We start from the raw sequence: 55,916 nt of genomic DNA, 5'->3' as shown, positions 1-55,916 counted from the left end.
CCGCTTTACCGGCACCAAGACCTTCATCGATCCTCTTTCACTCAATCTGGGAGGGGGTTATCAACTGGCGCGGAACCTAAAGGCCTGATCCGGCCCGGTCAACGCGCGAAGGGGTCTAATTTTGGCGCCCAGAAATGCGCGGCCCAATGGGTCAGCGATTCTGGCCCGGAACCCAGAGCACGTCGCCGGCGCCGTCTTCGTTGACCGCGCGGCTGGCCACGAACAGGAAGTCCGACAGGCGGTTCATATACTGGATGCCAGCGGCACCAACAGGTTCTTCCGGCCGGGCCGCCAGTTCCACCATCACGCGTTCCGCCCTGCGGCAAATCGTACGGGCGACATGGAGGTAGGCGGCGGCTGGCGTGCCGCCCGGCAGCACGAAGGAGGTCAGAGGTGCCAGCTTGTCGTTGAGCGCGTCGATGTCGCGCTCGAGCCGCTCAACCTGGCTTGCCACCACCCGCAGCCGCTCCGCCTTGCCCTCACGTTCGGGCACCGCGAGGTCCGCGCCGAGGTCGAACAGATCGTTCTGGATGCGGCCAAGCATCGCGTCGAGCTCGGGCGCATCCCCGGTGTGAAGCCGGACCACGCCGATCGCAGCATTGGTCTCGTCGACAGTCCCATAGGCCTCGATGCGCAGATCGTATTTCGGCCGGCGCTCGCCCGAGCCGAGCGCTGTCGTGCCGTCGTCACCGGTTTTCGTATAGATGCGGTTGAGCACGACCATGTTAACGCCCCATCGCCCACACGGCGGCCATCGCGATGACGATCGCCACGAACTGAAGCAGCACGCGCCAGCGCATCAGCTTCTGCGAGGTGTTGGGCGAGCCGCCGCGCATCATGTTGATGAGACCGAGCAGCAGCACCAACGCCACGGCGCCGACCGCAATCGGCAGGATGAAAGTACTCAGGAGAGATGCCATTCGAGGGTAAATAACACCCTCCGCGCCGGTCCGCCATGGCGTTCCCGATCTGGCTTTTAAGCCAATAATATCAGAAGCTAGCTGGATGAATCTGGATTTGCGCCAATTGCCTATCCTCTTGACCTATCCCCGCCTGCGGGGAGAGGTCGGAATGCGTTTCCCGCGCGCGGGAAGCGGAAGCAGCAACAGCAGTGCAGGTGGTGCGTGAAGGCAATCCGCACCATCTACCTTGTCGTAATGGACGCGTTCTACACGTTCCTCGCCGATGACGGCTGGGCGATCGCGAGCCACATCGCGCTGTCGACGCTGATGGCGCTATTCCCGTTCCTGATCGTCCTGACATCGCTCGCCGGCTTCTTCGGCTCCAAGGAACTCGCCGATCAGGCTGCGAGCCTCATGCTCCAGGTCTGGCCCAAGCAGGTCGCGGATTCGATCTCGGGGGAAGTCCACGACGTGCTGACCACGACCCGCACCGGCCTATTCACCATCGGCGCGGTGCTGTCGGTCTACTTCGCCTCCAACGGCGTCGAGGCGCTGCGGGTCGCACTGAACCGCGCCTATGCGGTCGTGGAGATGCGGCCCTGGTACTGGCTACGGCTGGAATCGATCGCCTACACGCTGATTGCGGCCTTCACCGCGCTCGCCATGGCATTCCTGATCGTGCTCGGGCCGCTGCTCATCGAGGCCGCGCGTGCGCACATCCCGCTGTTCGTTGAATCCAACGAGAGGATCCTCACCTGGCTGCGCTACGGCATCACCGTTGGCGCGTTGGTGGTGGCGCTGATGATCCTGCATACCTGGCTGCCGGCGGGACGGCGCCGGTTCCTCCAGATCCTGCCCGGCATCGTCTTCACCATCGTGGCGTCGCTGATCTCGGGCATCGTGTTCGGGCAATATCTGGCGCGCTTCGCCAATAATTACGTGACGATGTATGCGGGGCTCGCCTCGGTGATCATCGCGCTGGTGTTCCTGTATTTCATCGCCGCGATCTTCGTTTACGGCGGCGAGCTCAACGCCGCGATCATCAAGTCGCGGCTTCCTCACGGCGTGTCGCTGCAAGCAGCGCAGTCGCTAGCGCCCGCGGAGACACAGGCTTGACCAGAAAGGCGTCGGCGCCGGCCTCGCGTGAGGCGACTTCATCTTCGCCCCGACCTGACACCCCGATGATGGGGATCTGAGCCAGCGGCGTCGCCATGGTGCGGATCCGCCTGATCGCCTCGACGCCATTGATGCCCGGCAGCACCATATCCATCAGCACCGCGTCGAAGGCGCCCTGCGCGAGCCGGTTCACCGCGTCCTCGCCGCGCCCGATGAACTCGGCATGATGACCGAGTTCGGTCAGGATGGTGTTGAGCACAACGCGGCCGAACGGATTGTCCTCGACGCTGAGCAAGCGCAGCGCCGGAACCGCATCCATCTCGGCTTCGCCCTTCGACTTGCGGGACTTGCCCGATCCCGTGGCACACACCGACACCGTCAATGTGAAGGTGGCGCCACCGCCGGGCCGAGGCGCGACCGTGATGTCGCCGCCCATCGCGCGCGCCAGTTGCTTCACCGACGACAGGCCCAGTCCGGCGCCGCCGAAGCGCGAGGCAATGGTGACATTGGCTTGGGTAAACGGCCGGAACAGCCGTTTGATCTCGGCCATGGTGAGGCCGATGCCGCTGTCGGACACCGCGAAGGCGACACCGACGCTGCCTTTGCCCTTTGCTTTGCCTTTGCTCTTGGTCTTGTCCTTGCTCTTGACGGAACGCCAAGGCGCGACCGTGAGCGCCACGCCGCCGTGCTCGGTGAATTTCACGGCATTGTCGATCAGGTTCTCGAGCGCGGCGCGCAGGCGGACGGGATCACCGACCACCAGCCCCGGCAGCTTCTCCGAGATATCGACCTCGGCCTGGAGACCCTTGGCCGCGGCGCGACCGGCCAGCGAATCGCCGGCGTTGCGGGCGAGGGTCCGCAGGTCGAACAAATCCTGCCGCAGCGAGCTTCCACCTCCGATGCCCTTGCCGGTCCCCTTGCCGGTTCTGGCGGCATCGACGAACAGGGTGGCAAGGTTCGCCAGATGCTCGGCACCGGCCTTGATCGTGTCGGCCCAGCGTCTTTCCCGTTCGCCGAGATCCGAAGTCGCGAGCAAGTCGCTGATCGCGAGAATGCCGGTCAGGGGGGTGCGGACCTCATGGGCAAAGGCGGCAAGCGCGGCCTGGACGACGTCCGGCTCGACCCGCTTGGTGCTGCGCTTGCGCAACCGGGCGGTCGGCCCGGAGCGCTTCCGAGCCACTCGCTTGGACGTCCGCGTAGTGCGCGCTGCGCGCGTTTTCGCCGCCATAACTCCCCTTCGAAGTATCCCCTTCGAACCCCGCGCTGTCAGGCGAGCATGGCACGGCGGAACACCCGGAGTCACGGCGCCGTTTGGCTAACCCCCAGAGAAACTTAACCTAATCCCACCAACCGGCGGATACCGGCCGGCGTGGCGCCGCCGGCGCGCAGTTCACGAAGGCCGGTCGAGCTGGTTGATTTCGACAGCTTCCGGCCGCGCTCGTCGCGAAGTAGCCCATGGTGGCGGTAGACGGGTTCGGGCAGGTGGAGCAGAACCTGAAGCAGACGGTGGACCGAAGTGGCGTGGAACAGGTCCTGGCCCCGCACGATCTCGCTGATGTCCTGGAGCGCATCGTCGACAACAACGGACAGATGGTAGCTCGTCGGCGTCTTCTTGCGGGCCACAATGACGTCGCCCCAGGCTTCTGGCCGCGCCGGGACGACGCCACGCTCACCATCCGGCCCCTCGCCCAGTTCGTTCCAGCTCAGGCCCACAGCGCGGCGGCAGGCGGCTGCCATGTCGAGCCGAAGCGCGTAAGGCGCACCGGTGTCGATGAGGCGGTCGCGCTCGTCCGCGGACAGCGATCTGGCGGCGCCGGGATAGAGCGGCACGCCGTCGGGATCGCGCGGCCACGGCCCATCCGCTTCACGCGCCTTAACCAGCCTTGCGATCTCGGCGCGGCTTTCGAAGGCTGGATAGACCAGGCCGAGCGCCGAGAGCCTGTCCAGCGCCGTCCGATACGCATCGAGATGCTCCGACTGCCGCCGCACCGGCGTCTCCCAGGCGATGCCGAGCCAGGCGAGGTCTTCGTAGATCGCTGTCTCATATTCCGGCCGGCAACGCGTCGCGTCGATGTCCTCGATCCGCAGCAACAGCCGCCCACCGGTCTCGCGCGCGCGGTCGGAATTGAGCAGCGCGGAATAAGCGTGGCCGAGATGCAGGTAGCCATTCGGGCTGGGGGCAAATCGGAAAACGGGTGGCGACATGCTTCGGAACTCATCATGGCCGGGCATAGCCGTCTAGACGGATGGCGTCGCTTCCGCTCGCCTGTGTCCCGGCCATCCACGTTCTTCGGAGCGGCGCACCGATCGTGTCAAGGTCCCCGAGAATGCGATGATCACCAGCCGTGCTAACAATGATGCACGTTGGAAAGACGTGGATGGCCGGGTGGAAGCCCGGCCATGACGCCGGAGAGAGTTGACGATTGCCATGACCATCCACCTCGAAACCCAATCCGATCTCGAAGAGGCCGTCCACGCGCTGGTCAAGCGCGATCCGCGCCTGAAGCCAGTGCTGGCGACTGCCGGCATGCCGGCGTTGCGGCGGCGCGAGCCGGGTTTTGCGGGGCTTGCCCACATCGTCTGCGGGCAACAGCTCTCGACTGCGAGCGCCGCGGCGATCTGGGGACGGTTGTCCGCCGCGTTCGATCCGTTCGACCACGAGGCTGTCCGCCGCGCCCGCACCGACCGGCTGGGGCGGCTCGGCCTGTCCGCCGCCAAGATCAAGACGCTGAAACATCTCGCGCGCGAGATCACCGCAGAACGGCTGAACCTCGACGTGCTCGCGGAAGAAGACGCTGATGCCGCGCATCACACGTTGATCGCACTGCCCGGCATCGGACCCTGGACCGCGGACGTCTATCTGCTGTTCTGCCTCGGCCATGGCGACGCCTGGCCGGCCGGCGACCTCGCCGTGCAGGAAGGCATCCGCATCGGGCTCGGCTTGCAGGCGCGGCCAACGGAGAAGCAGATGGCGCCGCTCGCCGAACCCTGGCGCCCCCTGCGCGGAGCGGCGGCACATCTGTGGTGGAGCTATTATCGCGCGGTGAAAAAACGCGAAGGCGTCATCGCGGGATCAACCTAGAGCTAGTTCCGTTCCGATGGAATCGGAACGGGGCTCTAGTGTTTTGTTTTGACGCGTTTTCTTGACGCGAACCGGTGTCCACTTCGCTCGAACACGCTCTAGCCCCGCAGCCCGACGCGATCGGTCCGGGCGCAATCGGCGACGAAGTCGATGACGGCCCGCACCGCCGGCAGTTCGACGAGGTCGGGATGGGCGAGCAGCCACAGGTCCGCCACGCTGGCGAGCTTCTGCGGCGCGACACGCACAAGATCGGGATAGCTTTCCGCGACAAAGCACGACAGGGCGGAGATTCCGAGTCCGGCGCGGACCGCCGCCAGCATGTCGCCCTGGGACGAGCAGCGCATCACCACCCAGGCCTGACGCGTGACGACGTCGCTCCAGCGCGCAAGCTGGAGATTGGAGGTCTGATCGGCGAAACCGATGACGCTGTGCCCCTTCCACTCGCCGCGCCGTTCCGGCAAGGACCGCCCGCCGGCGTAGCCGCGCGAGGCGTAGAATCCCGTGCCGAGACGGCCGATCTTGCGGCCGACCAGATTTTCCTCGCCGCTGTCGAAGGGCCGCAACACCACGTCCGCCTCGCGCCGGCGCACGCTCGCCGGAAACGGATGGGTGATGATCTCGAGCTGGACGTGATCGTGCGCGCGCAGGAACGCAGGCAGGCGCGGCATCAGCCAATGCGAGGCCAGCGTTGCGCCGATCGATAGCTTGACGGTCCCGCGCGCCTTATGCCCTCCGGCCGAGACTGCCGTCTCCGCCCGCAGCGCGGCCGCCGCCATTACCTCGGCGTGCTCGCGCAGCGTCCGTCCATCCGCCGTCAGCGCAAGGCCGTCGGCGGCACGCGCCACCAGCCTGGTGCCGAGCTGGGCTTCCAGCGCCGCAATCTTGCGGCTGACGGTGGGATGGCTGCTGTGCAGCCGGCGCGCCGCGCCGGTGAAACTGCCGGTATCGGCGACCGCGAGGAAGGTCTTGCAAAGGTCCCAGTCCATGAGCGGCCTCTGTTCAAATCTGAATAGTTGTCCGTTCAATATTGAACGATAAGAGGCCCCACTCCAACCCCTATAATGACGTCAAAAGAAACATGGGCGGCAACTCGCCCGCGACAATCAAAGAAGGAAACGCCTCGTCATCCGCCTGCCGGCGGGCTGCGTTTCCGGGAGGACATCATGGCGCTGCCCGCTCTCTTGAAGGATTCGCTCGAGCTGCCCGTGGTCGGCTCGCCGCTCTTCCTCGTCTCCGGCCCTGAGCTGGTGATCGCCCAGTGCAAGGCCGGCGTGGTCGGCTCGTTTCCGGCACTCAATGCCCGTCCGGTGGAAAAGCTCGACGAATGGCTGAGCCGCATCGAGGACGAACTCGGCGAATACAAGTCGCGCAATCCCGGCAAGAAGGTCGCACCCTACGCCGTCAACCAGATCTGCCACGCCTCCAACGACCGGCTGATGAAGGACATGGAGACCTGTGTGAAGCACAGGGCGCCCATCATCATCACCTCGCTGCGACCGCCCGCCGAGCTCGTCGAGGCCGCACACTCGTACGGCGGCCTCGTGTTCCACGACGTCATCAACGTCAAGCACGCGCGCAAGGCCGCCGAGCAGGGCGTCGACGGTCTGATCCTGGTCTGCGCCGGCGCTGGAGGACATGCAGGAACGCTCTCGCCTTTCGCACTGGTACGCGAGGTCAAACAATGGTTCGACGGTGCGATCCTGCTGTCGGGCGCAATCAGCGACGGCTTCGCGATCGCCTCCGCGCTGACGCTGGGCGCCGACCTCGCCTATATGGGCACGCGCTTCATCGCGACGAAGGAAGCCAACGCTGACGAAGCCTACAAGTCGGCGCTGACGCAGCACACCGCGCATGACATCGTCTACACCAACCTCTTCACCGGCGTGCACGGCAACTATCTCGGGCCTTCGATCGCCGCGGCCGGGCTCGATCCGGACAATCTGCCGGCGGCCGACAAGACGAAGATGAATTTCGGCTCCGGCGGCAACATGAAGTCCAAGGCGTGGCGCGACATCTGGGGCTCGGGCCAGGGTATCGGCCAGATCGCCGACGCGCCGCCGGTCGCCGAGCTCGTCGACCGGATGAAACGGGAATTCGACCAGGCCCGACAGGATTTCCTGATGCGCGTCAGCGCCTGACGTCTCGGACCGACAATAAAACGGGAGGACACCATGAAGCTGGCAGCCGCACTGATCGGGATGTCGTTGCTGATGCTCGCCGGCGGCAGCGCCCATGCCGAAGGCAGCGACGAGATCCGCATCGGGCAGACCCTGCCCTACAGCGGCCCGGCCTCCGGCTTCGGCGCGATCGGACGGACGCAGGAAGCGTTCTTCGAGAAGGTCAATGCCGAAGGCGGCATCAACGGCCGCAAGGTCAAGTTCATCACGCTGGACGACGCCTATTCGCCGCCGAAGACCGTCGAGCAGACCCGCAAGCTGGTGGAGCAAGAAGAGGTGCTGATGATGTTCGGCTCGCTCGGCACCGCCACCAACAGCGCCGTGCAGCGCTATCTCAACGCCAAGAAAGTGCCGCAGCTGTTCGTGCTCTCCGGCGCCACCAAATGGGCCGATCCGCAGAAGAACCCGTGGACCATGCCGGGCATGGCGGCCTACGAATCCGAGGGCGTGGTCTATGCCAAATACATTTTGCAGGCCAAGCCCGACGCCAGGATCGCGATCCTCTCGCAGAACGACGATTTCGGCCGCGACTATGTCGCCGGCTTCAAGCGAGCGCTCGGGCCTAAGGCGGCAAGCATGATCATCGCGGAAGCGAGCTACGAGACCAGCGCGCCGACGATCAGCTCGCAACTCTCGACCTTGAAGGCCTCGGGCGCCAACGTGCTGTTCGGCGTCGTGCTCGGCAAGTTCACCTCGCAAATGGTCAAGGGCGTGGCCGAGATCGGCTGGAAGCCGGAGCTGTTCTTCGTGCCGACCTCGGCGTCGTCGATCTCTTTCCTGGAACCGGCAGGGCTCGACAACGCGGTCGGCCTGATCTCGTCGAGCAATCAGAAGGACACGATGGACCCGCAATGGGTCGACGATCCCGGCGTGAAGGAATACTTCGCCTTCATGAAGCGCTACATGCCGGCCGCGGACCTCTCCAACTCCAACTACGCCGCGGGCTATCACTATGCCACGCTGCTGATGACGGTGCTGAAGGGGTGCAAGGATGATATCAGCCGCGACAACATCATGCGCCAGGCGGCCTCGTTGAAGGATGTGAAGCTGCCGCTGCTGCTGCCGGGAATGGCGGTTACGACCGGCCCCGACGACTATCTGCCGTTCCAGCAGCTTCAGCTCCGGCGCTTCAATGGCAAGAGCTGGGTCGGCTTCGGCGACGTGCTGGATGATCGCTAGACGAGCGGGATGAGGAGACGCCATGATCATCAGCGGCGAACGCCAGATCAGCTATGACGACATCCGGGCTCGGATCAGGCGGGCGATGAGCGGCTTCCGCGCCCTGGGGCTTGCCGAGGCCGCGCCGGTCGCGATGATGCTGCGCAACGATTTCGCTCTGTTCGAGGTGGTTGCGGCCTCGGCCGCGCTGGGCAGTCCGGTGGTGCCGATCAACTGGCATTTGAAGGCCGAGGAGGTCCGTTACATCCTGGCCGACAGCGGGGCGAAGATCCTGGTCTGCCACGCGGATTTGCTGCCGCAGATCCGCGACGGCGTACCGGCGGATGTCCTTCTCCTGGTCGTCGCGACGCCGCCCGAACTCGCAGCGACCTTTTCGATCCCTGGGGAACTGACTGAGATCCCGGTGGGACTGACCGATTGGGACCGCTGGCGCGACGACCATCCGCAAGCGCAGGAGCCGCCGCGGCGGGCCGCAGCGATGATTTATACATCCGGCACCACGGGCATGCCGAAGGGCGTGCGGCGCATGCCGATGCAGCCCGAACAGGCGGCCGCCTCCGAACGCGTGGGCGGGATCGCCTATGGCATCAAGCCGCGGGAAGACCAAATCGTGCTGATCAACGGCCCGATGTATCACTCGGCGCCGCATTCCTACGGCATGCTGGCGTTCCGCAGCGCTTGCACCATCATCCTCCAGGCGCGGTTCGATGCCGAGGAGCTGCTGGCGCTGATCGAGCGCCACCGCGTCACGCACATTCACATGGTACCGACCATGTTCGTCCGGCTGCTGCGGTTGCCCGAAGCGGTCAGGCAGCGCTACGACCTGTCGTCGCTGCGTTTCGTCGTGCACGGCGCCGCCCCCTGCCCGCCGGACGTCAAGCGCGCCATGATCGACTGGTGGGGACCGGTCATCAACGAATATTTCGGCTCCACCGAGACCGGGATCCCGGTGTGGCACTCGGCCGAGGAAGCACTGAAGAAGCCTGGCACGGTCGGCCGCCCCATCGAAGGCGGCATCGTCAGGATCTTCCGCGATGACGGCAGCCCGTGCGGTGCAAACGAAGTCGGCGAAATCTACATGCGCCAGACGTCAGTGCCCGATTTCGACTATCACGGCAGGTCGCAGGCAAGGGCCGAAGCCGGCCGTGACGGCCTGGTCAGCGTCGGCGACGTCGGTTACCTCGACGCGGACGGCTATCTGTTCCTGTGCGATCGCAAGCGCGACATGGTGATCTCCGGCGGCGTCAACATCTATCCCGCCGAGATCGAGAACGTGCTGATCGGAATGCCCGGCGTGCGCGACTGTGCCGTGTTCGGCATCCCCGACGCGGAATTCGGCGAACGGCTGTGCGCCTTTGTCGAGCCTGAATCGGATGCCGAGCTCTCGGCCGACGCCGTCCGATCGTTCCTGCGCGGGCGGCTTGCCAATTTCAAGGTGCCAAAGGACGTCGAATTCCGTGACGCGCTGCCGCGCGAGGCCACGGGAAAGATTTTCAAGCGCAAGCTGCGGGAGCCCTATTGGACGATGTGAGGACAGGCAACGCCGTCCGAGAGTGCCGGACCGCATAAACGGGAACGAGTGGCAATCGTTCCTGCGCCTCTCCAATATTCGGCAGATTGAAGACGCGCGCTTCCGTCGCAAATGGAAGAGCAACCAATTCGAATCTCGCCTGTTGTCGACCGGCACAATCAACAGCCGGAGAATAAAAAATGTCTCGTCTCACCATGCTCGCCGCAGCTCTGCTGCTGCTCGGATCAGCGCCTGTCAGTGCACAGTCACAGCCTGCGCAGAGCGGGCCGGGCAACAACGCCGTCAACAGCTCTGATCACAACAACTCCAACGCACCGGTCGCGGGCCGCAACAGCTTCACCGAGGGCCAGGCGAAGTCGAAGATCGAGGGCGCGGGTTATTCCAATGTTTCCGGACTGCAAAAGGACGACAACGGCGTCTGGCGCGGCAAGGCCGACAAGGCCGGGACCAAGGCGGACGTGAGCGTCGATTTCCAGGGCAACGTGAACCCCGCCAAGTAAGGAGGATGAAACATGACGACCACTATTTCTCGACTCTATGACACCTATTCGGATGCGGAACGTGCGGTCAGGCGTCTGGAGGCCGCGGGCGTGCCGCACTCCGACATCAGCATCGTCGCGAACAATTCCGATAACTGGTACGGCTCCTCCACCGGCAAGGTTGACCGTGATCGCGACGGCGTCGACGATCGCGCCGAAGGTGCCGGCACGGGTGCCGGCATCGGCGCAGGCCTCGGAAGCGCGGCCGGCCTGCTTGCCGGACTCGGCCTGCTGGCCATTCCGGGACTGGGACCGGTGGTTGCCGCCGGATGGCTGGCTTCGACCGCAGTTGGTGCCGCGGCCGGCGCGGCGACGGGCGGCATCGTTGGCGCGCTGACCGAAGCCGGCGTCTCCAAGGATGATGCGTCGCGCTACGCGGAGGGCGTCCGTCGCGGCGGAACGCTGGTATCGGCGCGGGTACCCGACCAGGACAGCACACGTCTCGATGCCCTTCTGCACGAGAAGGCCGTGAACCTGCAGGAACGGAGCGCCGCCTGGCAAAAATCCGGCTGGAACGGCTTCGATGCCGCAAGCCCGCCGTTGTCACCCGACGATGTCGGCCGTGAGCGTGAGCTGTACGGCGCCGGCACGCGGGTGAGCTAGGGATGTTCCGCTCGCCGCCACGCCAGCGGCTGTGAATCCCAAGAGCGCGAGGGAGGCTCCACCAAGGTGGAGCCTCTTTCGCGTGCCCCTCCTCGAACACCACGAGGGTGCCGCAGGTCTCTCTCAACGAGCGCATTCCGCTGAAGCAGGGCCACATGTTCTCACTGCTCGGGTAATCGGCTATTGGCCGTCTGCGAAACAGTATAGCTTTCGACCGTAGAGGAAACGCCGCGGAGACGGCACGAGGTCGCGCATGCTGGACAGGACCAAGGACATTGTCGCATCCGCGCAAGCCTGGCTCGATGAGGTCGAGCTAACGCTGGGCGCAGCCGATAGCGCTGCGCTGGATCGTCTTTTCCTCGCCGACAGCTATTGGCGCGATGTGCTGGCACTAAGCTGGAACCTGCAAACGATCGGCGGCGGCGACTCGATCAAGCGGGAGCTGACAACGCTCGCGGCAAAGGCTGCGCCGGGCAGCTTCAAGATTGCGCCGAACCGAGCGCCACCGCGCTGGGTGACGCGTGCCGGGACCAACACTATCGAGGTGATCTTCAATTTCGAAACCGCACTGGGGCGCGGCAGCGGCACCGTCAGGCTTGTGCCCGACGCCACCGACGGCGACCGCCTGAAAGCGTGGACGCTCCTCACCGCGCTCGACGAGCTCAAGGGCTTCGAGGAGCAGCTCGGCACCTCGCGGCCGCGCGGCCAGGCCTATTCGCGCGACTTCCGTGGACCGAACTGGCTGGACTTGCGCAACGGCTCGCGCGACTACGCCGATCGCGATCCCGCCGTGCTGGTGGTCGGCGGCGGCCAGGCCGGGCTCGCGATCGCGGCGCGGCTGAAACAGTTGAACATCGACACCCTGATCGTCGATCGCGAGGCGCGGATCGGGGACAATTGGCGCAAGCGCTACCACGCGCTGACCCTGCATAACCAGGTGCAGGTCAATCATTTGCCCTACATGCCGTTTCCGCCGAGCTGGCCGACCTATATCCCCAAGGACAAGCTCGCCAACTGGTTCGAAGCTTACGTCGAGGCGATGGAGCTGAACTTCTGGACCGGCACCGAATTCGAGGGCGGCGCCTACGACGATGCGAAAGACCACTGGACCGTCACACTGCGGCACACCGACGGCAGTGAGCGTATCATGCACCCGCGCCATGTGGTGATGGCAACCGGCGTCAGCGGCATCGCCAATGTGCCTGTCATTCCGACCCTGGATAACTTCAAGGGCACGCTGCTGCATTCGAGCCGCTACGAGGACGGCGAGACCTGGACAGGCAAACGCGCCATCGTCATCGGCACCGGCAATAGCGGCCACGACATCGCGCAGGATCTTCACTCCAGTGGTGCCGAAGTGACGCTGGTGCAGCGTTCACCTACGCTCGTCACCAATATCGAGCCGTCGGCCCAACTCGCTTATGCGACCTACAATGAGGGCACGCTCGAGGACAACGATCTGATCGCGACCTCGATGCCGACACCGCTCGCGAAAAAGACCCATGTGATGCTGACGGAGCAGTCGAAGGAGCTCGACAAGGAACTGCTCGACGGGTTGCGGCGCGTCGGCTTCAAGCTCGATTTCGGCGAGGCCGGCACCGGCTGGCAGTTCAAATATCTCACCCGTGGCGGCGGCTATTATTTCAATGTCGGCTGCTCCAACCTCGTCATCGAGGGCGCGATCAAGCTCAGGCAGTTTTCCGACATCGAGAGCTTCGTCACCGAGGGCGTTCGCATGAAGGACGGCACAACCCTTTCGGCCGACCTGATCGTGCTCTCGACCGGTTACAAGACACAGGAATATCTGGTGCAGAAACTGTTCGGCGACGCCGTCGCCGACCGGGTCGGCCCGATCTGGGGCTTTGGCGACGGCCTCGAGCTGCGTAACATGTATACGCGCACCAGGCAGCCCGGCCTCTGGTTCATCGCCGGCAGCCTCGCGCAATGCCGGATCAACTCGAAATATCTGGCGCTGCAGATCAAGGCGATCGAGGAAGGGATTTTGGGGCAGACTGGAGCGGCAGCGGCGAGCACCGCTTGAACAACACCGTAGAAGCAGTGTCGCACCACGATAACGAACAAGAGGAGAATTCATGCCAGCCATTCTCGGCACCGGCGAGCACCGCTACCGCGTCGTTGAAAACTTCGCAAAGCTGCCGGACGGATGGCAGCTCACCGACGTCGCCTCGGTCGCGGTCGACAGCAAGGACCGCGTCTACGTCTTCAACCGCGGGGCCCATCCGATGGTCGTGCTGGACCGCGAGGGCAATTTCTTGCGAAGTTGGGGCGAAGGCCTGTTCTCGCGCGCCCACGGCCTGCACATCGATGCCGACGACAATCTCTATTGCACCGATGACGGCGACCACACCGTGCGCAAGTGCACCACCGACGGCAAGGTGCTGCTGACGATCGGCATCCCCGAGAAACCGTCGCCGTTCATGAGCGGCGATCCCTTCCACCGCTGCACCCACACCGCGCTGTCGCCGAAGGGTGAAATCTACGTCTCCGACGGCTATGGCAATGCGCGCGTGCACAAATTCACGCCCGGCGGCAAGCTGATGACAAGCTGGGGCGAACCCGGCACCGATCCCGGCCAGTTCAACATCGTGCACAACATCGCCACCGACGCCGACGGCTTTGTCTATGTCGCCGACCGCGAGAACCACCGCGTGCAGGTGTTCGACGGCAACGGCAAGTACGAGACGCAGTGGAACAATCTGCACCGCCCTTGTGCGCTATGCTGTTGCGGTGGGGCTAAGAGCCCGACCTTCGTCATCGGGGAACTCGGCCCTGGCCTGGCCGTCAACCGCAAGGTGCCCAATCTCGGCCCGCGGCTCTCGATCGTGGACGCCAAGGGCAACCGCATCGCGCGGCTCGGTGGCGAGGAAGGCCCGGGCGTTGCGAGCGGCAAGTTCCTGGCGCCGCACGGCATCGCACTGGATTCCAGGGGCGACATCTATGTCGGCGAGGTCGGCGTCACCGACTGGAAGACCAGCTTTCCGGACGAGGAGATGCCGGCCGTGGTGCGCGCGACGCGATGTTTGCAGAAGCTGGAGCGCGTGCGGGAGTAGCTGCCTCGGCACATCCACGTCGCGCTGTCAGGATGACGCTGCCTCAACGGCCTCGGACTTGGAAATCACAGCGTTTTGCGCGCTTTGCCACCCCCCGGCCGCATTGCTTGTGCCGGAATAAGTCGCTCAACGGGCTTCACAATCCCGTCACGCTGCATGTAGTATGTCAGTTACGTGCTGCTTCGCAGCGTACATTGGAGGCCAGGAGCGTTACTTGAACGCACATGTCTCGCAAGGCCATTGGCCGGTGTTGGTGCTGAATGCGGACTTCCGGCCGCTGAGTTACTACCCACTGTCTTTGTGGTCGTGGCAGGACGCGATCAAGGCGGTATTCCTCGACCGCGTCAACATCGTCGCGCATTACGATCAGGCGGTCCATAGCCCCACGCTGCAAATGCAGCTGCCGAGCGTCGTCTCGCTCAAATCCTTCGTCAAGCCGACCACCCACCCTGCCTTCACCCGATTTAACGTCTTCCTGCGCGATCGTTTCGCCTGCCAATATTGCGGCTCGCCCGAAGACCTCACCTTCGACCACATCATCCCACGCAGCAAAGGCGGCCAGACCACCTGGGAGAACGTGGTCGCGGCGTGCTCGCCCTGCAATTTGCGCAAGGGCAATCTGACGCCGGTGCAGGCCAAGATGTTTCCACGCCAGCACGCCTTCGCGCCGACCGTGCACCAGCTCCACCGTAACGGCCGCCTGTTCCCGCCGAACTATCTGCACGACAGTTGGCTGGATTATCTCTACTGGGATACGGAGCTGGATCCGTAACGTCGGCGTGCAGGCCCTCGGCAATCCATCGTTGACTCGCGCCGCCCAACGCCGGGAGAGATCAGCGAGCTTCTATCTGCGCGCCTGCTCCAGATCGATCTGATAGACGGAAATCCGGTCGATCTCGAATGCGACGGTAGGCGGCGACTCCGCGTCGACCGGACCGACGCCGAGAAAGAATTTGGATCCGATCGCGAGATTGACGATCATGTACATGGGATCGTCGAAACCGATCGGCACCTTGATGTCGGACACCGGTCTGCGGTCGATGAAATAGACCAGGCGATCCTCCTCCCACAGCACACCGTAAGTGTGGAATGCGCTCGACGCGTCGCCGACCGCGAAGTCGAAGCCGCAGGACTGAATCTTCTGGGTCGAGGGAATCCGCCAATGCGTCGTCATCACGAGATCGCCCGGCTTTTCGCCGCGGCCTTCCAGCACGTCGACCTCCGGCGGCCAGCCACCGTCATCCGCCAGCATCCAGAACGCCGGCCACACTGCGTGCCCGACCGGCACCTTGGCGCGGATCTCGAAATAGCCGTGCTTCTGCGCGAACGTGCCCTGGGTCGTCAGTATCCCGGAGATGTACTCGTTGTCGAACAGCACCGGCTTCAACCCCGGCGGGGTACGGCTGGCGACGATCGACAGCACGCCGTCCTTGACCTTGAACGGATCGAGCCCGAGCGGCGCCGCGTTGCGCCCCGCATAGCGCGGATCGACATAGATCTGTTGCTCGCCATTGGCGCTGGTCTTGCGCTTGAAGTCGGAGCCGTCGCCGCCCCAGTAACGCGCCTCCGGCCAGGCCGCGCCGCCGGCGTAATGCGGTACCCAGCGTCCGTTTGCCAGCGGATGCTCGTCAAAATCCTCGTTGAAGGTCCGGCGTAGCGGCAAGAAGACCAGCGAGGCCGGATTGACCTTCTCCAGCCGACGGCACTCGATGGTGGAGGGATCGGTCGTGACCTGCAGCGACATGCTCATCGGGGCACCGTCGAGATCGTCCTGCGCGATGGCTGGCGCGGGCACAACGCAGAGACCGATCGCAGCCAGAGCGCCCCTCGTCCAACGCTCGATCATCACCGCACTTCGAAGACGCCAGAGGAAAGGCCGAGGTTAGCTTACTCATATCGGAACCGGCAAGAGCGGGCCGGCGACCGCGCGCCAATTCAGGAGCGCCGCTTGCACACGCGATCCAGATTTTCGTGCACTTAGAAAAATTGGGACGCCTAGGCAGCGCTCGGAAGGCGAGCGGCAGGCTCCTGCCGGGACGGAACTCGGGGCGCCGGCATCCGTTCAGAGTCGAGGCCGGATGTCGCGCGGGCGCCAGTTGTCCGCGACAGACATATCCGGTCCCGCCACAGCACGAGGGGAGAATAGTCATGGCCACAAGCGAGACGGATCACGTCTACAAGATCCTGGAACTGGTCGGATCGTCCGAGACGTCGATCGAGGATGCGATCAAGAACGCGGTCAGCCGGGCCGCAAAGACCGTTCGCGAGATGAAATGGTTCGAGGTGGTGCAAACGCGCGGCCATATCGAGAACGGTGCCGTGCGCCACTACCAGGTGACGCTGCGGGTCGGCTTCACGCTGGATGAGTGAGGCAGAAAGGCCCGGCGCGCGGGGTCAGCCTGGTTAGCTCGACGATAGCCCGTCAATTGTCGAGGATTGTTCCGACCGGAAGCGCACAATCCGCACGGAAGTTGCAACAGCCCGTTAAGGCCAAAGTGAGAGGTTTGCGCCGAAATGGAGCAAGCCTGATGACCACGGGCCGCGAACTCGGAAAGACGCGCCTTCCGCTATGGGCAGCGGGTTTCGTCATCCTGACCTGCTTCGCCATCCTCGGCTTGAGCGCCTGGCGTGAATGGGAAACCCGCAATGCCGATCTCAAGAACGCCGAGATCGACGTCGCCAATCTGGCGCATTCGCTGATCCAGCACGCGGACGACACCTTCGAACTCGTTGATACAATCCTCGTAGGCCTGGTCCACCGGCTCGAAATCGACGGGACGGGTCCGGACACGATCACCAAGCTTCAGGCCTATCTGCCGACACGAAAATCATCGGACCGGATCCGCGGCATCTTCGTTTATGACGCGAGCGGGCAGTGGCTTGCCACGACCGAGCGGCTCGACTTCTCCAAGCTCAACAACAGCGACCGCGAATATTTCCAGCGTCATCGGGACTCGCCGGAGATGGGCACGCTGATCGGACCGCCCGTGAAGAGTCGAGCCGGGGGCCAATGGGTCGTCACCGCGTCCCGCCGGATCAACGATGCCGACGGCGGCTTCGCCGGCGTTGCCCTGCTCACGATCGACGTCGGCTATTTCGTCAAGTTCTACGAGCGGTTCGACATCGGTACGAACGGCTCGGCATCGCTGCTCAACGATAGCGGCATCATGCTGGCGCGCAGCCGCGACGACAGTGGCGCCTTTGTCGGACGCGACCTGTCCAATGCGCCCTTGTTCAAGGGATGGGAAAGTCGCCCCGCCGCAGCAGTCTACTATTTCAAGTCGCCGCTCGATGGCGTCCAGCGGCTGAGCTATTACCAACGCAGCAGCCGCTATCCCCTAATGGTGCTGGCGAGCAAGTCGCGGGACGACGTGCTGGCGCCGTGGCGGCAAGCCGCGGCTGCGCGCACCACCTTCGTCCTCGGCCTCGTGCTGCTGATCGCGGTGATCGGCTTCTACCTGGTCCGTCAGCTCGTACAGCGGCAGCGCACGGCCCAGGCCCTCGTCGTCAACGAAGCAAACTTCCGCCTGTTGGCCGAGCAATCCAGCGACATGGTGACCCGGATCGGGCTGGACAACCGGCTGCTCTACGTTTCCCCCTCGTGCGTACGCATCACGGGCTGGTCCTCCGACGAGCTGCTATCCACCTCGGCCCTGGCCGGCATTCACGCCGACGACATGGAGCGGGTCGAGCAGGCTATCGCCGCGCTTAAGAATGGCGAGGCCGAGGAGACGCGGTTCGTCTATCGCCACCGTCATCGCGACAAGGGCGAGATTTGGGCGGAGGCGGCGTTGCACGTGACCCTGGCGTCGGACAGCGGTGAGATCGACGGCGTCGTCGCGGTGGTGCGCGACATCACCGAGCAGAAGGATCTTCAGGACAAGCTCGCCTCGCTTGCAACGACCGACGGCCTCACCGGACTCGTCAACCGGCGCGCGTTCGACGAGCGCCTCGCCGAGGAATGGGCCCGGGCCCGGCGCGATGGCACGCAGCTCTCGCTCCTGCTGATCGATGTCGATCATTTCAAGAAGTTCAACGACCAATACGGGCATCTGGCGGGCGACGGATGCCTGCGCGCGCTGGGCCGGATCCTATCAACCCACACCAAGCGCCAGGCCGACGTCGCGGCGCGCTACGGTGGCGAAGAATTCGCCGTGCTGTTGCCGAACACCGGTCCCGAGGGCTGCGCCGAGGTCGGCGAAGGGATTCGCAAGGCTCTGCACGATCTCGCCATGCCGCATGCGCAAAGTCCCCCCTCGCGCCTGGTGACCGCAAGCGTTGGCGGCGCGACGAGTCTGCCGTCCCAAACCACGGCGGACTGCAGCACGCTGGTCGGCGCCGCCGACCGCGCGCTCTACGCCGCCAAGGACAACGGCCGTGACCGGCTGGTGATGTCGGGACAGGTCGTTCCCTGGCCCGCCAGGAGCGCGTGACGGATCGACCGCTGGCCCGATTTGTTGCCTGCGCTCCAGCGCGGTATGGCTTGGATCACGGCCGGATGTTCGGCCAATCCGAGAGTGCTGCGGTGACCGGTCAAATCAAACTCGTCCTCTTCGACATGGACAATGTCCTCTGCGACTACGACACGGCAAAGCGTGTCGAATGGCTGGCGAAGGTTGCGGGGACCACGAGCGAATCCGTCCACAAGGCGATCTGGGACAGCGGCTTCGAGCTGCTCGGCGATTCCGGCACACTCGATGCCGCGGACTATTTGCGGGGTTTCGGCGACCGCATCGGCTATCCGCTGTCACTGGACGAGTGGATCGAGGCGCGACGCCGTTCAATGCAGGCCGATCGTGCCATGCTGGAGATTGTCGGCAGCTTGCGTCAAACCGTCGACATTGCCGTCCTGACCAACAACACGACGCTGGTCGCCGACCATATCGCAGCGCTGCTGCCGGAATTGCCACCGCTGTTCGGCTCGCGAATCTACGCCTCGGCCCGGTTCAAGACGGCGAAGCCGGACCCGCGCTGCTTCCGCCTCTGTCTGTCGGAGCTCGACGTCAAACCGGAGAACGTCCTGTTCGTCGACGATCTCATGGCCAATGTCGCCGGTGCGCGAGAGGCGGGCCTGTTCGCGCATCACCACACCTCGGTTGAGGCTTTCAGGCGGGCCCTGTCGGAGCACGGCCTGCTTCACGCATGAATGCGCGATCCGCTTTTCCCGGCGTCAGGCGAGATGGCACGCCACAAAGTGCCCGCCTGCTCCCTCCTTCAGCTCCGGTGCGCTTTCCGCGCAACGCGGCTGGGCGATAGGACAGCGGGTGTGGAAGTGGCAGCCCGACGGCGGCTTCATCGGGCTCGGAACGTCGCCCTTGAGGCGGATGCGCTCGCGCTTGAGCTTGGGATCGGGCACCGGCACCGCCGATAACAGCGCCCTCGTGTAGGGATGCTGCGGATTGCGGTAGAGGTCGCTGGCCTTGGCGAGCTCGACGATACGGCCAAGATACATCACCGCGACCCGGTCGGAGATGTGCTCGACCACCGACAAATCGTGCGCAACGAAGAGATAGGTGAGGTTCAGCTCCGCCTGGAGATCTTCCAGCAAGTTGATGACCTGCGCCTGGATCGAGACGTCGAGCGCAGACACCGGTTCGTCGCAGACGATCAGTTTCGGCTCGACCGCGAGCGCACGCGCGATCACGATGCGCTGGCGCTGACCGCCGGAGAATTCATGCGGATAGCGGCGCATGTGCTCGGCCTTGAGCCCGACCTTCACCAGCAGGCTCGCGACGCGATCCTCACGCTCCTTGGCGGATGAGCCGAGCTTATGGATGACGAGGGCTTCGCCGAGGATGGCGCCAACCGTCATGCGCGGATTGAGGGAGGCGAACGGGTCCTGGAACACAAGCTGCATGTTCCGCCGCATCGCGCGCAAATGGTTGCCGCCGAGCTGGCGGACATCATGACCGTCGAACACGACCTCGCCGTCGGTCGGTTCGATCAGGCGCAGCACGCAGCGTCCCGTCGTCGACTTTCCGCAGCCGGATTCGCCGACGAGGCCGAGCGTCTCGCCGCGGTTGACCGAGAACGAGACCCCATCGACGGCATAAACGCTGCCGACCTGGCGCGACAACAGGCCGCCATGCACGGGAAAATATTTCTTCAGGCCGCTGACGCGGAGCAGGGGCTCGGTCATGCTGCGCCTCCCAACTGCGTATCTCCGAGATGACAGGCCATACGGTGGCCGGGCGCGATCTCGCGCAGCAGCGGCTCCCTCTCGGTGCAGACGCTCATGGCGTGGCGGCAGCGCGGGGCGAAGCGGCAGCCGACCGGCGGATTGATCAGGATCGGCACCGAGCCGCCGATCGCCTCCAGCCGCACCTTGTGCTCGCTGGCGAGATCGATGCGCGGGATCGAGCGGATCAGTCCCTGGGTATAGGGATGGCCGGGATTGCCAAAGAGGTCGTCGACGGGCGCCTCCTCCACCACCTTGCCGGCATACATCACGACGACGCGTTGCGCGGTCTCGGCGACGACGCCCATGGCATGGGTGATCAGCATCACCGCCATGCCGAAGCGTTCCTTCATGTCCTGGAGCAGGTCGAGGATCTGCGCCTGAATAGTGACGTCGAGGGCCGTGGTGGGCTCGTCGGCGATGATCAGTTTCGGCTTGCAGGCGAGAGCCATCGCGATCATCACACGCTGGCGCATGCCGCCGGAGAACTGATGCGGATAGTTGTGCACGCGGCCTTCGGCGTTGGGAATCTGCACCAGCTTGAGCATCTCGATGGTGCGATCGAGCGCCTGTTTCCTGGTGACATTCTCATGGCGGCGCAGGCTTTCGGCGATCTGCTCGCCGATGGTCAGCACCGGATTGAGCGAGGTCATCGGCTCCTGGAAGATGAAGCCGATCTCCTTGGCGCGGATCTCGTCGAGCTGACTGCTCGTCAGCGGCACGAGATCGCGGCCCTCGAAGATGATCTCGCCTGCCGCGATGCGGCCCGGCGGCATCGCGATCAGCTTCAGGATCGACATCGCGGTGACGGTCTTGCCGCAACCGGATTCGCCGACGACGCAGAGCGTCTCGCCGCGGTTGATGGAGATGTCGACACCGTCGACCGCCTGGAGGATGCCGTCGTCGGTGGAGAAGTGGGTTTTCAGTCCCTTGATCTCGAGCAGCGGCGCCATCAGATCACCCGCCGCGCATCGAGCGCGTCACGCAGGCCGTCGCCGATGAAGTTGATGGCGACCACTGCGATGAAGATCGCGCCGCCCGGGAACAGCGCCCAGTGCGGGCCGATGTCGAGAAAGTCTTTCGCGTCATAAAGCAGCCGGCCCCAGGTCGGCGTATCCGGCGGGAAGCCGAGGCCGAGGAAGGACAGCGTCGATTCCGCGATGATGGCTGCGGCCACGTCGATGGTGCCGGCGATGATCACCGGACCGAGCGCATTGGGCAGGATATGGCGCACCACCTGCCGTACCGGGCTGGCTCCGAGAGCGCGCGCGGCTTCGACGAATTCCTTCTCGCGGATCGACAGGAACTGGGCGCGAACGAGGCGGGCGACCGGCATCCAGCGCAAGCCACCGATCACGAGCACGATCAGGATGAAAATGCCGCCCTCGGGGCCGAACGCTGCCTTCAGCCCGTCGCGGAAGAGATAGATCAGCAGCAGCAGCAGGGGCAATTGCGGCAGCGACAAAAAGAGATCGGTGAGCCACATCAGCCCATGGCCGAGCGCGCCGCGCGACATGCCGGCGAGCGCGCCGATCAGCACACCGACAAAGACCGAGACCAGCATCGCGGCGAGACCGACCGCGAGCGAGATGCGCCCGCCATAGATCATGCGGGCGAGGATATCCTGCCCGAGATCGTCGGTGCCAAAGGGATGGGCCAGCGACGGCCCCTGCATGCCCGCCACGATGTCGATGTCGTCGATCTTGACCCGCCAGATAAAGGGGCCGACCACCACCGCCAGGATCAGAACGAGGAGCAGGAACGCGCTGACCACGGCAAGCTTGTGGCGGCTATAGCGCCGCCACGTCTCGCGCCAGGGCGAGTAGACGCGCCGCTCAGCGGAGGGAGATGCGAGGGTCAAGCCAGCCATAAAGAACGTCCGCGATGAGATTGAACAGCACGACCAGGCACGCAAAGACGAAGGTGACGGCCATCACCACCGGCGTGTCGTTGGAAAGGATGGAGGAGATCAGCAGCGAGCCGATGCCGGGGATGCGGAAGATCTGCTCGGTGACGATGGCGCCGCCGAACACCGCCGGGATTTGCAACGCAATCAACGTGACGACCGGGATCATCGCGTTGCGCATCACATGCTTGATGATCACCCGCCTCTGGCCGATGCCCTTGGCGCGCGCGGTGGTGACGTAGTCGAGCCGGATCACGTCGAGCATCGCCGAGCGCACGAAACGCGTCATCGACGCAGCCTGGAACAGGCCGAGCACCGCCACCGGCATGATGGCCTGACGGATCATCTCCAGCACCCAGTGAATTCCCGTGCCCTTGATGTCGGTCGTGTAGACGAAAGGCAGCCAGTCCAGCGTGACCGAGAAGATCAGGATGAACAGGATGCCGGTGAAGAAGGTCGGCAGCGAGAAGCCGACAAAGGCGAGCGTGTTGGCGACCTGGTCGAACAGCGAATAAGGTTTCGTCGCGGCGTAGACCCCGACCGGGATCGCGATCAAGAGCGCAAGGATCTGCGCCGAGCCGATCACGTACAGCGTCGTTGGCAGTCGCTGGAGAATGAGCGTGTCCACGTTCATCCGGCTGACGAAGGAGAAACCCCAGTCGCCGTGCAGCATGGCGTTGAGCCAGTGCAGGTAACGAAGGTAGATCGGATCGTCGAGGCCGAACTTCGCCCGAAGCGCGAGAGCGACTTCGGGCGGCACGTTCGGATTGGTCGCTAGCTCGGAGAAGGGATCGCCCGGGGCGAGTGCGAGCACGACGAACAGCACGAGCGAAATTCCGAGCAGGCTCGGAATCGCGATCAGGAGGCGACGCAGGACATACTGGCTCATGAAGAAGGACCGCTCTAGGCGTGCGTGATCATTCTTCGCGGTACCAGTCGAACAAATTGTCGGTCTCGTTGGCCCAGCCGGAAACGACCGGGCGCAGATTGTTGGCGGCCGCCTCGACCTTCAGACGGTGCTGCACCGGGATGAAAACGATGTCCTGGTACATGAGATCATTGGCCTTGATGTAGAGCGCCGCGCGCTTGACCGGATCCATTTCGCCGTCGGCGGCCAGGATGGTCGCGTCGTACTCCTTGTTGACCCAGCGCGGGAAGTTGGTGCCCTGCCACTTGTTCTCCTTGGTGGCGACGAGGTTCGAAAGGTAACGACGCATGTGCTGCGACGGATCGGGCTGGCTCAGCGGGATCTGGAACATCTCCATGTCGGCGTAGAACTTGGAATAGGTGTCGGGATTGCCGACGTCGGAGGAGAAGAACACGGAGGCGACGACCGATTTCAGCTCGACGTCGATACCCGCCTTCTGGCAGGCCTGCTTGACGATGGCCTGCGTCTTCTGGCGCGGCCCGTTGATCGCGGTCTGGTAGAGGAGCTTCAGCTTCTTGCCGTCCTTCTCGCGGATGCCGTCGGCGCCCGGCTTCCAGCCGGCGTCGTCGAGGATCTTCGAGGCCTTCTCCACGCTGAACTCCCACGAGGTGTTCTTGGACACGAATTTTTCGGGCCCGTTGAGGAAGTTGGCGGTGGTGCGGCCGGCGCGGCCGTAGATGGCCTTCTTGACCGATTCGCGATCGATCAGCAGCGAGAGCGCCTTGCGCACCGCTGGATCAGAAAACAGCGGGTGCTTGGTCTTTATCGAGGAGCGTTCGCCATCGACCTCGGTGTTGGGATCGGTGAAGTTCAGCGCGATGAATTCGGTGTCGCCGCCGACGGCGTAGACGGTTTTTCCCTTGCCGCCCTTCTCCAGGCGCAGCAGCACGTCGTCCTCGACCTGAATGTTCCAGCCGAAATCATATTCGCCAGTCTGGATCACCGCGCGCGCGGCAGAGACGGCGTCGCCGCCGCCCTTCATCTCGATCGAATCGAAATAGGGGCGGTTGGCCATGTGATAATCGGGATTGATCACGCCGCGGACAAGATCGCCCGGCTTGAACTCGACGAACTTGTAGGGGCCGGTACCGACCGGCGAGAGGTTGGTCGGCGCCTCCCGCGACTTGGACCCCATATAGTCCTTGAACAGATGTTTCGGGATGATGGTATTGGGAGCCCCGACAAAAGCGTCGGCCCAGAACGGCGTCGGCTTGTTGAAGAGGATGCGGACCGTGAGGTCGTCCACCTTCTCGACCGTGATGTCGCGGAGCGTCGCAATGGTCAGTGCGGAGGTCGCCGGATCCTTGGCATATTCCCAGTTGAAGACGACGTCGTCGGCCGTGAACGGCGTGCCGTCATGCCATTTGACACCGGGCTTGAGCTTCCAGGTCACTGACTTGCCGTCGGCGGCGAGGCCGCCGTTCTGGATCGAGGGAATTTCGGCGGCCAGGACCAGCTTCATGTTGCCGTCGGGATCCCAACAGGCAAGCGGCTCGTAGAACAGGCGCGCGCCGTCCTGGTCCTTGGTGCCGGTGGCAAAATGCGGATTGAGCAGGGTCGGCCCCTGCCACCACAGCAGCTTGAGCGCACCACCGCCGCCGCGCTTGGTCGGCTTGTAGGTGGAGGCGCCCTCGGCCATGGCGACGCCGCCAAGGGCGAGGATCTGGTTGGCCAAAGGCGCGGTGAGACCCACGGCGGCAAGACGCTGAATGAAGCCGCGGCGATCCATCCGCCCGTCCTTCACGTCACCGATCATCGAACGCAGTTCTTTATCCAGCATGGTTGTCCCCGTCTGGTTCCCGTATGGATGCAGGCGGTCGCGCGAGGCGACCACCGGGCTTGGCTGGCGGTAGATGGCACACCGAATGGGGTGCGCGTCAACTGCGACCGTGTGTATGCAAACGGTCTTCTGACTGTCTGTTGGGCAAAACCATATTCCGCAGCCCATCCGCTCGGCAATCCAGCATCAAAACACGCTGAATTCCGCGCTGCACTGCAGAAAATTTGATCGCCGCATCAGACGAAGTATCGAGGCGAAATTCTACGCCACGGACATGTCGAGCGGCGGCGCGACGTGGTCTGGCAGCGGACAGACGTAAGGCGTCTTGGCTGTCCGCTTCTGGAGGTCAGCCTTGGCAGCCTTGATCAGCTCCGGGTCCGTCAGCGCCTTGATACCGATGCCGGCCATCGCCTTGGCGGCCTGCACCATGGCCTTGTGCGCATGCGCGCTCTTGCCCTGCGCGACCACCTGCCAGGTGTGGAAGGGCGTACCGATTGCAACCGTGGGTGCGTGGACCTGCACGGTCGGCACCACCCAGCTCACGTCGCCGACGTCGGTCGAGCCGACCAGCGGATTGCGCTTGGCATCCAGTGGCACCAGGAAGTCAGCCAGCGGCCGGTCGGTCGGCTCCATGCCGATCGCGTAATAGACCGACTCGATGTCCTTGTCGCTCAGCGTTGCGCGGATCTCCGTGGCAAAGCCCTTGTCTACGTCGTCGAAATGCGGCGGTCCGAGCTCTTCCATGACCCGATGCAGCGCCTGCTCCAGCGGCGTGTTCGGCAGGATGTTGGAGACCGCGGAGATGATCTTCATCTCGACCTTGGTCTCGGTCATCAGCGCCGCGCCGTCCGCGATCTTGCTCACGCGTCCGACCAGCTCGTTCATGCCGGGCAGATCACGGGCGCGGATCGAATAGCGCACGCGCGCATGCGCCTGCACCACGTTCGGGGCGATGCCGCCGGTGTCGAGCAGCGCGTAGTGCACGCGCGCGTCGCTCGGCATGTGCTCGCGCATATAGTTCACGCCGACATTCATCAGCTCCACGGCGTCGAGCGCGGAGCGGCCGAGATGCGGCGAGGCCGCCGCATGCGAGGTACGGCCGGTGAAGATGAAATCGGCGCGGGTGTTGGCGAGTGACGGCGTCACCGCGACTTCCCAGAAGCTGTGCGGATGCCAGGTGATGGCGATGTCGGCGTCTTCGAATGCACCGGAGCGCACCATGAAGGCTTTTGCCGCGCCGCCCTCCTCCGCGGGGCAGCCGTAATAGCGCACGCGGCCCGGCACCTTGTTCTCGGCAAGCCAGTCCTTCACCGCCGTCGCGGCGAGGAGAGCTGCGGAACCCAGCAGATTGTGACCGCAGCCATGGCCGTGGCCGCCAGTCTCGACCGGACGATGCTCCGCGACGCCGGCCTCCTGGCTCAGGCCCGGGAGCGCGTCATATTCCCCCATGAAGGCAATGACCGGTCCGCCCTCGCCCCATTCGCCCATCACCGCGGTCGGAATGCCCGCGACCTGCTCGGTGATGCGGAAACCCTGATGACGCAACTCGGCGAGATGCTCGGCGGCGGATCGCGCCTCGGTGTAGCAGACTTCGGGCATGCCCCAGACCTTGTCGCTGAGGTCGATGAAACGTGCCTTGATCGTGTCGATGCCACGCCAGATGTCGCTGCGGTTGTCCATGCTTCGGCCCCGTGATCCCTCGGTCAAACGAAGCGGCAATGGTTAGCAGCTTCATTGTACCGCGCCTAGCACCTCGCCGGACAGCAGCCATGCGGCCAATGCCGGAGGCCCGCTCGACCGACCGTGCATCAAGCCTTCCCGCGCCTTTCAAAGATTTCATCCGGTGCCTCGGGAATAGTTGGGGAACGAGGCTTTCAAGACGGCCTCCTCCGGCCTAAATTATCCGTGCTTCGCGCGTCGTTCCGCTAATCGGCGGAGCGATGCTCTCAGCCAGGAGAACTCCATGCCCGCCCTGACCGAATGGAGAGTGCCACCGGCCAATCAGCCGCGTGCGAGCGATTACGGTTTCGATCTCGACCGCGCGCTCGCCTCCGTCGTCGGCCTGCATGCCATCATCCCGCCGGACGCCTTCAGCGCCGAGACACTGGGGACCGAACGCGCCGGCAACGGCGTCGTGATCGACGACGGGCTGGTACTCACCATCGGCTACCTCATCACCGAAGCAGAGTCCGTGTGGCTGCATGTCGGAGACGGGCGCGTGGTGGAAGGACATGTGCTCGGCTTCGATGCCGTCACCGGCTTTGGCCTGGTGCAGGCGCTCGGCCAGCTCGATGTCGCCCCCTTGCCGCTCGGGATCTCGGCCGAGACCCGGCTCGGCGACCGCGTCGTGGTCGGCGGCGCCGGCGGACGCACGCGTTCGGTCGCGAGCCAGATCGTGGCCAAGCAGGAATTCGCCGGCTACTGGGAATATCTGCTGGACGAGGCCATCTTCACCCATCCCGCGCACCCGAATTGGGGCGGCACGGCGCTCCTCAACGAGCGCGGCGAGCTGATCGGCATCGGCTCACTGCAGCTCGAACGCGAGCGCGAGGCCAAGGCCGAGCACGTCAACATGATCGTGCCGATCGACCTGTTGAAACCGATCCTGGACGATCTGCGCAAATTCGGCCGCGTCAACAAGCCGGCACGGCCGTGGCTCGGACTGTTTTCGACCGAGATCGACAACCGCGTGGTTGTGATCGGGATCTCCGCCAATGGTCCCGCCGCCCGTGCCGAGCTCAAGACCGGCGACGTCATCCTCGCGGTCGACGGCGAGAAGGTCACGAGCCAAACCGGCTTCTACAAGAAGCTGTGGGGCCTCGGCGCTGCCGGCGTCGACGTGCCGCTGACGGTACATCATGAAGGCGTCACCTTCGACGTCACGGTGACCTCGACCGATCGCTACAAGCTCTTGAAGGCGCCGAAGCTGCACTGACGATCAGAACTGACGCAAGGAAGCGACGATGAGCGAGGCCGTCGTTGACGATATCGTGGCCGTGCTGCCGCCGCTGCTCAATGCGCTGGAGGCGCTCGCCTTTTTTCAGCGCAACCTGCACCCGCCGGCCTTCGGCTCCGTGATGAATGCGATTGGCGCTCCCGACGAGGCGTTGCAAACGGCGCGCGCGGCAATCCGAGAATGGCCGGAGGAGTTCACCGGACTGCGCGAGCGGCTCGATCGTGCCTGCGACGAGACGCTCGCCGCCTTTGCCGGCCTGCGCGAGGTCGAACGTGGCAATGGCGACCTCGTCGCGGTCTTCCGCGCACTACGTCATGTGCCGCGCGCGCAGGAGGCACTCTATCCGCTGGCCGTGCGGTTTCCGCCGGTCAGCAGTTTCTTCCTCAACGCCGCGAATCGCGAGAATGCCGACCTGTTGTCGCGGCTCGAAGCCGGCGCGGACGCGCACACCGGCATCATCCACGATCACAACGAGCCCGGCAGCCGCGGTGGCTTTTCGGTCTACGTGCCCGAATATTATACGCCCGATCGCGCCATGCCGCTGGTGATGGCATTGCACGGCGGCAGCGGCAACGGCCGCGGTTTCCTGTGGAGCTGGCTGCGCGATGCCCGCAGTCTTGGTGCGATCCTGGTGGCGCCGACCGCGACCGGCCCAACCTGGACGCTGATGGGTGACGATTCCGACACGCCCAACCTCATGCGCATTCTCGAAACCGTGCGCAGCCGCTGGACCATCGACGCCTCGCGCATGCTGCTCACCGGCATGAGCGACGGCGGCACCTTCTGCTACGTCACCGGCCTCGACGGCGCCTCGCCCTTCACGCATCTCGCGCCGGTGTCGGCGACCTTCCATCCGCTGATGGTCGAAATGGCTGACGCTGCGCGTCTGCAGCGCCTGCCGATCTTCATCGCGCACGGCAAGCTCGACTGGATGTTTCCGGTGCAGACCGCGCGGCAGACGCAGGCGGCCCTCGCCGCCGCCGGCGCCGACGTCACCTATCGCGAGATCGACGACCTCAGCCACACCTATCCTCGCGAGATCAACGCGGAGCTGGTGCAGTGGCTGAATGGAGAATGAACAACCTCTCCTTCCCTGCGCCCTACTGCCGCGGAACAATCGATCCGGGCCGACGTTATCGCCCGTCATCGGAGGTTTCGCCATGCGGATGTTTCTTGGAATGATTTTGGGCGCGCTGCTGCTTGCCTGCGGCGTGTATGTCTATGACTCCATGCAGACGTCGTCGGTTGCTCATGGCGAGGTCGCGACGACCAATCGCACCATCGTAAACTGGGATGTCGCCAAAGCCGATTGGGACGCGCTGCGCGATCGCGCGCACAAGGACTGGGTCCGCATCTCCTCCAAGTAACGATGTGGTATCATGAATGAGGCGCCGTCGCGGGTCCGCGGCGGCGCCTTCGTATTGCGCGGTGAATATCGCTCGGCTCAGTTCATCTTGGCCTTGCGGGCGTCGGCGATGACCTGCTCGAACTCGTTCATGCTGAGCACGCCGGGCACGCGGTATTTGCCGACGATGAAGGACGGCGTGCCGCGGAAACCGAAGGCTTCGGCCTGCTCGTTGTTGCGCTTGAGCACGGCGTCGATGTCCTTGGCGTGATCGGCGAGATCGCGCTTCAACCGATCCATGTCGACGCCGGCCGCCGCGAGCAGTTCGTTGATGCGCGGCTCCGTCAGGCGCGAGCTGACGCCCATCATGGCGTCATGGGCCTGGTGGTATTTGTCCTGGAATTTCGCCGCCAGCGCGGTCCGCGCGGCCGTGACCGAAACCGGACCGAGAATCGGCCAGTCCTTCATCACCAGCCGGACCTTGCCGTCGTCCTGGATGACCTGACGCAACTCGGGCTCGAGCTTGCGGCAATAGGGGCAGTTATAGTCGGACCATTCGATGATGCTGATATTCCCGTCGGGATTGCCGGCCACGGGAACGTCGGGATCGCGCAGCACCTTGGCTTCGGTCAGCACCTCGTCTTCGTCGGTTGCCGCCCGCGCCGCGGTGATCCCACCGGCGACAAGGGCGCCCGCTCCAATCAGCGTCAGCGCCGCGCGCCGCGTCGGCACAAGGCTCTTATTCCTGAATCCAGCCATATCTCGTTCCATTTCGGTCCCATTTCCGTGGATACGGTCCGAGACTGGGAGTTGTTACAGGTCATATAGAGTGTCGCGGCGCCGATGTCATCGCCACGCTATGCCGGTATCGGGGCCGGCGCTTGGGAAGCGGCAACGCGGGGCAGCATTGCCATCAGCGTGCCGGTCATCGCGGCGATCAACGTGACCTTGCCCTCGTGCTCGGCAAACGCCCTGGCCTCGCAAAAGGTCAGCGTGCGGCCGGGCTTGACCACCTCTGCCTTGAAGACGAAACGCTCGCCCCGTGCCGGCGCGAGCAGCGTAGTCTTGAACTCGACGGTGAGGATATCGGCCTCGCGAGGCATCAGGGTGAAGGCGGCGACACCACAGGCATTGTCGAGGCCTGCGGTAATGATGCCGGCGTGGACAAAGCCGTTCTGCTGTGTGAGGGCCGGCGAATGCAGCATGGCTAATTCAGCCTCGCCCGGCGCAAGGCGGACGATCACGATACCGAGCGTGTGCATCGCCGGCTGGCCGTCGAACATGGCGATGGCAGCCGCGCGATAGCCCGGGTTCTTCGGCTCATATGCAGCCATGGCTCAGGCCTCCGCCTTCTCGGCGAGGTGCCTCAAGGCCACCTCGCGGATGGCATCCGTGAACGGCACCGATTTGCGCTGGCTCCGGTCCATGTGCACGCCCGTGATCTCGCAGAACGCGGCGATCTCGCCGGTCTCGGCATTGGTCATGTCGTGCCGGAAGCGGATCGATTTGTCGCGGATCTCAAGCAGATGGCTGCGGATCTCGACGATGTCACCGGCGCGCAGCTCGCGCTTATAGGTGATGTTCTGCTGCACGGCGGCCATGCCGCGGCCGGAGCCGCGCAGATAGCTCGGCGTCAGCCCGAGGCGGGCGAACAGATTCCAGTTGGCCTCGTCGAATTTGCCGACATACCACATGATGTTCATATGGCCGACGTGATCGCACTGCCATGGATAGACCGTGCCGCGATAGGTCGCCTCCTGCTCCATCGCAATTCTCCCTGGCCTTTTCTGCCTTTGATTGTCGATACGGTAGCGTATCAACCTCCTCCCGCGTTAGCAATACGGCACCGTATCAAGAATCGGCGAGGCTGCCTGCATGAGTGACGGCAAAGGCGATGTCTGGGTCGAGGCAGGGCTCACCGAGCTCGCCCGATCGGGAGTCGAGGGGGTTCGGGTCGAGGTGCTCGCCAAGAACCTGGGCGTCACCAAGGGCGGCTTCTACCGCCGCTTCGCCGACCGTGCCGCGCTGCTCGGTGCCATGCTGGAGCGCTGGCGCGAGGGGCGCTCAATGGCGATCGCGCAGCAGACGAGCCTTGATGGCCAAGAGCCCCGCGAACGGCTGCGGGCGGTGATCCAGCTCTATTCCGAGCGGCTCAATCCCGACGGGATGGCAATCGAGCTTGCGATCCGGCAATGGGCCCGCTCGGACGAGGGCGCCGCCGCGGCGGTGGCGAACGTAGACGCGGCGCGGCTGAAGCACGTCACCGAGCTCTATCGCGCGACCGGCCTCGATACCGAGGCAGCCGAAGCGCAGGCCTTCCTGTTCTACTGCTTCATCTTCGGCCAGAGCCTGCTGTTCGTCGAGCGCGGCCCGCGCAAGCGATCGCAGCTCGTCGCGAAATCGGCCGAGAAGCTACTGGATTAAAGCAAGAGGCCGGAGCTTGGCTCCGGCCTCTGCGTCGTCTGGAAGCGTCAGGCGGCGCCCTTCAGCTTCTTGTTGCATTCGCTGTAATAGCCGCCGCCCTTCTCGATCCACTTCATGCCGCCATTGCCGTTGGTGGCCTTGTTGGCGTTGTACTGGTCGACGCAGGTGTGCAGGCGCCCCTTGCCGGGGGTCTCCTTGGCGTATTTCGGATCGACCGCGTTCGGATAGATCGCGGGGCCGGCCGGCAGGGTCGGGGCAGCAGCCGGGGCGGCCTCCTTCTTCGCCTGCTTCGGCTCGGCGGGAGCGGCGGGCGCAGCAGGAGCGGCCGCGGTCGGCGCAGCCGCTGGCGTCGCGTCCGCGCCGCACTGGGCCTTGCGGAAGTCATTCCACTTCGTGGTGCCGAGCGACCCGTCCTTCTTGGCGGCCTGGTATTTCGCGCTGCACTCCTGCGAGGTCAGCGCCTGCGCCGGCGCACTTGCCACCAGCGCGGCAAAGCCCGACAGCGCAACTGCACATAGCAACTTTGATTGAATGGTCATCCTTGGTCTCCTCCTTGATCTTCCCCCGAGGGAAGTGAACCGAGGATTGCTATCCTAGCGTGCCGCCCGCCCGCGACAAGGAAGCGATGGCTGCTGCCGCCAAAATATAGTGATCCTCCACGTTCCAATTATTCATGTCGCGTTCAGCAACGCCGGCCGACTTTCGCGCCCTTCGCAATTCCCGCAAGAAGAGTGCAGCACCATGACCCTCACATCTCGCCTCGCCGTCGTCGCTCTCGCCTCCCTGCTCGCCACCGGCACCGCCTTCGCGCAGACCGCCGCGCCGGCAGCAAAGACCGACACCAAAACCACAACCGCCGCCCCCATGGACAAGAAGGCACCGAAGGAGCACTCGGCCGAGTCGCTCGAATGCTCCAAGCAGGCCGACGCCAAGGGCCTGCACGGCAAGGAGCGCAAGAAATTCCGCTCCGAATGCATCAAGACCGCCAAGGCCGGCATGGCCGCGCCGGCTGCGGAGAAGAAGTAAATCCTTCCCCCCTGCTCGCGGCTTCGGCGAGAGGCGCGCGCATTGCGGTATGACGTGGCCGCAATTGTGCGCCTCTTGTTGATTTGCGATAAGGTGGTGTGAAGCAAATCACCGCCTCCCTGCCGTTCGAATGGCCGAGCCGTGCCAAGATGTTGAGCACGGTGGAAACGCTCGTCATTGGCACCGCCGGGGGCCTCGTGTTTCTGCTCGCGGGCCTTCCGGGGGGATTGATCTCGGGCTCCATGATCGCGGTCGGGATCGCCGCGATCGCCGGTCGCCAGCTGACGCTGCCGCCGATCCTGACCCAGACGGTGCTGGTGCTGCTCGGCATTTCGTTAGGATCAGTCGTCTCTCGCCACCTGCTTCAACAGGTCAGTGCCTATCCGCTCACCATCGGGCTGCTCGCGCTCGCGACCTTCTGCTCGACCTTCGGCTCCAGTTATTATCTCCAGCGCATTCACGGCTGGGACCGCACCTCGGCCTTCCTCGCCGGCAGCCCCGGCGCGCTGTCGCAGATCACGATTTTGGCGGTCGAGCGCGGCGCCGACCTGCCGGGCATCGCGGTGGTGCAGACCATGCGCGTCATCATCCTCACCGCGGCCCTGCCGATGGTGCTGGCGTTCGCCGGCGTCGCGCCCTCCGTCGCGCCATCGCTGACGACGACGATCGCCTCGCCGCTCGACCTCGTCGAGCTGGTCGCGGCCTCGCTGGCCGCGGCACTCCTCCTGCGGCTGATCAGGTTTCCGGCGAGCTGGATGTTCGGTGCGATGATCGGCTCAAGCGTGCTGCATGGCGCCGGTTGGGTCGAGGGCGGCCTGCCGGACTGGGTACGCGGCGTGGCGCTGGTCGGCATCGGCGCCCTGATCGGCAGCCGCTTCGCGCGGATGAGGATCAAGACGCTCGCCGGCCACATCAACGCGGCACTGGGCTCGTTTGCCATCGCCATCGCCGTTTCCGCGATCTTCGTCGGCATCGTGGCGCTCACCACGCAGGTGAAATTCTCCGACGTCGTGGTCGCCTACGCACCGGGCGCGATGGACGCCATGCTGGCGCTGGCCCTGACGCTGCACATCGATCCGATCTTCGTCGGCGCACATCACCTCTCGCGCTTCGTCTTCGTGACGATCGCGACGCCGGGCATTGTGCACCTGTTCGGCCGGACGCAGGACGATGTGGATGATTGAGCCTCAGCGCTTCACCGTCGCAACGAATCCCCACGCGGCGATCGCAGCCATCAAGAGCGAGATCAGCACGTTGTAGCCGGCAAGCGAGAGGCCGAGGAAGCGCCACTGCACCTCGTCGCAGCGGACCACCTTCACGGTGTCGAGCCGCGACAGCAGGTCGGTGGCGCTGCCGAGATTGACGACGGGACCGGAGCAGTCGGTCGGTCCCTTCCAAAAGCCCCATTCGACGCCGGAATGATAGGTGCCGAGCCCGGCATTGGCGATGCTCGCGAGCGCAAGGATCGCCAGGCCCGCGAGCAGCAGCGGTCTCGGCGCACCGCCCCGCGCCGCGAGTGCGATGAGCAGGCCGAGCGGGATCACGAGGTAATAGGCGTAGCGCTGCTCCAGGCAGAGCTGACAGGGCACAATCCCGAGCACCAGCTGGAAGAACCAGGCGCCCGCGATGGTCGCGGCTGCCGTCAGCGCGACCGCGAGCGAAGCGGCCAGCGCAGGGGTCGTGGCCGCCGGTTTGAACGCAGGTATTGCGGCACTCTGGGTTGTCACGGCAGCCTCTTTTCGATGGGTCGCTTTCCAAGGCTGTAACCCCGGCTCATGCGGCTGTCGAGAACGGCCCGGATCACTTTGGCGCGGGTTGACCCCGCTTGGTCCATGGCTATAGTCCGCCGGCTTCGCGACGCCCGCCTAGGGCCGACCGAGGGCCCCTGTGGCGGAACTGGTAGACGCGCTCGACTCAAAATCGAGTTCCGCAAGGAGTGCTGGTTCGATTCCGGCCAGGGGCACCAACTAGGCTGTTCAAGCCCGTTCTAAATCGTCCGCAACCATCCGCAGTACTCCAAACCTGGCGTTGCTCGGTACGCGTCAGGCCCGACTTCCGGCTCGATCTTCAGATGGCCGAGATGTCCAGCTTCGAGCCATCGGTCAGACGCGACAGCCGGAACGGTGCGGGATCGACGCAAGGAGTGTCGTTGACGAGAAGCTGTGCGGCCAGATAGCCAAGGCCCGGGCCCAAACCGAAGCCGTGACCCGAGCAGCCCGCTGCGAGGACGAGGCCTTCCACCCGGTCCACCTTCGACACGACAGGCACTGCATCCGGCGTGCAATCGACGAAGCCGCCCCAAGCGCTACCGAGCTTTATTTCGCCGAGTTGGGGGAAGGTTTTCCGGACACTCGCCACCACTTGGCTCACCAGCCATTTCAAGGGCGGAGGATCCAGCACGCGATTCTGTTCGAAGATCCGATCGTCGTTGGTCAGCAGCGCCGTCATTGAATCCGGCCCCGAAACGAACGATTGGCCGACGCCAATCCTGACGTTCTTCAGGCGACGCAAGAACTGCGGCATGAATTCCCGGCTGTACCGGATAGCCTGGGGCGTGATTTCGAGGTTCGCCTTGCCGCTGATCGCAAGCGTATAGCTGCCGTCCAGTCGACGCGTGATCGTGCAGTAGGGTGTGGAGACCGCCTCGCCTATGTTGATTGTCGGGGTGGAACGCAGCGCGGTCTGACGGATGCTCGCTTGGGGAAAACTGATCCCGAGCGGCCGAAGGAAGCGCGAGGACCAGGCGCCGGCGGCGCAAAGCACCGCGCTGGTTCTGATATAGCCCTTCTCCGTGTGCACGCCTGCAATCTTGCCATTGGCCAAGTCGAGCGCCCGCGCGGCGCATCCCTGGTGGATCGTGGCGCCCAGAATTCTGGCCCCTTCGGCGATAGCCGGCGCGGCGAGCGCAGGTTCGGCCTTGCCGTCCCGAGCCGAATAGGTCCCGCCGACCCATTTGTCGCGCGCTTCGGGGACGCGCTCGGCCACCTCCGCCCGGCTCAGCACGCGGGTGTCGACGTCGTACTCCCTGGCGACCTCGCGCCACCTTTCCCAGCCGGCGAGCACAGCCTCGTCGTGGGTCGCATAGACGAGTCCGCAGCGCCGAAATCCGAGGTCCCGATTGATATCGCGCGTGAGCTCGTCCCACAGCCGCATAGAGATCAACGAGAGTGGCAGTTCGCGGCGATCGCGGTTCTGCTGCCGGCACCAACCCCAGTTTCGGCTCGATTGTTCACAGGCGACGTGACCCTTCTCGAGGAGCGCCACAGAGAGGCCGCGCTTCGCCAGGTAATAGGCGGCCGTAGCGCCGAGGATACCGCCGCCGACTATGACGACATCGGCCTCGGCCGGGAGACGCTCATCGCTGTGAATGCGCTCGACATGGGGCGACATGTTCCAACGAACCTCGGCTGCCAAGAACGCGGAAGCAAAATTCCGATCAACCCTTCATCGCATCAGGCGCCCGATAGAATGTGCTGAAATCATCTAGGACTTCGCAAGATGTTCGGGTTTTTGAGCGCTTGAGCGATACGAGCTGCTCAAGCGCGATCGTCCCAGTTCGGCGCAACGGCGGCGCGACCTGCTTGTCCACGGAGACTGGACCGCTTTTCGATGCCCCAGAAAAATGGACCCAGACCGTCGCGATTGGCTCGGCGACACCGGGACGAGTGATGTCCTGAACCACGAGCGTCGAGAAGGCACCAGCGCGGCGGCAAAGCCCATTTCGGCGCCCGAAGTCATCTTCCGCACTGTCTCGATCGTCTTCCATACGCCGACATAGCCGGGTTTCATCACAAAGCTGTCGCCGGCGCGGAAAATGCGAGGCTCCTTGCCTTCCTCGGTCAGCTCCACCACGCCGGAAAGGATGTGGCAGTACTCAAAGGTCTCGCCCTTGATCGAGCGGTTCTCGCCAGGCGTGGCTTCCCAGACTCCGGTCTTCACCGAGTCGGCGCGGGAGGAGTCCTGCTCCCAGGTCCTGAGGTCATCGAGGCCGGACCGGCGAAGGCCGGTCGACGGCGTCAAGCGTTTGCTCCGATCGCAGGCAGACGGTCTAGCCTTCGAGGTCGTGAGCGGTGCCGGCATCCATGGATGTGCCGGGTTCGAGCAGCACGACCTCGCAGACGTCGTCCAGCGCGACAGGGCAATGCTCTACCCCATGCGGGACCACGATGAACTCGCCTTGCTCGATGATCTCGTCCCGATCACGAAACTTCATCAGCAGGCGGCCTTTGTGCACCAGGAAGAGTTCGTCACCGCTCCTGTGAAAGCGCCAGGCGAACTCGCCCGCGAACTTGGCGAGCTTGATCTGCATGTCGTTAATCTGACCCGCGATCTTCGGAGACCAAGTCTCCTTGAGCTGCCCGAACGAGCTGGCCAGGTTCTTCTTGTGGAGCGGCGAGAGATGCCGGTTCAGAGCGGCCACGTCACGGATGATGGCCCCAAGCTGGCGAGCGACGTCCTTGTCGTCGGCCGGATACTTGCCGTCCAACGCGGCCGTGCCGATAGTGAAGCCGGCGGCTCCTGCGTCCTTCAGGATGGCGATCCGCTCAGGCGTATCAATCGAGCCGGCCACATAGACGGGCTTGGGCACCGCCGCGCACACCGCCTTGATGAGGGCCGGGACGTCTTCCTTGGAGCGATAGGCGAGCAGGTCGAGGCCATACACGCCCTCCCGCACGGCGAGCGCCTGGGCGCTCTCAACGATCTCCTCGATGCTCCCTTCGAGCACGCTCGGATGACCGGTGATGCGACCCGGGAAGGGGCAGTATTGAATGCCGGTGCCAGCAAGGATCGGCAACACGTCGTCAACATGTGTGCCGCCGAGCAAGACGTCGACGCCGATTTCAACCGCCGCTTTCGCCGAAACGATCTCACTTTGCCGGTCGAGTGAGACGACTTCGAGATAGGAGGTGGCGCCGTCTGCCTTGATGACCCGGTTGAGAACTTTGAGTCGATCAATCGGCAGGCCGATGTCCTTGAAACCGATGTGGCGAACGCCAAGCCTCAGGGCGGTCTTGAGTTGTTCAGAGGCGTCCCCGACGGTGCGATCGTTGCGCGTGAGCATGAAGATAAAGCGAAGGCCCATTAGACTACCCCTTCTTTGGTCTTAATTTGCGCGGCGACGAGCCTTCGCGCGTAAGCCAGCGCGGTCTCGAGACTGCCGGTGTCGGCGATGCCTCGGCCCGCAATGTCGAATGCCGTGCCGTGATCAGGGCTTGTACGGACGAACGGCAGGCCGAGCGTGATGTTCACACCCTTTTCGAGGCCGAGATATTTCACCGGAATCAGGCCCTGATCGTGATATTGGGCCACGACCACATCGAAGCGGCCCTTGCGGGCCTGCATGTAGACAGTGTCCCCGGGCCAGGGGCCACTGGCGTCGATGCCCTCGGCGCGGGCCGCTTCGATCGCAGGCCGGATGATCTGGATTTCTTCGTCGCCGAAGAGACCACCTTCGCCGGCATGGGGGTTGAGCCCTGCCACTGCAATGCGCGGCGCCGCGATCCCGAGGGCCTTGCCGCCCTCATTTGCGAGCCGGATCGCCGACATCTGGGCATCGAAATCCGCTTGGTCGATGGCTTTGCGCAGCGACATGTGGATGGTGACGAGAACCGTGCGGATATCATCGTTGGCCAGCATCATCGCAACGCGCTCCGCACCACCATAGTCGGCGAGGATTTCGGTGTGCCCGGGATAGCGAATGCCCGCGCTTGCCATCGCTTCCTTGTTGATCGGTGCGGTGACGATGCCGCTGACCTTGCCGGCCTTGGCTGCCGCGACGGCGGCGACGACGGCATCGAAGGAAGCTTGGCCGGACATGGCGCTGACGCTCCCGAGCGGAGGCGGCGCGATGATTTGCGTCGCCTCGACAACTTCGATGGACCGCGGCTCAGAGCGCGCCTCTTCAGGTCCGGCGATACGCCTGACCGTCAGCTCGAGACCCAAACGATGGACGATATTCTCCATCACGGCGTAGCTGCCGAATACAACCGTGCCTTCGCCGGCCTTGGCCAATGTCTTCGCCACGATCTCCGGGCCGATGCCGGAGGCATCGCCCATTGTGATGGCGAGGGGAGCGGATTGGGTCATGATACAACCAGTTCTAATACCGAGGTGCCAAGGCGGAGCTGCGTGATCGCACGACGCAGCGTATCGTCGTCGCCCAAAGCCGCCTGCCTTCATGGCGATCAGCAGCTCTCGTCCATCTCCGAGGGACGTGCGGCCAAGCGGAAAGCCTGGCTCCAGCTCTTGCAGGATCTCGAACTCACAAATGTCCAGGCCATCCAGGATCGCCTCCATGGTGTCCCCGCCTGTGGCGATCACCATATCGAAACGCTTGTCGGCCACCCGTCGAGCCGCATTTTGAGCAATGTCGCGCAGGACGGATCCGGGATCATTCATCCGTTCGATCGGAGCCTGCAGCAGAGCGATTCCAGGCTCCATTGCGATGCAGCCGGCCTGACGATGGCTGCGCGGATTGGCGCTGCCGATCGCAACAAGAATGTCGCCACTAACCGCGGCGGTCACGTCCGACGCAACCGCAAGCGGCGCAAGACGCTTCGCCAGGGCAAGGGCCATGCCCGGAGAGCCCACCCATAGGATCGACTCCGGATCCGGCAGGGCCGCAACTTGTTTGTCGAGATCGGCCTGTGTCGCAGCATCAAGGATGACGACCCTTCCGATGGAGGCCGGAACGACCTCAGCCAGCCGAGAATGTCGCGCCGGATGGACGGGGTCGCGACCGTATTCGGTCTCCGTTACAGGAATGCCGTCCACAAGCTGAACGCCGTCGACGGTTGTACGCCCAGCGCCAGGGAACGCAGGTGCAAAGACCAGCATCTTGCGGCCGCTTACGGTGAAGGCCGCTTCCATCTCGGCCGTCACATGCCCGCGAAGAGTCGAGTCGACGGTCTTGTAGAGGACAACCCGCGAAGCGAGCTGCTGGGCAAGTTCTGACTGCCGCCGCGCCGCTTGCGAAGCCGGCACTGATCTAGATCCGCTATCAACGGCGACAATCGTGGCCTCCTGGTGCGGCAGCCGGCACCGGCCGACAACGGCTTGCAAACCGCGCTCGACAAACGGACCGGCCCCATCGGCGGCGCTGGTCAGGTCGTCGGCTAGGATACCGATTGTGTATTCGCCATTGGTTCGCATGGATCAATTATGCTAAGCAAATTCAACATAAAAAGCGATATTTTTTGCGCTACATTGGTGATATGAGATCACCAATGAGGCGATCAGAAATACCTTCATTGGACGACTTGCGTGCGTTCGAGACCGCTGCGCGGCTGGGGTCGGTTCGGCTTGCCGCGAACAGCCTTGCCTTGACCCATGGGGCTGTGAGTCGCCGTATCACCAAACTGTCGGAAGACCTTGGCTTCAATCTCTTCGAAAAATGCGGACGTGGCTTGAGTCTCACTGCCTCTGGAGAAGTGCTCAACCTCACACTCGGCCGTTTCTTCACCGAGCTGGCGACAACCGTTGAGAGCTTGCGTGCTGCCAACGCACAGCAGAACTCCCTCGTTCTCTCATGCGAGCCTTCAGTCGCTATGCGCTGGCTTATTCCACGGCTTGCAAGCTTTCAGGCCGTCCATCCCGACATCGCTCTACATCTGTCAGTCGCCGGCGGCCCCGTCGAGTTTCGCCGCGATCGGATCGATATGGCTATACGTCGGCTCGACTTTGCGCTCCCAGAGGCGTGGCACGTCCGGCGCCTTTTTCCTGAAAGGGTAGGACCGGTCATGAGCCCTCAGCTCGCAGCGGTGTTTGCCTCAGGAAACTACATCGCCCTAGGTTCGAAGACTCGGGCGGACGCTTGGTCGCGATGGCTTTCCACCCACCCGTCGGTGCGGCGCCCCGCGGAGATACGCTTCTACGATCACCACTTCCTCATCGTCGAAGCAGCATTGGCGGGATTGGGCGTTGCCCTCAGCCCGCGGGTCCTTGCAACGGACGACGTAGATAGAGGGCGGCTCATCGCACCTGCCGGTTTCGATCCGGACGAAAGCCACTATGGCCTCATCTGGGCGGGAGAAACTGAACTGTCTGGGAAAGCGAACTATCTTGCTTCATGGCTGCAGGAACAGTGCAATCTGATCTAATGATTCAACTTCGCGCTCCTCAAGGGCTCGGCGCTATCAGGCGTTGAACCCGACTTGAGAAGGTGTTCTGCGATCCGACGCGTGTGCGATCACCGCCGGAAACACTTTCGCGTCAGCGGAAGCCGATTCGCTTTCCGAGATGAATTTCATCGATAGAATCCGAGAACGGCCTTGGTCTCGAGATATTCTTCCATGCCCTCGCGGCCGTATTCCCTGCCGTTTCCGGAACGCTTGTATCCGCCAAAAGGTGCGTTCGGGTCCCAGTCGGGATAGTTGAGATGAACTTGACCAGACCGGATCTGCCCGGCGACCGCCTGCATCGTTTCAATATCCGTGCCCTGCACATGCGCGCCGAGGCCGTAGACGGTATCGTTGGCGATCTCGACCGCCCCGTCGACCTTATCGTAGGGAATGATCGACAGCACCGGGCCGAATATCTCCTCCTGCGCAATTCTCATGTCGCGATTGACGTTCGAGAAGATGGTCGGCCGCGCATAGAGGCCGACCTGAAGGTCGTTGGGCCGCCCCGGCCCGCCAATGACAAGCTTGGCGCCTTCCTCCAGGCCGATGCCGATCATGGCCTGGATACGCTCGAACTGCGGCGGGTTGGCGATCGGACCATGGGTCGTGCTTTCCGCAAGCGGATCGCCGACCACCAATTCAGAAGCGGCCGCCGCCGCCAGGATCTCGACCTTTGCCATCTGTGAGCGGGACACAAGCATACGCGTCGGTGCGCTGCAGGATTGGCCGAGATTGCGGAAGGCGGCGGCGACACCGAGCGGAACAGCCCGGCTCAAATCCGCATCCGGCAAGATGATGTTCGGTGACTTGCCGCCGAGCTCCTGTGCGACGCGCTTGACGGTGGGCGCCGCTGCTTGCGCGACGAGAACGCCTGCCCGCGTCGAGCCGGTGATCGAGATCATGTCGACTTGCGGATGCGACGCCAGACCGGTCCCCACGACTGGACCTGCCCCGTTGACGAGGTTGAAGACGCCGGGCGGACAGTCGGCATCGTCCATCACCTTGGCGAACAACAGGGCACTCAGCGGCGAAAGTTCGCTCGGCTTCAACACCACCGTGCAGCCAGCTGCCAGCGCCGGAGCGACCTTGGCCGTAATCTGGTAGAGGGGCCAATTCCAGGGGGTGATGAGACCACAGACGCCGATTGCCTCGCGCATAATCGCGGTGCTGCCGCGCGCGGCGATGAACGGATAGGTCGCGAGATTGTCACGCGCGACGCGGATATGTTCGGCAGCGAGCGGCACCTGGGCGCGGCGCGCGTAAGTGATGGCGGCCCCCATCTCGCACGTGATGGCCTGCGCAAACAGCTCCAGCCTATCGAGAAGCAAACCGTGAACCCGGTCGAGCAGCGCCGCCCGCTCGGCAGCCGGCTTACGGGACCAGCCGGTAAAGGCTTTTCTCGCGGCTGCGACCGCGCAGTCTACATCCTCATCATCGCCGAGCGCGATTTCTGCGACCGGCTGCTCGATCGCCGGATTGACGACGATCGCCGTCGCCAACCCGGTCGGCTTCCGCCATTCTCCGTCGATGTAAAATTTGCCGAGGAAGCCGGCTTCCGTCAGGTATCGAACGGCCGAGGTCATTGGAAGCGATCCTTGATCCGGTAATAGGCGCCGACCAGCGGAAGCTGGGCATGCGCAAATCGCCGCCCGATTCTGTTTCAGATCTACCAGCCGCGCATCCGCGGCCACTGAGCTTCGATTGCGTCACTTCCCGCCGAGATGACATTGTAAAGTTCGTGCTGTGACGCCGTCGCGCAGGCATGATTGGGCAGAATCCTGACCTTCGCGCCGATCGGGATATGCGGGAGGGCTGCAGCCGATCTGGACCTTATGGCGAGGATGCCGTGCTCCTGGCTCGCCTGCGCGACGATCAGATTCGGATAGAGTTGGCCGGACAGATCGCAGACGAGACCGTAACCTTGGTCGACCCGCTGCGCCACGGTACCGCGATCACGTGACAGTGCCATCCAGCCCGCATCGACCAAAATCCATCCCTTCTCCGGCTTCGTGCCGATGACGGTGGCGAGAACCGAGATCGCGATGTCGTCGGTCGTGCAGACACCGACGCCGTGCATCACCAGATCGAAGAACATGTAGACGCCGGCCCGCATCTCCGTGACGCCGGTCAGGCCTTCGGCGAAATGGGCGGTCGGCGTCGAACCGACACTTACGACCGGGCATTCATGCCCCGCCGCCCGCAATGTCTCCGCGGCCGCCACGGCCACGGCCCTTTCGTTCTCTGCGGCCGCGACGAGGGCATCGGACGAGCAAAGGCTGTAGGATTCGCCGGCATGGGTGAGAATGCCGGCGAGCGTGACGCCGGCCTCGGCCAGGGCCGCCGCGACGGCGATGAGCTTGGGATCGGTGGCGGTCAGCCCGCCGCGATGGCCGTCGCAGTCGATCTCGATGAAGGCGGAGGGCGTCACGCCGGCGGCACGCGCTGCCGTGCCCAACATCGCCGCCTGTTCAGGCGAATCGAGCAGCACCTTAAGGTCAACGCCGGCTTTGCGGAGACGCATCGCCCTTTCAGCGGTGTGCGGTGCCACGCCGACGGCATATGTCACGTCCCGGAAACCGTACTGCGCGAAGTACTCAGCCTCCGCCAAGGTGGAGACCGTGATCGGCCCCGGCCCGGAGGGATAGGCGCGCCGGGCAACCTCGATGGATTTCGCGGTTTTCATATGGGGGCGCAGCACGACGCCAGCCGCGGCCATACGAGAGGACAGACGGGCGAGATTGCGATCCAGCCGGTCTTTGTCGAGCAGGAGGGCCGGCGTCGCCAGTGCGCCGACCGTCGCGGTTATCTCGCGTGGCGCGGCGTTCTGGCTATCCGTCCGGCGCATATCGGGGCGTTGCATCTCAAGGTCTCCTAGCCGAACGACTGGTTGGCGACCGCGAACGTGCGCGCCGGCCCGGTCCATGGCATCTGCGTCCCCAAGACCATGGTGGTGGCGTCGCTGACCTTCTGCAGGCCGATGTTTCCAAGCCAGTCACCGAGTTGCGAGGAGGCCGAGGTGTCGATCCGGACGAAAACACTCCCGAGGGGCGCGAGCGCGGCCCCGATCAATGCGCGCGCATCGGTCGGGCTTTCGGCGATCACAGGGCCGATGACATGCCCGCGGCCGAAGAGACGGGAAATGGCGTAGCCGCGGGGTATGCCGTCACGCAGCAGGACATAGCCGCAACCGACCTCGATCAGCCGGTTCAGCATCTCGCGCCTCATCCAGCCGGTGGCCTCGTGATCGAGACCGACTATGGCCTCGAAGTCGGACGGAACCATCGCTCTGACGTTTCCGACCGGCGGCATGTCGCGGCCCTGGCCAGGAACGCCATGATGCTGGTGCAGCATGCCGATGCTGGCGAAGCCGCGGCGTGCGTAAAGCGCAAGGCCTTCGGCGGTCGAATTCAGCGTGACGATTCGTGGTCGTGCCGCCGCGAGCAGCGCGTCCATCAGCCGGGCCCCGTACCCCCGTCCCTGAACGGCTTTCGAGACGATGACCATTCCGGCGGAAGCATGGGTGTCGCCGTAAGGCCACCACAGCGCGGTCCCCACCACAGCACCCGCACTCGTCACCACGAAACCGCGGCCAAGCTGCAGCGCAAATTCCCAATCCTTGAGCAGATACGGCCAAGACATCTCCTGCGAGAGCTTCAAGGCACCTTTCAGATGCGCTCTCGCGAAAGCGATCAGGGCCACGTCTTCAATCTCGCGTTCTCCGGCTTGGGTAGCTTCGGTTGCCATGATGCGTCGACGTCTCATGCTTGGGTTAGCGGACTAATCGTCAGTGCCTGACACGGCGAGGTCCATCTGACGATGTTCCCGCGAATCGCAGCGTATCTCGGCTGCGACAGCATTACGCGATCAGACTGACGCAGAGTTCGGCAGGGAATTGCATTGATGATCCGATAGAAGGGACGATGTGCTGTCAGTGTCTCGCCACGCCGCAGCGCGATCCCGTTCCGGCATCCGATGGCCCGGAACGATACCGGGCATCAACCGCGGATCGCTCCGATAGCGCGCTTGAACGAACGCTGCGACCTCGTCGGGTGACAGCACCGTAAATACAGCCACGGCTGAAACACTCCTCGATCCGGAATCGACCCTTCAACAGGTTGCACCCTGCGTGATGTCCGCAATGTAGTTCTTTACAGCTTGTGCATCCGGGGGAAGGACTTTGACTCGCCTCGGCAGCCCTTCTAGTCCATCGAACCGTTGCGGACGATCTGGTTGCCGGCCTAACGCTTCCTTGATCGTCGTAGCGAATTTGATTGGCTGTGCAGTTTCGAGCACAAGCATCGGCGCCTCGGGGCTCACATGCATGCGCCCGACCGTCACACCATCCGCAGTGTGAGGATCGATCATTGTGTGGTAGCGATCCCACGTGTCACGGATCGTCGCCAGTCGATCGGCATGGGTGCTCCTGCCGCTGCGGAATCCGAAACGCGCCGCCGCCGTTACGAAGCTGGGATCACCGCTGAGGTCAAACGAACCGCATTCCCGAAGTTGGTTCTCAAACAGCGATTTCGTCCGACGGGCGTCGCGACCGAGCAAGTCGAACACGAAACGTTCGAGATTTGACGCCTTGGAGATGTCCATGGAAGGACTCGATGTTTCAAGCGTGTCAGCTCGGCTTCTGACGCGATAAATGCCGCTGCGGAAAAACTCGTCGAGCACGTCGTTTTCGTTGGTCGCAAGGACGAGACGGGATATTGGAAGTCCCATCATGCGCGCAACATGACCAGCGCAGATGTTTCCGAAGTTTCCTGAAGGCACGGAAAAGTCAACGCCTGCTGACCTCCCTTCGGAGACTTGAAAATAGCCGGAGAAGTAATAGACGACCTGCGCGACCAGTCGGGCCCAGTTGATCGAATTCACTGCACCTATCTTATATCGTCGTTTGAATTCCAGATCGCTGGACACACATTTGACGATGTCTTGGCAGTCGTCGAACACGCCATCTATGGCGATGTTGTGGATGTTGTCGTCCTGCAGGCTGAACATCTGAGCTTGCTGAAAGGAGCTCATCCGTCCGAGGGGCGACATCATGAAGACCCGCACCCCTTTCTTGCCGCGCATTGCGTATTCCGCAGCGCTCCCGGTGTCGCCACTGGTCGACCCAAGAATGTTCAATTCGTCGTGCCGGCGTGCCAGTTCGTACTCGAGCAGATTGCCGAGCAACTGCATGGCCACGTCCTTGAACGCCAGCGTAGGACCGTTCGACAATTCCTGGAGGTAAAGCCGCGTCTCCAGCTTTCGAAGCGGAACGATGTTCGAGGTTCCAAAGATCTCGGGCGTGTAGGTCTTTTCGCAGATTGCCTTCAGGTCAGCGGGCGGAATATCGCTGACGTAGAGCGACAGGACCTCGAAGGCCAGGCTGGGATAGGACAAGGCACGCCACGCATCCAATGTAGCGGCGTCCACACGCGGGTAGGTCTCAGGTACGTACAGCCCGCCATCCTCGGCGAGGCCTTCAAGCAATGTTTCGCAGAACTGTCTGCGACCTGAATGTCCGCGCGTGGATACGTAGTGCATCGATGCTCTTCTTTCGAGAGGCGGCAGTGCCGCCAGCTCCATGACCTGAGTTGTACCTTTGGGAATGCCCGATGGAGTTTCCAGCCGTCAGCGGCGGTCGCGCCACAGCGCAAAACGATCCTGCATCCGATATCCCCAGATCATGGCGGGCATGAACCAGGGATCGCCACGATAGAGCGGGATGGAGTCCGGCGGACGGAAGTCAAAGGCGGTGCGCGCCCGTTCGTGGTTTCCGATCAGCTTGTGGGCCGCGTGCATCCCGATCCAAGGCGCCCAGACGACGCCTGAACCGCAGAAGCCAGTGGCATAAACCACACCGTCCTCTTCGAAGATGCGCGGGAGCATGTCGCGATTCATCGCCACATTGCCGAACCAGCTGTGCGAAAGGCGAACATTCTCGAGTTCGGGGAAAAGGTTCACCAACCCCTTGCGCAGCAGGAGCTTTGGAGCCACCGGGTTACCGACACGAGAGCTGTCGCGCCCCCCTAACAGGATACGTTTGCCGTCGGGCGATGGGCGGTAATAGAACCCGACCTGGCGGTTCTCGGTCATCATCATGCGTTTGGGCATCAGCCGCTCCATGACGTCAGGTGCGAGCTCCTCGGTTGCAATGATCCGGCTGCGAACCGGGACCAGCCTGCGGCGCAGGAAGGGAACGGCGCTATCAGTATAGCCATTCGTGCAAACCAGCACCTGACGCGCCTGCACCGAACCGGCCGAGGTCACGATCCGGAATCCGGAACCATCTCTCTCGATGGAGATGACGGGCGTATCCGCATGAACCGCGACGCCCGAAGCGAGCGCCACGCGAAGCAGTTCAGCGTGAAACTTCGCCGGTTGTAGCCCTCCGATATCCATCCGGACTGTTCCACCCCGGTAGACATCGGTGCCGATGTAGCTGTGCTGCTCGGCATAAGGTACGGCGTGAGACTCGATCCGCAGCCTCTTCGCTAATACTTCCGCGCTACGCGCCATCGTGTCGTACTGCTCATATCCAAACGCGCCCTTGAACTGCCCGACCAGCTGGAAATCGCAGGCAAGCCCCTCGGTCTTGATGAAATCGTAAAGGAACTCGCGGGCGATCTTGCCTTCCGCCTCGATTGCCAGCGCCTTGTCTGCGCCGAAGCGTCGGGAGATCGCGGCGTAATCCGGCCGTATGCTCGCGCTGGTTATTCCACCGTTGCGCGTCGAGGCTCCCTCGCCCGGACTCATCGCGTCAAAGGCCGCAACCGAGCGTCCCTCGCGCGCCAGCACCAGCCCGGCCGAAAGAGAGGCATAGCCAGCGCCCACGATCAGCACGTCAAGTTTCTTGGGAAGAGTCTGTTGAGGCAGCGACCTAAGTGGTGCGGCTTCCCACCAATAGGGCGTGTCCTTCTCTGCGGCTCTGGGCTCATGCATGTCGCTGACTTCTCGTGTGTTAAAAGTGGCCTTGGATTACTGACAAGACGGATTCTGATCAGCCAACGCGATGCTTGCGACGTCTACGCTATCAAGAGGTTCTGCTGGATAGCCTTCAACGCTGTCCGCTGCCTGCCACCTGGGCTCAAGCCGTCAAATGTGGTCATCTCTAACGTCAAGCGCATCGCGCAGCCCGTCGCCGATGAAGTTGAAGCTGGTCACTGCGATCGTAATCGCAGCGCCTGGAATGATGGCAAGCCAGGGAGCGCTGGCCAGATATTGCTGGGCGCCGTTCAGCAGATTGCCCCAGCTGGGCAGCGGTGGTTGGATGCCGTAACCAAGGAAACTGATATAGGCCTCCAGAAGAATCGCACGGGCGACGGTGAGGCTTGCGGCCACGATGATCGGACCCGTGGCATTGGGCAGAATTTCGCGAAGCATGATGTGCCTGCCGCTCAGACCGACCATGCGCGCGGCCTGGACAAACTCGCGCTCGCGCAGCGAACGGACCTCGGCTTCGACGATCCTGGCAACCTCCATCCAGCTCGTGACAGCAATGATGACAGTGATCATCATCGGGCTGGGCCGGAGCGTCGCGGCCAACGCCAGCACGAGGAAAATCGAGGGGAAGGAAAGAAAGCCATCCACCGTGCGCATCAGCGCGGCTCCGATCCAGCCCCCGCGATAGCCTGCGGTCACGCCGACGAGCGTTCCGATCAGCGTTGACAACAACATCGCGGAGAATCCCACCAGTAGCGAGACACGCCCGGCCATCAAGAGTCGCACGGCCAAGTCTCGCCCCAACGGGTCGGTGCCGAAATAATGATGACCGCTCAAGGGAGGAGCAAAGCGGGCGCGCAGATCTATATAGAGCGAATCGTAAGGCAAGGCGTAGGGGCCCACGACGCACGCCAACACGAGCAGGGCGATCATCGCGAACCCGAGCAGCGCCAGATGGTGTCGCATGAACCGGCGCACCCCGCGGCTGTGCCACCAGCGAATTGGAGGGAGGTGGGCGGAGATATCAGTCATAACGGGGGACTCCTGTTGACGGCACGAACCTGCGTCTTCAGCTGAGACGAATGCGCGGATCGACGAGTGCGACAAGGATGTCTGCGACGAGATTGCCCAGCACGACAAGGATGGCTGAGAATATCAACAGCCCCATGACCATCGGATAGTCACTGTAGCCGAGGCTGTCGAGAAACAGCCGCCCCATTCCCGGCCAGGTAAAGATGGTCTCAGTGACCAACGCGCCGGTCAGAATGCTCGGCAACTGCACCCCAGCCAGGGTGATCATCGGCAACAGCGCATTGCCGACGACATGCTTCAGCAGGATGCGGCGCTCACTTAGGCCCTTGGCACGAGCCGTCTTGACGAAATCCTGGCTCAGCGCATCAAGGGTCGCGGTGCGCATGTAGCGGCTCCAGACCGCGACATGGACCAGCGACAGCACCAAGCTTGGCAAGATCAGGTGATGCAAGTAGTCCAGCACCGATCCGTCGCCGATCGTGTACATGTTCCCTGCAGGCACCCAACCGAGCTTCAACGTGAAGATATAGATGCCGACGAGGCCGAACCAGAAGGTCGGGACCGACAGCGCGACCATGGCGCCAATCGTCGCGCAATAATCGAACAGGGAATAGCGGTGGGTGGCACCGCGGATCCCGATCCAGGAACCAAGGGCGATGGCCAGTGCCGTGGACGTCCCCATCAGCAGCAGCGTAGCGAAGAGGTGACGCCCAATCACCGCCAGCACCGGCGTTCCGTCGCGGAAAGAGTGACCCCAGTCGCCCTGAACCAACCGCCAGGCCCAATCAAAATACTGAATCCACAACGGCCGGTTCAGCCCGAGCTGCTCTGCCAGTCGCTCAATGTCCTTCTGGGTCATGCCGGGATCCAGCCCGAACTGCGCGAGAGGACCGCCCGGCATGAAGTTGAGCACCGTGAAGCCAATGATCGAGACGATCACCAACAGCACGATGCTCTGCGAAAAGCGATTAAGCAGGAACCCGGGCATTCGAGTCTCCATGTTAGCTTGACAGCGCCTAGGCGCCGCCCTGCGCCTATACGGGCCTCGGGCGGCGATACGTCAACTCGCCCAAGACCAAGCCAGCGCGTTCCAGGATTCGGTGCGCGTGTTGACGTTCGGCACGACGCCGGAAATGCCCTTCTTGTTACCCTGGACCGAATTGGTCTGGTACAGCGGCAAGAAGGGCAGGTCGCGGCGAACGAGCTCTTGTACGCGACGGTAGATCGAGCGCCGCGCGTCCGGATCGAAGCTGCGAGCGCCTTGGTCGAGCAAGGCATCGACCTCTGGATTTGAATACTGCGCATTATTCGAACCACGCCCGCCCTTCGCTGCAATCGCACGCGAGTGCAAGCGATTGGTCACGTCCGGGTCGGCGCCGATCAGATACGTGCTGCCGACGATCACGGAATCGAATTGCGATTGCTGCCAGAACTCGCCCCACATCACCGCGGCGGGCAAGTTCGATATCTTCATCTCGACGCCCAACTGAGCAAATGTCTGCTGCAAGAACTGCTGCACCTGCTCGCGAAGCGGATCGCCTGACGTGGTCGAGCTGGCAAAGGACAGACGGACGCCGCTTTTGGCACGAACGCCATCCCGCCCGGGCGCCCAGCCGGCTTGGTCGAGGATCTGGCGCGCGCGGTCCAGATTGTATGCGTGTGCCGGAAGATTGGAGTTATAGTAGGTGGACTGCCTCGGCATGAAGGTCTCCGTCGGAGTCGGCACGCCGTAATAGAGCCCCTGGATGATCGATTCCTTGTCGATGGCTGCGTAGAGCGCCTCACGGACTGCAAGTTCCTTGAACTGTGGACGCTCCAAATTCAGGTAAAAGGACTCGAATGAAGCCTTTGGGACCAGTGTCACCACTCGGTTCGCCAGCGCCTTGGCTTCCTCGTAATGATCAGCTGTGATGTACGGCTGCCCCATCAGGTCCACATCACCGCTCTTGAACTGAGTGTAGAGGACGGTGAGATCGGGAATGTATTTGAAGATCAGCTTCTCGATGTGTGGGCCTTCTCCGAAATATTCGGGGTTAGCCACGAGTTCGAGATGATCGCCTGCAACCCGCTTACCCCATTTGAATGCGCCGGTGCCGACCGGCGCCTGGTTGAAGGCGGCGTTGTTTGGATTGGCCTCCTTCTCGAGGATGTGCTTGGGCACGATGAAGGTTTCGGTCAGGAACGAAAGATAAGGCGCAAAAACCTGTTCCATTCGCCACGAGATCTCCGTGGGCGAGATCACCGTGATGTCGCGCACGAGGGCATGGCCAGCTGTGCGCCAACTCCGGAAGGCGGGATTGGTGATCAGTTCGAGGGTGAATTTCACATCCTCGGCCGTGAAGGGTTTGCCGTCGTGCCAGCGCACACCGTCACGCAGACGGATGCGCCATTTGAGGCCGTCCTCCGAAATGCCGCCGTTCTTCTGGTTCGGTACTTCGACGGCAAGGTTGGGCTCAATCTCACCCTTTGGGTCGATCCGGAAGAGCGCGTCGAAAACCGAGAAATGCACACCATCATCGACTTCAATGTGCGCCATCAGCGGATTGAAGACGGTCGGCTCTTGTCCAAGTCCGACGACGATGCGACCGCTCGGTTTGGCGGGGGCCTTCTGAGCGAAGGCGGGCGTACCCAACAGGCCTGGTGCAGCGAGGCCGGCAGCCCCGGCCACCATCAATCGAAGTGCATTGCGCCGTGAATAGCTCGAGTCAAAATAGGCTTCCGTCATGACCTCTCCTCGTTCTTGGCTGTGTCCCGCCGGTATTCATTGACTCCCGCGAGCGCGCGAGCGCCCCTTGGCTGCTCGCCGGGGATGGCAGCGACGAGCTCGCGCGTGTAGGCGGATTTCGGGTCCAGGAAGATCTGCGACGGCGGTCCGCGTTCGATGATCTGTCCTCGATGCATGACGGCGATCTCATCGCAAATCTGGCTGGCAACGCGCAAATCATGCGTGATGAAGATCATCGAGACGCCGGTCTCCCGCTGAATCTGATCCAGCAGCTTCAGGATTTGGGCCTGGATCGAGACATCAAGCGCGGAGACGGCTTCGTCGGCGATCAGCAGTTGTGGTTTGAACATCAGCGCACGGGCGATGCCGACGCGCTGGCGCTGACCGCCGGAAAATTCGTGCGGATAGCGGTCGAAGGCGCCTGAATCCAGGCCGACATGGGACAGAAGCTCCCGCGCCCGCTCACCAGCCTCTCTGTGCGGCACGCCATGCGCGACCGGCCCGACTGTGAGAATTTGCCCGACCGTCGAGCGCGGGTTGAGCGACGCAAAAGGATCCTGGAAGATCATCTGGATTTTTGGCCTTAGCGGCCTAAACTCGGCCTCGGTAAGCCGGGCGACGTCGCGGCCTTCGAAGAAAATCGAGCCACCGTCGCTCTCCATGAGCTTGATCAGCAGCCGCCCGAGCGACGATTTGCCCGAACCGCTTTCTCCGACAACGCCTAGCGTGCGGCCCTGCGTGAGATCGAACGAGACACCATTGACCGCAGGCACGATGCGCTGCGTACGGAAAAGCGCACTGCCGCTACGATAGGTCTTGACCAGACACTCGACCTTCAGGATTGACGCCCTGCCGGCGGCTTCCAAGGGATTGCGGTCCTTGCCGGTCAGGTGCGGCACGGCCGCGATCAGGCGGCGCGTATAGAGGTGACTGGGCGACTTGAGCACCTGCTCGGCACTGCCTTGCTCCACGCAATGACCCTTCTCCATCACCACAACGGAATCGGCAATCTCCGCCACGACTCCAAAGTCATGGGTGATAAACATCACGCTCATTCCCTTGCGGCGCTGAATGTCGCGGATCAGTTTGAGGATCTGCGCCTGCGTCGTCACGTCGAGGGCGGTCGTCGGCTCGTCGGCAATCAGGATCGCGGGCTCAAGAGCCAGAGCCATGGCGATCATCACCCGCTGCCGTTGCCCGCCCGAAAGCCGGAATGGATACTGGTGATACATGAGTTGCGGATCGGGAAGGCCGACCTCAACCAACAAGTCTATGGCGCGGCTGCGACGGGATTTCGCGGTCCCAACGTCGTGCGCTGCCATCACTTCCTCGATCTGCGCGCCCACGGTCATCAGCGGATTGAGCGCTGAGAGCGGATCTTGAAAGATCATCGAGACGACGCGGCCGCGAAGGTTGCGGAGCTTATCGGGCGAGATGGCTACGATGTCGGTCCCATTCAGGTCGATCGAACCCGAGGCAACACGTATCGCCTTGGGCAGAAGCCCCATGATCGCATTGGCTGTGACCGACTTGCCCGATCCGGACTCTCCAATGATGCACAGTATCTGACCCCGCTTCAGATCAAAGGAGACGTTCTCGACGGCGTGAGCCCGCTCCATCCCGGCCGGCAGGCTCACGGTCAGGTCGCGCACCGAGAGTGCCACATCTTCCGAAGCTACAGCCTGAGAGGCAGAGGCCATTTGAACAGTCTCCCCTTTCAACGGCGTTGGGTCATTCTGCTGCGGATTGGCTCTTCGGCCATTGTTGCCGCCGCGACGATCGGACAGGTCGAAAATTCGCCGCTCATTTTGCCATTCCCTGTTCGGAGAGTGCGACATGATTCAAAGCTTGGTGCTCGACAGGAAAAAGCTGTCGCTCAAGCCAAAACATCGGACGAGCGGCCAACTCGATCACTGAATCGAAGTTCGTGGAGCTAACAGTCCCATCCAGCTTGATTGCTCTTGTGGAGGTCTGTTCCTGGACAAGGCTCATCCAGCGTCCCTTTAGAACTTCTGCCACTGATCGACATTGACCCGGCATTCGCGAGTTTGACTGCTTCAATCACCCCAGAGTCGCCGAAACGCGCCGTATGGGCAGCAGGAAGTTCTGAAAACGAAGTGCCATCTGGCATTTCAGTCTGCGCCGCGACGAGAGAACTCTCAGGCGGCCTGCCTTGTGCACGGCACGGCTGCACGCGCTCAACGCCTGATGCCCTGGTGCTTTGGCGAATGAGGTGGGCGCGAGCAACGTGTTCTCGCAATAATAGCTTGAACAGTAGTCGGCAAACCGCAGAATATTCCGTCTAATCACAAATTCCCGCAGAGCACCTGCCGCGAATGCTCAGCTACGATAGGTCAAACGCCGGGAGTCCTCGCTTCATGAGTGCGCCGCTCATCCATATTGAATCAAGCCCGTCTCTGCCTCAAGAGGCTGACGTCGTCGTCATTGGCGGCGGCGTGGTGGGCGTGTTCACGGCTTACTATCTCGCCCGCCGCGGCGTTAAGGTCGCCTTGCTAGAGAAGGGGCGTGTCGCCGCCGAGCAGTCCAGTCGCAATTGGGGATGGTGCCGTCAACAGAATCGCGACGCACGCGAGCTACCGATCGCCACCAAGAGTCTCGATCTTTGGGAGAGAGTAGCACAGGAGACCGGGGAAGACACGGGCTTCCGCCGCTGCGGGCTTCTCTATCTGTCGAATGACGAGAATGAGCTGACCTGCTGGGCGAAATGGCGCGATTTTGCAAAGACGGTCGGCGTTACGACACACATGTTGAGCACGAACGAAGCTAGCGAGAGAGGCAAAGCGACGGGCCGCAAATGGAAAGGCGGCGTCTCCTCTCCAACCGACGGAACGGCAGACCCTTCGAAGGCTGTGCCCGTGGTCGCGCGTGCGATGATGACGGCGGGCGGCACGGTGCACCAGCACTGCGCCGCTCGCGGCATAGAGCTCCGTGCCGGCCGGGTGAACGGCGTAGTGACCGAAATGGGCACAATCCGGACCAACACGGTGGTCATGGCAGGAGGGGCCTGGGCCTCTTCGTTCTGCAACCAGCTCGGCATTCGCTTCCCACAGGCGTCCGTGCGCCAGTCCATTCTCGCCGTGGCTCCTGGCGCGGCGGGTCTGCCCGACGCCCTGCACACTGCAGTCGTGTCGCTCACGCGGCGTAGCAGCGGCGGGTACACGCTGGCGATAAGCGGGCGCGCGCGAGTCGATCCAACGCCGCAGCAATTCAGGTTCGCCCGCGAATTCGTGCCGATGTTTGCTCGCCGCTGGCGCAGTCTCGCCCCTGGAGCATTCGAGGGCATGCGCCAAGGTCATGAATCCTTGGCGAAGTGGGCGCTCGATGAGACGACCCCGATGGAGCTGAACCGGACACTTAATCCCCGTCCCGACATGCGGCAGATTCGGCTGACACATAAAAGAGCTTGCGAATTGCTGCCTGAACTCCGTCGCGTCGCAATCTCCAATGTCTGGGCCGGCTATATTGACAGCACACCGGATGGCGTTCCCGCCATCGGTGAGGTGGGGGCGATTCCGGGCTTTATCCTTGCGGCCGGGTTCAGCGGACACGGTTTCGGGATTGGTCCCGGCGCAGGGCACCTGATCGCGGACATCATTACTGGTACTGCACCGATCGTCGACCCGCGTCCATACAGGCCGGAGCGGCTGAAAACGGGTGCCTGGGGCAAGGTCGCCGAGTTCTGAAAAGCAATCTCTCCGCCCGGTGGGAAAGGATGCTGGTTGGTGCTATGACAGTGCGTATGACGCTGAAGCCTCAAAGCCTTGACGCCGCTATGGCTCCCATCTCATGGCATTGCCTATGAAGCTCGATAAGATCGACATCAGGATTTTATGCGAACTGCAGAAGAACGGGCGGACTTCCAACGTCGAGCTCGCAGAGCTGATAAACCTTTCCCCGAGCCCGTGCCTGATGCGCGTCAAGAGGCTCCAGACGGAGGGCTTCATCACCGGCTATTCCGCCCAGATCGACGTCTCCAAGCTCGGACAAACTCTGACTGTGTTCGCCGAGATCACGCTCAAAAATCATCGCCAGATCGATTTCGCGCGCTTTCTCACGACCATCGAAAAGATAGATTCGGTCGTCGAATGTCATCTGGTTTCGGGCGGATATGACTACCTGGTGAAGTTTATCACAGCGGGAATCAGCGAATATCAAGCGCTGATGGAACGTCTCGTCGAGATGGATATCGGAATCGACAAATACTTCAGTTTTGTCGTGCTGAAGTCTCCGATCGTGAAATCCCATCTGCCTCTCGAAAGCATATTCAATAGCTGAAGAACAATCCTCCACCCCGGGGAGCATGGGCAGATCGCCGGGCCGGCGCTACGGCTCAGGCTTTTTC

53 protein-coding genes, 1 tRNA gene and 2 pseudogenes (1 of these 56 cut by a window edge) are annotated in these 55,916 nt (G+C 63.4%); 23 read left to right on the top strand and 33 right to left on the bottom strand.

Annotation, left to right across the window (positions count from 1 at the left end; all coding sequences use genetic code 11):
* The 3 genes from BcanWU425_RS05650 to BcanWU425_RS05640 all read right to left on the bottom strand — a co-directional run.
* On the bottom strand, window positions 1-27 hold the beginning of the coding sequence (locus tag BcanWU425_RS05650; protein WP_018453239.1) for an electron transfer flavoprotein subunit beta/FixA family protein. The gene continues 723 nt to the left of window position 1, outside the view; only the first 27 of its 750 coding nucleotides appear in the window; the start codon lies at window positions 25-27; its stop codon lies off the left edge, out of view.
* A 124-nt stretch (window positions 28-151) separates the two neighbouring features.
* Window positions 152-724 carry a cob(I)yrinic acid a,c-diamide adenosyltransferase gene (locus tag BcanWU425_RS05645; RefSeq protein WP_018453238.1) on the bottom strand — a complete coding sequence of 191 codons (573 nt, stop codon included), beginning with the start codon at window positions 722-724 and terminating at the stop codon, window positions 152-154.
* A gap of 1 nt (window position 725) precedes the next feature.
* The gene (locus tag BcanWU425_RS05640) at window positions 726-920 is read right to left on the bottom strand and encodes a twin transmembrane helix small protein (RefSeq protein ID WP_018453237.1); all 195 of its coding nucleotides are present in this window, start codon (window positions 918-920) and stop codon (window positions 726-728) included.
* A gap of 204 nt (window positions 921-1,124) precedes the next feature.
* Between BcanWU425_RS05640 and BcanWU425_RS05635 the strand changes: the two genes are divergently transcribed.
* On the top strand, window positions 1,125-2,018 hold the full coding sequence (locus BcanWU425_RS05635; RefSeq protein WP_026232492.1) for a YihY/virulence factor BrkB family protein: 894 nt from the start codon (window positions 1,125-1,127) through the stop codon (window positions 2,016-2,018).
* Here BcanWU425_RS05635 and BcanWU425_RS05630 read toward each other — a convergent pair.
* Window positions 1,945-3,246, bottom strand: coding sequence for an ATP-binding protein (locus BcanWU425_RS05630; protein ID WP_085361088.1), 1,302 nt, complete (start codon window positions 3,244-3,246; stop codon window positions 1,945-1,947). The genes BcanWU425_RS05635 and BcanWU425_RS05630 overlap by 74 nt on opposite strands.
* 104 nt (window positions 3,247-3,350) lie before the next feature.
* Window positions 3,351-4,223 (bottom strand): tRNA glutamyl-Q(34) synthetase GluQRS, encoded by an 873-nt coding sequence (gluQRS, locus tag BcanWU425_RS05625; RefSeq protein ID WP_085361180.1) that lies wholly within the window; start codon window positions 4,221-4,223, stop codon window positions 3,351-3,353.
* A 223-nt stretch (window positions 4,224-4,446) separates the two neighbouring features.
* Here gluQRS and BcanWU425_RS05620 point away from each other — a divergent pair, with 223 nt between their 5' ends.
* Window positions 4,447-5,100 carry a DNA-3-methyladenine glycosylase family protein gene (locus BcanWU425_RS05620; RefSeq protein ID WP_085361089.1) on the top strand — a complete coding sequence of 218 codons (654 nt, stop codon included), beginning with the start codon at window positions 4,447-4,449 and terminating at the stop codon, window positions 5,098-5,100.
* A 98-nt stretch (window positions 5,101-5,198) separates the two neighbouring features.
* On the opposite strand, the gene BcanWU425_RS05615 is transcribed toward BcanWU425_RS05620, so the two are convergent.
* A complete protein-coding gene (locus tag BcanWU425_RS05615; RefSeq protein ID WP_018453232.1) occupies window positions 5,199-6,086 on the bottom strand; it encodes a LysR family transcriptional regulator in 888 nt (295 codons plus the stop codon).
* Between the two features lie 177 nt (window positions 6,087-6,263).
* On the opposite strand from BcanWU425_RS05615, the gene BcanWU425_RS05610 reads away from it, so the two are divergent.
* From BcanWU425_RS05610 to BcanWU425_RS05575, 8 genes are all read left to right on the top strand, one after another.
* The gene (locus tag BcanWU425_RS05610; RefSeq protein ID WP_018453231.1) at window positions 6,264-7,238 is read left to right on the top strand and encodes an NAD(P)H-dependent flavin oxidoreductase; all 975 of its coding nucleotides are present in this window, start codon (window positions 6,264-6,266) and stop codon (window positions 7,236-7,238) included.
* A 33-nt stretch (window positions 7,239-7,271) separates the two neighbouring features.
* Complete coding sequence (locus BcanWU425_RS05605; protein WP_085350752.1) at window positions 7,272-8,456, top strand: ABC transporter substrate-binding protein; 1,185 nt, start codon at window positions 7,272-7,274, stop codon at window positions 8,454-8,456.
* 22 nt (window positions 8,457-8,478) lie between these two features.
* Window positions 8,479-9,987 carry an acyl-CoA synthetase gene (locus BcanWU425_RS05600; protein WP_085350753.1) on the top strand — a complete coding sequence of 503 codons (1,509 nt, stop codon included), beginning with the start codon at window positions 8,479-8,481 and terminating at the stop codon, window positions 9,985-9,987.
* Between the two features lie 179 nt (window positions 9,988-10,166).
* Window positions 10,167-10,487 (top strand): hypothetical protein, encoded by a 321-nt coding sequence (locus tag BcanWU425_RS05595; protein WP_026232489.1) that lies wholly within the window; start codon window positions 10,167-10,169, stop codon window positions 10,485-10,487.
* A gap of 12 nt (window positions 10,488-10,499) precedes the next feature.
* A complete protein-coding gene (locus BcanWU425_RS05590; protein ID WP_204512479.1) occupies window positions 10,500-11,129 on the top strand; it encodes a general stress protein in 630 nt (209 codons plus the stop codon).
* 253 nt (window positions 11,130-11,382) lie between these two features.
* On the top strand, window positions 11,383-13,170 hold the full coding sequence (locus BcanWU425_RS05585) for a flavin-containing monooxygenase (RefSeq protein ID WP_085385480.1): 1,788 nt from the start codon (window positions 11,383-11,385) through the stop codon (window positions 13,168-13,170).
* Window positions 13,171-13,222: 52 nt separating this feature from the next.
* Entirely contained in the window at window positions 13,223-14,200 is a 978-nt protein-coding gene (locus BcanWU425_RS05580; protein WP_018453226.1) for a peptidyl-alpha-hydroxyglycine alpha-amidating lyase family protein, read from the top strand.
* A gap of 214 nt (window positions 14,201-14,414) precedes the next feature.
* Complete coding sequence (locus BcanWU425_RS05575) at window positions 14,415-14,972, top strand: HNH endonuclease (RefSeq protein ID WP_007597381.1); 558 nt, start codon at window positions 14,415-14,417, stop codon at window positions 14,970-14,972.
* Between the two features lie 72 nt (window positions 14,973-15,044).
* On the opposite strand, the gene BcanWU425_RS05570 is transcribed toward BcanWU425_RS05575, so the two are convergent.
* Window positions 15,045-16,046 (bottom strand): glycoside hydrolase family 16 protein, encoded by a 1,002-nt coding sequence (locus BcanWU425_RS05570; protein ID WP_018453225.1) that lies wholly within the window; start codon window positions 16,044-16,046, stop codon window positions 15,045-15,047.
* A gap of 302 nt (window positions 16,047-16,348) precedes the next feature.
* Between BcanWU425_RS05570 and BcanWU425_RS05565 the strand changes: the two genes are divergently transcribed.
* From BcanWU425_RS05565 to BcanWU425_RS05555, 3 genes are all read left to right on the top strand, one after another.
* Window positions 16,349-16,570 (top strand): dodecin, encoded by a 222-nt coding sequence (locus tag BcanWU425_RS05565; protein WP_018453224.1) that lies wholly within the window; start codon window positions 16,349-16,351, stop codon window positions 16,568-16,570.
* Window positions 16,571-16,728: 158 nt separating this feature from the next.
* The gene (locus BcanWU425_RS05560; RefSeq protein WP_204512480.1) at window positions 16,729-18,633 is read left to right on the top strand and encodes a sensor domain-containing diguanylate cyclase; all 1,905 of its coding nucleotides are present in this window, start codon (window positions 16,729-16,731) and stop codon (window positions 18,631-18,633) included.
* A 65-nt stretch (window positions 18,634-18,698) separates the two neighbouring features.
* A complete protein-coding gene (locus BcanWU425_RS05555; protein ID WP_204512481.1) occupies window positions 18,699-19,346 on the top strand; it encodes an HAD family hydrolase in 648 nt (215 codons plus the stop codon).
* Between the two features lie 24 nt (window positions 19,347-19,370).
* On the opposite strand, the gene BcanWU425_RS05550 is transcribed toward BcanWU425_RS05555, so the two are convergent.
* The 6 genes from BcanWU425_RS05550 to BcanWU425_RS05525 all read right to left on the bottom strand — a co-directional run bounded on the left by BcanWU425_RS05550 (window position 19,371) and on the right by BcanWU425_RS05525 (window position 26,672).
* Complete coding sequence (locus BcanWU425_RS05550; RefSeq protein ID WP_204512482.1) at window positions 19,371-20,339, bottom strand: ABC transporter ATP-binding protein; 969 nt, start codon at window positions 20,337-20,339, stop codon at window positions 19,371-19,373.
* Window positions 20,336-21,331 (bottom strand): ABC transporter ATP-binding protein, encoded by a 996-nt coding sequence (locus BcanWU425_RS05545; protein WP_085350758.1) that lies wholly within the window; start codon window positions 21,329-21,331, stop codon window positions 20,336-20,338. The genes BcanWU425_RS05550 and BcanWU425_RS05545 overlap by 4 nt, the downstream gene beginning before the upstream one ends.
* Window positions 21,331-22,248: an ABC transporter permease gene (locus BcanWU425_RS05540; RefSeq protein WP_007597392.1), complete on the bottom strand. Its 918-nt coding sequence runs from the start codon at window positions 22,246-22,248 to the stop codon at window positions 21,331-21,333. The genes BcanWU425_RS05545 and BcanWU425_RS05540 overlap by 1 nt, the downstream gene beginning before the upstream one ends.
* Window positions 22,214-23,173 carry an ABC transporter permease gene (locus tag BcanWU425_RS05535; protein ID WP_007597394.1) on the bottom strand — a complete coding sequence of 320 codons (960 nt, stop codon included), beginning with the start codon at window positions 23,171-23,173 and terminating at the stop codon, window positions 22,214-22,216. The genes BcanWU425_RS05540 and BcanWU425_RS05535 overlap by 35 nt, the downstream gene beginning before the upstream one ends.
* A 28-nt stretch (window positions 23,174-23,201) precedes the next feature.
* Window positions 23,202-24,992 (bottom strand): peptide ABC transporter substrate-binding protein, encoded by a 1,791-nt coding sequence (locus tag BcanWU425_RS05530; protein ID WP_204512484.1) that lies wholly within the window; start codon window positions 24,990-24,992, stop codon window positions 23,202-23,204.
* 261 nt (window positions 24,993-25,253) lie between these two features.
* A complete protein-coding gene (locus tag BcanWU425_RS05525; protein WP_085361094.1) occupies window positions 25,254-26,672 on the bottom strand; it encodes a M20 family metallopeptidase in 1,419 nt (472 codons plus the stop codon).
* Between the two features lie 283 nt (window positions 26,673-26,955).
* Here BcanWU425_RS05525 and BcanWU425_RS05520 point away from each other — a divergent pair, with 283 nt between their 5' ends.
* The 3 genes from BcanWU425_RS05520 to BcanWU425_RS05510 all read left to right on the top strand — a co-directional run bounded on the left by BcanWU425_RS05520 (window position 26,956) and on the right by BcanWU425_RS05510 (window position 29,315).
* Complete coding sequence (locus BcanWU425_RS05520) at window positions 26,956-27,927, top strand: S1C family serine protease (RefSeq protein WP_018453218.1); 972 nt, start codon at window positions 26,956-26,958, stop codon at window positions 27,925-27,927.
* 28 nt (window positions 27,928-27,955) lie between these two features.
* Complete coding sequence (locus tag BcanWU425_RS05515; RefSeq protein WP_085361096.1) at window positions 27,956-29,026, top strand: phospholipase; 1,071 nt, start codon at window positions 27,956-27,958, stop codon at window positions 29,024-29,026.
* An 82-nt stretch (window positions 29,027-29,108) separates the two neighbouring features.
* Entirely contained in the window at window positions 29,109-29,315 is a 207-nt protein-coding gene (locus tag BcanWU425_RS05510) for a hypothetical protein (protein ID WP_018453216.1), read from the top strand.
* Window positions 29,316-29,392: 77 nt separating this feature from the next.
* Here BcanWU425_RS05510 and BcanWU425_RS05505 read toward each other — a convergent pair whose 3' ends face one another.
* The 3 genes from BcanWU425_RS05505 to BcanWU425_RS05495 form a co-directional block, all read right to left on the bottom strand.
* Complete coding sequence (locus tag BcanWU425_RS05505) at window positions 29,393-30,052, bottom strand: DsbA family protein (protein WP_026232486.1); 660 nt, start codon at window positions 30,050-30,052, stop codon at window positions 29,393-29,395.
* 98 nt (window positions 30,053-30,150) lie between these two features.
* Window positions 30,151-30,627 (bottom strand): PaaI family thioesterase, encoded by a 477-nt coding sequence (locus tag BcanWU425_RS05500; RefSeq protein ID WP_204512485.1) that lies wholly within the window; start codon window positions 30,625-30,627, stop codon window positions 30,151-30,153.
* A 3-nt stretch (window positions 30,628-30,630) separates the two neighbouring features.
* Complete coding sequence (locus BcanWU425_RS05495) at window positions 30,631-31,059, bottom strand: acyl-CoA thioesterase (RefSeq protein WP_018453213.1); 429 nt, start codon at window positions 31,057-31,059, stop codon at window positions 30,631-30,633.
* 109 nt (window positions 31,060-31,168) lie between these two features.
* Here BcanWU425_RS05495 and BcanWU425_RS05490 point away from each other — a divergent pair, with 109 nt between their 5' ends.
* Window positions 31,169-31,717, top strand: coding sequence for a TetR/AcrR family transcriptional regulator (locus tag BcanWU425_RS05490; RefSeq protein WP_085350765.1), 549 nt, complete (start codon window positions 31,169-31,171; stop codon window positions 31,715-31,717).
* Between the two features lie 47 nt (window positions 31,718-31,764).
* Here the strand turns inward: BcanWU425_RS05490 and BcanWU425_RS05485 are convergent, their stop codons facing one another.
* On the bottom strand, window positions 31,765-32,256 hold the full coding sequence (locus BcanWU425_RS05485; RefSeq protein ID WP_085361101.1) for a hypothetical protein: 492 nt from the start codon (window positions 32,254-32,256) through the stop codon (window positions 31,765-31,767).
* 202 nt (window positions 32,257-32,458) lie between these two features.
* Between BcanWU425_RS05485 and BcanWU425_RS05480 the strand changes: the two genes are divergently transcribed.
* On the top strand, window positions 32,459-32,743 hold the full coding sequence (locus BcanWU425_RS05480; RefSeq protein ID WP_018453210.1) for a PsiF family protein: 285 nt from the start codon (window positions 32,459-32,461) through the stop codon (window positions 32,741-32,743).
* A 98-nt stretch (window positions 32,744-32,841) separates the two neighbouring features.
* Window positions 32,842-33,927 (top strand): AbrB family transcriptional regulator, encoded by a 1,086-nt coding sequence (locus tag BcanWU425_RS05475; RefSeq protein WP_085350767.1) that lies wholly within the window; start codon window positions 32,842-32,844, stop codon window positions 33,925-33,927.
* 3 nt (window positions 33,928-33,930) lie between these two features.
* Here BcanWU425_RS05475 and BcanWU425_RS05470 read toward each other — a convergent pair whose 3' ends face one another.
* The gene (locus tag BcanWU425_RS05470) at window positions 33,931-34,470 is read right to left on the bottom strand and encodes a disulfide bond formation protein B (RefSeq protein ID WP_231190216.1); all 540 of its coding nucleotides are present in this window, start codon (window positions 34,468-34,470) and stop codon (window positions 33,931-33,933) included.
* A gap of 154 nt (window positions 34,471-34,624) precedes the next feature.
* Between BcanWU425_RS05470 and BcanWU425_RS05465 the strand changes: the two genes are divergently transcribed.
* A tRNA-Leu gene (locus BcanWU425_RS05465) sits at window positions 34,625-34,709 on the top strand.
* A 101-nt stretch (window positions 34,710-34,810) separates the two neighbouring features.
* On the opposite strand, the gene BcanWU425_RS05460 is transcribed toward BcanWU425_RS05465, so the two are convergent.
* From BcanWU425_RS05460 to BcanWU425_RS05435, 5 genes and pseudogenes are all read right to left on the bottom strand, one after another.
* Window positions 34,811-36,133 (bottom strand): NAD(P)/FAD-dependent oxidoreductase, encoded by a 1,323-nt coding sequence (locus tag BcanWU425_RS05460; protein ID WP_204512486.1) that lies wholly within the window; start codon window positions 36,131-36,133, stop codon window positions 34,811-34,813.
* A 345-nt stretch (window positions 36,134-36,478) separates the two neighbouring features.
* Window positions 36,479-36,823: pseudogene (locus BcanWU425_RS05455) on the bottom strand (cupin domain-containing protein); the annotation flags it as partial.
* Entirely contained in the window at window positions 36,792-37,826 is a 1,035-nt protein-coding gene (locus tag BcanWU425_RS37530; RefSeq protein WP_085350769.1) for a cupin domain-containing protein, read from the bottom strand. The gene BcanWU425_RS37530 and the pseudogene BcanWU425_RS05455, both read right to left, overlap by 32 nt.
* The gene (gene pdxA, locus BcanWU425_RS05440) at window positions 37,826-38,830 is read right to left on the bottom strand and encodes a 4-hydroxythreonine-4-phosphate dehydrogenase PdxA (protein ID WP_204512487.1); all 1,005 of its coding nucleotides are present in this window, start codon (window positions 38,828-38,830) and stop codon (window positions 37,826-37,828) included. Before pdxA ends, BcanWU425_RS37530 begins: the two co-directional genes overlap by 1 nt.
* Window positions 38,831-38,956: 126 nt before the next feature.
* Window positions 38,957-39,895 (bottom strand): annotated as a pseudogene (locus tag BcanWU425_RS05435) (four-carbon acid sugar kinase family protein); the annotation flags it as partial.
* Between BcanWU425_RS05435 and BcanWU425_RS05430 the strand changes: the two are divergent.
* Window positions 39,871-40,842 carry a LysR family transcriptional regulator gene (locus tag BcanWU425_RS05430; RefSeq protein ID WP_231190213.1) on the top strand — a complete coding sequence of 324 codons (972 nt, stop codon included), beginning with the start codon at window positions 39,871-39,873 and terminating at the stop codon, window positions 40,840-40,842. The pseudogene BcanWU425_RS05435 and the gene BcanWU425_RS05430 sit on opposite strands and share 25 nt — an antisense overlap.
* 146 nt (window positions 40,843-40,988) lie before the next feature.
* On the opposite strand, the gene BcanWU425_RS05425 is transcribed toward BcanWU425_RS05430, so the two are convergent.
* The 10 genes from BcanWU425_RS05425 to BcanWU425_RS05380 form a co-directional block, all read right to left on the bottom strand.
* Complete coding sequence (locus BcanWU425_RS05425; protein WP_204512488.1) at window positions 40,989-42,446, bottom strand: aldehyde dehydrogenase family protein; 1,458 nt, start codon at window positions 42,444-42,446, stop codon at window positions 40,989-40,991.
* An 83-nt stretch (window positions 42,447-42,529) separates the two neighbouring features.
* Window positions 42,530-43,708 carry an alanine racemase gene (locus BcanWU425_RS05420; protein WP_409363706.1) on the bottom strand — a complete coding sequence of 393 codons (1,179 nt, stop codon included), beginning with the start codon at window positions 43,706-43,708 and terminating at the stop codon, window positions 42,530-42,532.
* A 26-nt stretch (window positions 43,709-43,734) separates the two neighbouring features.
* Window positions 43,735-44,607, bottom strand: a complete 873-nt coding sequence (locus tag BcanWU425_RS05415; RefSeq protein ID WP_204512489.1) for a GNAT family N-acetyltransferase — start codon at window positions 44,605-44,607, stop codon at window positions 43,735-43,737.
* Window positions 44,608-44,970: 363 nt separating this feature from the next.
* Entirely contained in the window at window positions 44,971-46,398 is a 1,428-nt protein-coding gene (thrC, locus tag BcanWU425_RS05410; protein ID WP_204512490.1) for a threonine synthase, read from the bottom strand.
* Window positions 46,399-46,485: 87 nt separating this feature from the next.
* Complete coding sequence (locus tag BcanWU425_RS05405; protein ID WP_085350773.1) at window positions 46,486-47,796, bottom strand: NAD(P)/FAD-dependent oxidoreductase; 1,311 nt, start codon at window positions 47,794-47,796, stop codon at window positions 46,486-46,488.
* Window positions 47,797-47,949: 153 nt separating this feature from the next.
* Complete coding sequence (locus BcanWU425_RS05400; RefSeq protein WP_026232479.1) at window positions 47,950-48,828, bottom strand: ABC transporter permease; 879 nt, start codon at window positions 48,826-48,828, stop codon at window positions 47,950-47,952.
* A 37-nt stretch (window positions 48,829-48,865) separates the two neighbouring features.
* Window positions 48,866-49,816 carry an ABC transporter permease gene (locus tag BcanWU425_RS05395; protein WP_018453192.1) on the bottom strand — a complete coding sequence of 317 codons (951 nt, stop codon included), beginning with the start codon at window positions 49,814-49,816 and terminating at the stop codon, window positions 48,866-48,868.
* 72 nt (window positions 49,817-49,888) lie between these two features.
* The gene (locus tag BcanWU425_RS05390) at window positions 49,889-51,553 is read right to left on the bottom strand and encodes a peptide ABC transporter substrate-binding protein (RefSeq protein ID WP_085350774.1); all 1,665 of its coding nucleotides are present in this window, start codon (window positions 51,551-51,553) and stop codon (window positions 49,889-49,891) included.
* Window positions 51,550-53,253, bottom strand: coding sequence for an ABC transporter ATP-binding protein (locus BcanWU425_RS05385; protein ID WP_204512491.1), 1,704 nt, complete (start codon window positions 53,251-53,253; stop codon window positions 51,550-51,552). The genes BcanWU425_RS05390 and BcanWU425_RS05385 overlap by 4 nt, the downstream gene beginning before the upstream one ends.
* Before the next feature lie 103 nt (window positions 53,254-53,356).
* Window positions 53,357-53,545, bottom strand: coding sequence for a hypothetical protein (locus BcanWU425_RS05380; RefSeq protein WP_018453189.1), 189 nt, complete (start codon window positions 53,543-53,545; stop codon window positions 53,357-53,359).
* Window positions 53,546-53,931: 386 nt separating this feature from the next.
* On the opposite strand from BcanWU425_RS05380, the gene BcanWU425_RS05375 reads away from it, so the two are divergent.
* Both BcanWU425_RS05375 and BcanWU425_RS05370 read left to right on the top strand, forming a co-directional pair.
* On the top strand, window positions 53,932-55,257 hold the full coding sequence (locus BcanWU425_RS05375) for an NAD(P)/FAD-dependent oxidoreductase (protein WP_204512492.1): 1,326 nt from the start codon (window positions 53,932-53,934) through the stop codon (window positions 55,255-55,257).
* A 115-nt stretch (window positions 55,258-55,372) separates the two neighbouring features.
* Entirely contained in the window at window positions 55,373-55,849 is a 477-nt protein-coding gene (locus BcanWU425_RS05370; RefSeq protein ID WP_018453188.1) for an Lrp/AsnC family transcriptional regulator, read from the top strand.
* The last annotated feature ends 67 nt before the right edge of the window (window positions 55,850-55,916 follow it).

Source organism: Bradyrhizobium sp. WU425, from assembly GCF_021052305.1.
Classification (GTDB): Bacteria; Pseudomonadota; Alphaproteobacteria; order Rhizobiales; family Xanthobacteraceae; genus Bradyrhizobium; species Bradyrhizobium canariense_D.
The sequence above is the reverse complement of the archived record's forward strand: the minus strand, read 5'-3'. Positions and strand labels throughout refer to the sequence as shown.

Bases quoted from the DNA above. Each gene is read 5' to 3' on its own strand.
- BcanWU425_RS05585 (WP_085385480.1), top strand. From the start codon at position 11,383: ATGCTGGACAGGACCAAGGACATTGTCGCATCCGCGCAAGCCTGGCTC.
- BcanWU425_RS05610 (WP_018453231.1), top strand. From the start codon at position 6,264: ATGGCGCTGCCCGCTCTCTTGAAGGATTCGCTCGAGCTGCCCGTGGTC.
- BcanWU425_RS05535 (WP_007597394.1), bottom strand. From the start codon at position 23,173: ATGAGCCAGTATGTCCTGCGTCGCCTCCTGATCGCGATTCCGAGCCTG.
- BcanWU425_RS05590 (WP_204512479.1), top strand. From the start codon at position 10,500: ATGACGACCACTATTTCTCGACTCTATGACACCTATTCGGATGCGGAA.
- BcanWU425_RS05630 (WP_085361088.1), bottom strand. From the start codon at position 3,246: ATGGCGGCGAAAACGCGCGCAGCGCGCACTACGCGGACGTCCAAGCGA.
- BcanWU425_RS05555 (WP_204512481.1), top strand. From the start codon at position 18,699: ATGTTCGGCCAATCCGAGAGTGCTGCGGTGACCGGTCAAATCAAACTC.
- BcanWU425_RS05645 (WP_018453238.1), bottom strand. From the start codon at position 724: ATGGTCGTGCTCAACCGCATCTATACGAAAACCGGTGACGACGGCACG.
- BcanWU425_RS05560 (WP_204512480.1), top strand. From the start codon at position 16,729: ATGACCACGGGCCGCGAACTCGGAAAGACGCGCCTTCCGCTATGGGCA.
- BcanWU425_RS37530 (WP_085350769.1), bottom strand. From the start codon at position 37,826: ATGGGCCTTCGCTTTATCTTCATGCTCACGCGCAACGATCGCACCGTC.
- BcanWU425_RS05545 (WP_085350758.1), bottom strand. From the start codon at position 21,331: ATGGCGCCGCTGCTCGAGATCAAGGGACTGAAAACCCACTTCTCCACC.
- BcanWU425_RS05485 (WP_085361101.1), bottom strand. From the start codon at position 32,256: ATGACCATTCAATCAAAGTTGCTATGTGCAGTTGCGCTGTCGGGCTTT.
- BcanWU425_RS05615 (WP_018453232.1), bottom strand. From the start codon at position 6,086: ATGGACTGGGACCTTTGCAAGACCTTCCTCGCGGTCGCCGATACCGGC.
- BcanWU425_RS05620 (WP_085361089.1), top strand. From the start codon at position 4,447: ATGACCATCCACCTCGAAACCCAATCCGATCTCGAAGAGGCCGTCCAC.
- BcanWU425_RS05490 (WP_085350765.1), top strand. From the start codon at position 31,169: ATGAGTGACGGCAAAGGCGATGTCTGGGTCGAGGCAGGGCTCACCGAG.
- BcanWU425_RS05510 (WP_018453216.1), top strand. From the start codon at position 29,109: ATGCGGATGTTTCTTGGAATGATTTTGGGCGCGCTGCTGCTTGCCTGC.
- BcanWU425_RS05375 (WP_204512492.1), top strand. From the start codon at position 53,932: ATGAGTGCGCCGCTCATCCATATTGAATCAAGCCCGTCTCTGCCTCAA.
- BcanWU425_RS05380 (WP_018453189.1), bottom strand. From the start codon at position 53,545: ATGAGCCTTGTCCAGGAACAGACCTCCACAAGAGCAATCAAGCTGGAT.
- BcanWU425_RS05400 (WP_026232479.1), bottom strand. From the start codon at position 48,828: ATGACTGATATCTCCGCCCACCTCCCTCCAATTCGCTGGTGGCACAGC.
- BcanWU425_RS05540 (WP_007597392.1), bottom strand. From the start codon at position 22,248: ATGGCTGGCTTGACCCTCGCATCTCCCTCCGCTGAGCGGCGCGTCTAC.
- thrC (WP_204512490.1), bottom strand. From the start codon at position 46,398: ATGCACTACGTATCCACGCGCGGACATTCAGGTCGCAGACAGTTCTGC.
- BcanWU425_RS05530 (WP_204512484.1), bottom strand. From the start codon at position 24,992: ATGCTGGATAAAGAACTGCGTTCGATGATCGGTGACGTGAAGGACGGG.
- gluQRS (WP_085361180.1), bottom strand. From the start codon at position 4,223: ATGTCGCCACCCGTTTTCCGATTTGCCCCCAGCCCGAATGGCTACCTG.
- BcanWU425_RS05495 (WP_018453213.1), bottom strand. From the start codon at position 31,059: ATGGAGCAGGAGGCGACCTATCGCGGCACGGTCTATCCATGGCAGTGC.
- BcanWU425_RS05370 (WP_018453188.1), top strand. From the start codon at position 55,373: ATGAAGCTCGATAAGATCGACATCAGGATTTTATGCGAACTGCAGAAG.
- BcanWU425_RS05520 (WP_018453218.1), top strand. From the start codon at position 26,956: ATGCCCGCCCTGACCGAATGGAGAGTGCCACCGGCCAATCAGCCGCGT.
- BcanWU425_RS05570 (WP_018453225.1), bottom strand. From the start codon at position 16,046: ATGATCGAGCGTTGGACGAGGGGCGCTCTGGCTGCGATCGGTCTCTGC.
- BcanWU425_RS05550 (WP_204512482.1), bottom strand. From the start codon at position 20,339: ATGACCGAGCCCCTGCTCCGCGTCAGCGGCCTGAAGAAATATTTTCCC.
- BcanWU425_RS05405 (WP_085350773.1), bottom strand. From the start codon at position 47,796: ATGCATGAGCCCAGAGCCGCAGAGAAGGACACGCCCTATTGGTGGGAA.
- BcanWU425_RS05460 (WP_204512486.1), bottom strand. From the start codon at position 36,133: ATGTCGCCCCATGTCGAGCGCATTCACAGCGATGAGCGTCTCCCGGCC.
- BcanWU425_RS05395 (WP_018453192.1), bottom strand. From the start codon at position 49,816: ATGCCCGGGTTCCTGCTTAATCGCTTTTCGCAGAGCATCGTGCTGTTG.
- BcanWU425_RS05505 (WP_026232486.1), bottom strand. From the start codon at position 30,052: ATGGCTGGATTCAGGAATAAGAGCCTTGTGCCGACGCGGCGCGCGGCG.
- BcanWU425_RS05525 (WP_085361094.1), bottom strand. From the start codon at position 26,672: ATGGACAACCGCAGCGACATCTGGCGTGGCATCGACACGATCAAGGCA.
- BcanWU425_RS05515 (WP_085361096.1), top strand. From the start codon at position 27,956: ATGAGCGAGGCCGTCGTTGACGATATCGTGGCCGTGCTGCCGCCGCTG.
- BcanWU425_RS05420 (WP_409363706.1), bottom strand. From the start codon at position 43,708: ATGCGCCGGACGGATAGCCAGAACGCCGCGCCACGCGAGATAACCGCG.
- BcanWU425_RS05605 (WP_085350752.1), top strand. From the start codon at position 7,272: ATGAAGCTGGCAGCCGCACTGATCGGGATGTCGTTGCTGATGCTCGCC.
- BcanWU425_RS05480 (WP_018453210.1), top strand. From the start codon at position 32,459: ATGACCCTCACATCTCGCCTCGCCGTCGTCGCTCTCGCCTCCCTGCTC.
- BcanWU425_RS05640 (WP_018453237.1), bottom strand. From the start codon at position 920: ATGGCATCTCTCCTGAGTACTTTCATCCTGCCGATTGCGGTCGGCGCC.
- BcanWU425_RS05565 (WP_018453224.1), top strand. From the start codon at position 16,349: ATGGCCACAAGCGAGACGGATCACGTCTACAAGATCCTGGAACTGGTC.
- pdxA (WP_204512487.1), bottom strand. From the start codon at position 38,830: ATGACCCAATCCGCTCCCCTCGCCATCACAATGGGCGATGCCTCCGGC.
- BcanWU425_RS05390 (WP_085350774.1), bottom strand. From the start codon at position 51,553: ATGACGGAAGCCTATTTTGACTCGAGCTATTCACGGCGCAATGCACTT.
- BcanWU425_RS05415 (WP_204512489.1), bottom strand. From the start codon at position 44,607: ATGGCAACCGAAGCTACCCAAGCCGGAGAACGCGAGATTGAAGACGTG.
- BcanWU425_RS05500 (WP_204512485.1), bottom strand. From the start codon at position 30,627: ATGGCTGCATATGAGCCGAAGAACCCGGGCTATCGCGCGGCTGCCATC.
- BcanWU425_RS05595 (WP_026232489.1), top strand. From the start codon at position 10,167: ATGTCTCGTCTCACCATGCTCGCCGCAGCTCTGCTGCTGCTCGGATCA.
- BcanWU425_RS05580 (WP_018453226.1), top strand. From the start codon at position 13,223: ATGCCAGCCATTCTCGGCACCGGCGAGCACCGCTACCGCGTCGTTGAA.
- BcanWU425_RS05600 (WP_085350753.1), top strand. From the start codon at position 8,479: ATGATCATCAGCGGCGAACGCCAGATCAGCTATGACGACATCCGGGCT.
- BcanWU425_RS05385 (WP_204512491.1), bottom strand. From the start codon at position 53,253: ATGGCCTCTGCCTCTCAGGCTGTAGCTTCGGAAGATGTGGCACTCTCG.
- BcanWU425_RS05425 (WP_204512488.1), bottom strand. From the start codon at position 42,446: ATGACCTCGGCCGTTCGATACCTGACGGAAGCCGGCTTCCTCGGCAAA.